Consider the following 55547-nt stretch of genomic DNA (forward strand, 5'->3'; position numbering starts at 1 on the left):
CTCGCCGGGCACGAGGCCTTCACGGCGCTCCGCGAACCCGCCCCGTACCCCGAGCTGTTCCGCCCCTGGCTGGCCCTCGGGCCGCGCGTCGCCTTCGCCCTGGAGACCCTGCTCACGGCCGGTCCCGTACCGGCCGGGGACGTCGACCGGATCGTCCGCGAGGCCCTGGAGGAGGTCGGGGCCGGTGAACCGCCCGCCGCCTGGGGCGTGACCCACCGCCTCGCGCCCTGGCAGGCGCTCCCCGACGCCGACGACGCCCAGTGGCCGGGGCTCGCCGGGGACCACGACTGCGTCCTGTCCACGTCCAGCGTGCCCGGCTGGACCGACCGCAGCGCGCGGGCCTCCGCGGCCCGTTACGTCTGGGACCTCGCCGACCGCGAGCGGAGCGGCTGGATCGTGCCGTTCGGGGCCTCCGGGGTCCCCGGCGACCCGCACCACCGCGACCAGCTCCCCCTGTGGCTGCGGGGCGAGCTCGCCCCCGTCACCACCGACTGGAACCTGCTCACCGAAGAGCGCGAGCAGCACGAGAAGCACGAGGAAACACGATGACCACCGCCACCGCTGTCTACGACGAGGCCGTCGAGGGCTTCGGCACCGTCCGCGTCGTCCCGATCGACCCCGACCGGGACGCCCCCCTCATCCACGCCTGGGTGAACGAGGAGCGCGCCCGCTTCTGGGGCATGGGCGGGACCAGCGTCGAGCAGGTGCGGGAGATCTACGCGCACCTCGACTCGCTGACCACCCACCACGGTTACCTGGTCAGCCGGGACGGGGAGCCGGTCGCCCTCTTCCAGACGTACGACCCCGAGGCCGACCGGATCAGCGAGTGCTACGAGGTCCTGCCGGGTGACATCGGCGTGCACCTGATGATCGCGCCGATCGCCTCGCCCGAGCCCGGCTTCTCGGGCCGGCTGCTCGACGCCCTCGTCGACTTCTCCCTGCGCGGCCACTCCCGGGTGGTCGTCGAGCCCGACGCCGCCAACGAGAAGGCGATCGCCCGGATGATCCGCGTCGGGTTCGAGCCGGGCCCGGAGGTCGTGCTGCCCGAGGTGGACCTGCCGGAGGTCTTCATCCCGGAGAAGAAGGCGCGGCTCGCGTTCCTGAGCCGCTGACCCGCCTGCCGACGGGCCCGCCGACCGGTCTCCGCTGACGGGCCCGCCGGCCGGTCACCGCCGACGGGATCCGCCGACCGGTCACCGCTGGTCCGCCCGCTGACCGCCCTGCCGACCGGTCCGGGTGGTCAGCCCACCACCCGGCCGTTGACGACGACCCTGCGCGGCGCCGCCAGGACGCGGACGTCCGCGCGCGGGTCCTCGCCGTAGACGACCAGGTCGGCGGGGGCGCCCTCCTCCAGGGAGGGGCGGCCCAGCCAGGCCCTGGCTCCCCAGGCGGTGGCCGCGAGGGCGTCGATCGGCGGGATGCCGGCCCGGGTCAGCTCCTCGACCTCCTCGGCGACGAGCCCGTGGGCGAGGGAGCCGCCCGCGTCGGTGCCGACGAAGACGGGGACGCCCGCGTCGAAGGCGGCGCGGACGGTGTCGTACCGCCGCTCGTGAAGCCTGCGCATATGGGCCGACCAGCGGGGGAACTTCTCCTCGCCGCCGTCCGCGAGGTGCGGGAAGGTCGCGATGTTCACCAGGGTCGGGACGATGGCCACGCCCCGCTCGGCGAAGAGCGGGATCGTGTCCTCGGTGAGACCGGTGGCGTGCTCGATGCAGTCGATGCCCGCCTCGACGAGGTCGCGGAGCGAGTCCTCGGCGAAGCAGTGCGCGGTGACGCGGGCGCCGAGCCGGTGCGCCTCGGCGATGGCCGCCTCGACCTCGGCGCGCGGCCAGCAGGCGGTGAGGTCGCCCGCCTCGCGGTCGATCCAGTCGCCGACGAGCTTGACCCAGCCGTCGCCGCGCCGGGCCTCCCGGCCGACGTACGCGACGAGGTCGGCGGGCTCGATCTCGTGGGCGTAGTTCCGGATGTAGCGACGGGTACGGGCGATGTGCCGGCCCGCGCGGATGACCTTCGGGAGGTCCTCGCGCTCGTCGATCCAGCGGGTGTCGGAGGGCGAACCGGCGTCCCGGATCAGCAGGGTGCCCGCGTCCCGGTCGGTGAGGGCCTGCTTCTCGCTGGTGGCATCGTCGACCGGGCCGTGCCGGTCGAGCCCGACGTGGCAGTGGGCGTCGACCAGTCCGGGCAGCACCCAGCCCTCGACGGTCACCGCCTCGGCGGCGGGCCGGTCGAAGGTGATCCGCCCGTCGACGCACCAGAGTTCGTCCCGTACGTCCTCAGGGCCGACGAGCACCCGCCCCTTCACATGCAGCACCGTGTGATCGCTCATGTCTGCACTGTACGAGGGCGGGTGCCCGGCCGGGAGACCGGTCGGCCACGGCCCGCTCCACGGGGAGCGGCGGGGTCACTCGTCGATCGCGCTCCCGTAGCGGGCGTCCAGGTACGGCCCGCCGAACGACGAGACGCCGAAGCTCCACGAGCCGGTCGCGGTGAGTCCTCCCGTACGCGCGGGGAAGAGCCAGACGTGCCCGTCCGCGGTGTTCTCGCCGGGCGCCGCCGCGAGCAGCGAGAAGCGGCCGTCGGCGTCGGGGTCGACGAGCCGGACCTGGCCGCCGAACCGGTCGTCACGCTCCACGGCGCCCGGTACGGAGGGCGAGTCCTGCGTCCAGGAGGCGGCGCCGGTGCCGGTCAGGCCCCGGGCGGTGCCGCGCAGGACGGTGACCATGCCCACGTCGACGACGGTGCCGATGTCCTCGCCGGGGGCGCCGATCGCGAGGTCGGCGTAGCCGTCGCGGTCGGTGTCGCCGAGGGAGAGGTCGGTGCCCCAGCCGTCGCCGCGTTCCGAGGCGCCCGGTACGCCGGCGGAGTTCTGGGTCCACCACTGCGGCGGGGTGCCGACGCCGGTGGCTCCGGCGGGGCCGTTCGGGCCGCCCCGGTAGACGCCGACCAGTCCGCCGGTCATGGACTCGCCGCCGTCGTCGGGGCTGTGCGGCTCGCCGGTGACGAGGTCGTCGTAGCCGTCGCCGTCGATGTCACCGGAGGCGGTGACCGGCCCGCCGCGCAGCTCCCGCTGGTAGACGAGGGAGTCGGTGCCTCCCGCGAGGTACCAGGACCAGCCGTGGCCGGGCTCGGCGCCGGTGGTGACCCCGCTGACCACCAGGTCCGCGAAGCCGTTCTTGTCGTAGTCGCCCGTGGTGACGGACTTCGCGACGAGGTCGCGGGGCACCGGGGCCGCCGCCGTCCCGGCGGCGCGCGCGCCACTCGGTGCGAGCGTCGTGCGGTCGAGCGCCGCGGCGGTGTGCGCGCGCCGGTCCGCGGCGAGGCGGGCGCCGCCGGTCCCGGACGCGGCACCGAACCGGTGCCATTCCACGTACCGGCGGTCGAGGACGATCAGCTGGTCCCCGCTGGTCTCGGCGGTGAACCGGGCGGCGGCGAACGCGGACCCGAAACGGGCCCCGGCCACCGGTCCGTTGAGGCTGTCGACCCACTGGCTGTCGGTGCCGACGAGGCCGTGCGGGGACCCCCAGAGGACGATCACGCCGCCGACGTCGGCGCGGGTGCCGATGTCCTCGCCGGGGGCGCCGATCACGGCGTCGTCGTAGCCGTCGCCGTCGAGGTCGCCCGTGGCGACGGCGGCGCCGAAGGAGTCGCCCGTCTCGGCGGCGCCGGGCACCCCGGTGGTGTCCTGGCTGACGATCGTGGCGGCGCGGGTGTCGATGCCGTCCGGCGAGCCGTACTGGACGGTGACGAGGCCGGCGCCCCGCTTGCCGCCGACGGTCGCGCCGGGCGCGCCGGCGAGGACGTCGTCGAAGCCGTCGCCGTCGAAGTCGTGGTTGCGGTCGTCGGCGCGAGTGCCGCCGGGCACGCCGGCCCAGGCGGCCGGGGCGGTCGCGATCCCCGCGCCGGTGAGGAGGAGGAGCGTCGCCGCGGCGAGGGCGGCGGAGCGGTGCTTGCGCATGGAGCATCTCCTGGAGGTCGGAGGGTTCCGGGCGGCTGCGGGGGGGTGCGCCGGACGGGGCCCGTGCCCGGTCCGTCGTCCTGTTGGACACCTGATGTCCCTTGACGGTTGCACCGGGACGAAGATCCCTTTTGTGCGGGTGGGCCCCGGGGCGCCCGGCCCGATCGGCACGGCGCCTCCCAGGAGCGGGCGGGCCGCCCGTCGGTACCCTGATCAGGAGTTCCACCCGCACCGAACCGAGTCGAAGAAGGCACCGCCGTGACCGTGACACATCCGCTCCTGGACCTGGCCCCGCTGACCGCCGCGCATTTCGCGTCGATCGAGCGGCGGGTGGCCGCGCTGCTCTCCACGGAGCAGGACGTGGTCATCACCCAGGGCGAGGCGCTGCTTCCCCTGGAGGGGTGCATCCGCAGCGGCGCGCGGGCCGGTTCGACCGCGCTGAACGTCGTCACCGGTCCGTACGGGCAGACCTTCGGCAACTGGCTGCGGGACTGCGGGGCGACCGTGGTCGACCTGGAGGTGCCCTTCCACACGGCGGTGACGGCCGCTCAGGTGGAGCAGGCCCTCGCCGAGCACCCGGAGATCGACTTCGTGTCGCTCGTGCACGCCGAGGCGGCGACCGGGAACACCAACCCGGTCGCGGAGATCGGCGAGGTCGTCCGGGCGCACGGCGCCCTGTTCTACCTGGACGCGGTGGCGTCGATCGGCGCGGAGCCGGTGCTGCCGGACGCCTGGGGCGTGGACATGTGCATCATCGGCGCGCAGAAGGCGATGGGCGGTCCCGCGGGGGTGTCGGCGGTGTCGGTGAGCGCGCGGGCCTGGGAGCGGTTCGCCGCGAACCCGGACGCGCCGCGGCGCTCGTACCTCTCCCTCTTGGACTGGAAGGAGCGATGGATCGACGGCGGCCGGAAGGCGCTCCTGCACGCTCCGGCGCAGCTGGAGATGCTGGCCCTGGAGGCGTGCGTGGAGCGGATCGAGGCGGAGGGTCTCGACGCGCTGATGGCCCGGCACGCCTCGGCGGCGGCCGCGACCCGCGCGGGTGCGGTGGCCCTGGGCGGCGGTCTGGAGCCGTACGTGTACGAGGCGAAGGACGCGGCCCCGGTCGCGACGACGCTGCGCGTGCCGGCCGGCGTGGACGCCTCGGAGCTGGTCGCGAAGGCCCTCTCGGCGGACCCCTCGCTGCCGCTGATCGCCGGCGGCGGTGCGCTCGCCAAGGAGATGGTCCGGGTCAACCACTACGGCGTGGACGCGACCCCGGGCGCGGTGCAGTCCTCGCTCGCGGCGCTCGGCGCGGCGCTCGGCGACACGGGCCGCACGGTGGACCTGGAAGGCGCGCGGCGCGCGGTCACGGAGGCCTGGAAGTAGGCGGAGTACGGGGCGGGGGGAGGGGCGGGGGGGTCCGGTGCCGGATCCCCGCCCTCCGCGTGTCCCGGGCCCTCGCTCGCGGTGGGCGCCGGTGGGTGGTCAGCCCGCCAGGACGTCCAGGACGCGGTCGACGTCCGCCGTCGTGTTGTACAGGTGGAACGAGGCCCGCAGGTTGCCCGCGCGGGCGGAGAGCAGCACGTCGGCGTCCCGCAGCGCGTCGGCCCGGTCGCCGAGGCCGGGGACGGCGACGACCGTCGAGTCGTCCATGACCGGCGCGTGGCCCAGCTCGACGAGTCCGGCGCGGAAGCGGGCCGCGAGGCCCTTGTCGTGGGCCTCGATGCGGTCGATGCCGATCTCTTCGAGCAGCGCGAGCGAGCGGGCGGCCCCGTGGTACGAGAAGAAGGCCACGGGCTCGTCGAAGCGACGTGCGGAGGCGGCGAGTTCGCGGACCGGGCCGTAGCTGTTCACCCACAGCTCCTCGCCCGTGACCCAGTTGGCGTGGATCGCGAGGAGCGAGTCCTGCGCCTCCTCGGTGACGGTGAGGAAGGACGCCCCGCGCGGGCAGAGCAGGTACTTGTAGGCGCCGGAGACCGTGTAGTCCCACTCCCCCGCGTGCAGCGGCAGCCAGCCGGCCGACTGCGTGGCGTCCAGGAGCGTCCGGGCGCCGTGGGCGGCCGCCGCGGCCCGTATCGCCGCGAAGTCCGCCGTGCGGCCGTCCGCCGACTGCACGGCGGAGAAGGCGACGAGCGCGGTCTCGGGGCGGACGGACTCGGCGAGGCGCTCCAGCGGCACGAAGCGGGTCTTGAGGTCGCCGCGGATCGTGAAGGGGGTGATGACGGAGGAGAAGTCGCCCTCGGGGAAGAGGATCTCGGATCCCGCGGGCATCGACTGGGCGATCATTCCGCAGTGCACCGCGACGGAGCTGCCGACGGCGACGCGCTCGTGCGGGACGTGGGCGAGCCGGGCGAAGGCCGCCCGGGCCTCGCCGACGATCTCGAAGCTTCCGGCGCCGTCGGATCGGCCGTCGGCGGTCTCCTCGGCGAGGAGCGTGACGGCCTCGATGGTCCGGCGGGGCAGCAACCCGCAGGCGGAGGTGTTCAGATACGTCTTCTTGGGCGCGAACTCGGCGCCACCGAGCGGCTGGTCCAGGGAATCCATGCCCCCACCCTGGATTCCCCACGATCACCCGTCAATGGGGATAGATCGTGGGGAAACCCCAAGTCGCGCTTATCCATGCAGGTCAGCGAGGCGCCGGCCCCGTGTCAGGCCTGCGGGACCGCGCAGCCGTCCGGGCCGCAGGCCTCGGCGTCGCTGCCGACCGGCTGGAGGGTGCGGCCCTGCCAGGCCTGCTCCAGGGCCTGGGTGAAGACCTCGGCGGGCTGGCCGCCGGAGACGCCGTAGCGGCGGTCGAGGACGAAGAACGGGACGCTGTTGGCGCCGAGTTCGGCGGCCTCGCGCTCGTCCTCCCGTACGGCGTCGGCATAGGCGGACTCGTCGGCGAGGACGGCCCGCACCTCGGCCTCGTCGAGACCGGCCTCGACGCCGAGCGTCACCAGGGTCTCGGCGTCGAAGACGGAGCGCTCCTCGGCGAAGTTGGCGCGGTAGGCCAGGTCGAGCAGCTCGCTCTGTCGACCGCGCTCCTTGGCGAGGTGGAGCAGGCGGTGGATGTCGAAGGTGTTGCCGTGGTCGCGGCCGTCGGTGCGGTAGCCGAGGCCCTCGGAGTGCGCGTTGGAGGCGACGTGCGCCTCCATGGCGCGGGCCTCGTCGAGGGTCCGGCCGTACTTCTTCGCCAGCATCTCCAGGACCGGGCCCGTGTCGCCCTTGGCGCGGTGGGGGTCGAGCTCGAAGGAGCGGTGCACGACCTCGACGTCGTCGCGGTGGGCGAAGGCCGCGAGGCCCTTCTCGAAGCGGGCCTTGCCGATGTAGCACCAGGGGCAGGCGATGTCGCTCCAGATCTCGACGCGCATGTGACTTCTCTCCGAGGGGTTGCCGGTGGGGTGTTCCGTCGCTGGGAACGCGCCCACCGGCCCGTTTCATTCCGATTCCGGCCGCACTGTGAGGCGGAGCACGAGGTGGTCGCCCGAGCGCGGGGTCTCCGGGTCCGGGACCCAGCCGTGGGCCGCGTAGAAGGCCTGGGCGCGCTCGTTCTTCTCGTAGACCTCCAGGCGGGCGGTGGTCGCCCCGGCCGTCCGCCAGGCCTCGACGCAGGCCGCGTGGAGGGCGCCGCCGACGCCCCGGCGCCAGCGGGCGGGGGCCACGTGCAGCTGGCTGAGGGACATGACGCCGTCGCGCTCGCCGTACGCGGCGATCCCGGCGACCTCGCCGTCGAGCTCGGCGCAGAGCACGATCCCACGGTCGATCGCGCCCGCCCAGCCGGTACGGGAGCGGGCCAGTTCCTCGGGGCCCGCGTAGTCGGCCTCGGGGAGGTGGCCGCGGTAGTAGGTGGCGCGGGCCTCCGCGTGGAGGGCGGTGACGGCGTCGAGGTCGGCGGCGTTCGCGTGTCTGATCATGGAACTTCAGGACGCGCCGGCCGGGGCTCCGGTTCCGGGGCCCGTGGTCCGCGTCCCGGCCAGGCGGCTGAAGGAGGACCTGTACGCGCTCGGGGTGAGGCCGGTGCGCCGCAGCAGGTGCCGCCGCAGCGAGTCCCCCGTGCCGAGGCCGCTCGCACGGGCCACCCCGTCCATACCGAGGGAGGTGGACTCCAGGAGCTCCTTGGCCCGCTCGACGCGCTGGTGGAGCAGCCATTGCAGGGGGCTGACCCCCGTCTCGGCGTGGAAGCGGCGCGAGAGGGTCCGGACGGAGACCCCCGCGTGCCGGGTGGCGCTCGGCGAGCAGCTCCCGGTACGCCCAGTACGTCGTCGCCGCCCGGCCGTCGAGCAGTCCGGCCTCGGCGAGCGTGAAGGCGCCGGTGCAGAGGGAGGCGATCCGCTTGCCGGCGGCGGCGCGGCGCAGCGCGTCGAGGATGCGCGGGTCGGTGCGTGTACGAGCCGCGGCGCCCCCGGCATGGGGACGGCGCTGCGGACGAGCCTGCTGATCAGCGCGGGGCTGCTGACCCTGACGGCCCTGGCCTCGCTGCGCCTGCCCGGCCGCCGGGCCTGACCGCGCTCCGGCGCCCTTGCCCTACCTCCCCGGGGCCCTCCCGTACTCCCGCGACCGGGCCCCGGGGAGGGGTCAGCGGCGGGGCAGCCCCAGCGGGTTGCCGTCGCGGAGCTCCGGCGGGAGGAGGTGCTCGGGGGTCGACTGGTAGGTGACCGGGCGGAGCCAGCGCTCGATCGCGGTCGCGCCGACCGAGGTGGAGGTGGAGGTGGTGGCCGGGTAGGGGCCGCCGTGGTGCTGGGCGGCGGCGACGGCGACACCGGTGGGCCAGCCGTTGACGAGGACGCGGCCCGCGAGCGGGGTGAGTTCGGCGAGGAGCGAGGCCGCGTCGGTGTCCTGGTCCTGGTCCCGCTCGGCGATGTGCAGGGTGGCGGTCAGGTTGCCGGGCAGGAGGCCGAGGACGGCGGTGACCTCCTCGCGGGAGGAGTAGCGGGCGACGACGGTGACGGGTCCGAAGCACTCCTCCAGGAGGAGGTGGTGGTCGCCCCCGGGAAGGCCGTCCGCGCCGTCCCCGGTGCGCCGCTCGGCGTCCCCCTTGGTGAGCCGCTCGGCGTCGACGGCGAGGACGCCGGCGCTGACCGTGTGCTCGCCGCCCGCGCCCGGGGTGACGGGGGTCCGCACCCCGTCGAGCGCGGCGCGCTCGGCGACCCCGGCGACGAACGCGTCCCGCATGCGGTGGTCGAGCATCACGCCCGGTTCGGTGTCGCTGACCCCGGCGGTGAGCGCGGCGAGGAAGCGATCGCCCGCCTCGCCCTGGGGAGCCAGGACGAAGCCGGGCTTGGTGCAGAACTGGCCCGCGCCCAGCGTCATGGAGCCGGCCAGGCCGGCGCCGAGCTCCTCGGCGCGCTCCTCGACGGCCGCCGGGGTGAGCACGACCGGGTTGAGGGAGCCGAGTTCGCCGTGGAAGGGGATCGGTACGGGCCGGGCGGCGGCGGCGTCGAAGAGCGCCCGTCCGCCGCGTACCGAACCGGTGAAGCCCGCCGCCGCGACGAGCGGGTGGCGGACCAGCTCCACGCCGGCGTCGAAGCCGTGGACGAGGACGACGACGTCCTCGGGAAGGCCCTGCTTGGCGGCGGCCCGGCGCAGCAGGGCGGCGCAGAGCTCGGCGGTGGCCGGGTGGTCGGGGTGGGCCTTGACCACCACGGGGCAGCCGGCGGCGAGGGCGCTCGCGGTGTCGCCGCCGGGTACCGAGAAGGCGAGGGGGAAGTTGCCGGCCGCGTAGACGGCGACGACGCCGAGCGGGATCTTCCAGCGGCGCATGTCGGACCGGGGCGGGGTGGCCCCGGGGTCGGGGAGGTCGATCCGGATGTCGAGGTAGGACCCCTCCGTGACGACCTCGGCGAAGGACCGCAACTGGGCGGTGGTCCGGGCGAGTTCACCGGTGAGGCGGACGGGGCCGAGGGCGGTCTCGGCGTCGGCGGCCTCGATGACGTGCTCGCGCGCCTCGTCGAGGAGGTCTGCGGCGGTACGGAGGAAGGCGGCCCGCACCGTGCGGTCGGCGAGGGCGTCACGGGCGGCGTGCGCGGCCCGGACGGCCCGGTCGACCTCCTCCGCTGTGGCCTCCACCGCAACCTGCTCGCGCGGCTTCCCCGTCCGGGGGTCCACACTCCACACTGGTTCTGCCGCCACAGCCACGCCCCTGTTCGCTATTCTGAACGCTGTTCCCGTAGATGAACGCGCCTGCGAGGGACTCTATTGACGGTCCGGCCGTCTCCACAAGGGGCGCCGCCCGGCACGGAGCGGCCGGGGACGGCCACCAGGACGACCGGACAACCGGACAACCGGACAACGGAAAAGGGGCGAGGGTCATGGCGACTGCCGACGCGGGTGGGGCACAGGTGAAGTCCGCGGTGCGGACCGTGGAGCTGCTCGAGTACTTCGCCGGGCGCCCGGGGATGCATTCGCTCGCCGCCGTCCAGGAGGCCGTCGGCTACCCCAAGTCCAGCCTGTACATGCTGTTGCGCACCCTGGTCGAGCTCGGCTGGGTGGAGACCGACGCCACTGGCACGCGGTACGGGATCGGGGTGCGGGCGCTGCTCGTCGGCACCTCGTACATCGACGGCGACGAGGTCGTGGCCGCCGCCCGGCCGACCCTGGACCGGCTCTCCGACGACACCACCGAGACCATCCACCTCGCCCGGCTCGACGGGACCAACGTGGTCTATCTGGCGACCCGCCAGTCCCAGCACTACCTGCGGCCGTTCACCCGGGTCGGGCGCCGGCTGCCCGCGCACTCGACCTCGCTCGGCAAGGCGCTGCTCGCCACCCACACCGACGAGCAGGTGCGCAAGCTGCTCCCCGAGACCCTTCCGGCGCTGACCGAGCACACGATCACCGACCGCGAGAAGCTCATCGAGGAGCTGCGGGTCATCCGCGAGCAGGGCTTCTCGGTGGACCGCGAGGAGAACACGCTCGGGCTGCGCTGCTTCGGGGTCGCGATCCCCTACCGGACCCCGGCGCGGGACGCGATCAGCTGCTCGGTGCCGGTGGCGCGGCTCACCCCGGCCCACGAGCAGATGATCAAGGACGCGCTCTTCGACGCGCGGGACCGGCTGGCGCTGGCGACCCGCCGCCTCTGAGCGCTCGCGCGTGCGGGGTCAGCCCCGCTCGGCGAGGGCCTTCTGCCAGACCGGGCTGTCCACGTAGTGGTTGTCGTACTGCTCCGAGGAGGCCTTGATCTCCTCGAAGCTCGCCTCGCCCCGCATGACCCGGCCGAGGAGGCGCAGGTAGTCGAAGCGGGCCATGCCCGGCGTGAAGGCGAAGAGGACGTCCGCCTCGGCGCCGGGCGCCGCCGCGAAGGCGTGCGGGGTGTGCGGCGGGACGAGGAGGAAGTCACCCTGCTCCAGGACGGTCAGCTCCTCGCCGACGAGCACCTGGAGCGAGCCACCGAGGACGAAGAACATCTCCGAGGCCTTGGTGTGGAAGTGCGCCGGGGCGCCGACCGCGCCCTTCGCGAACGAGGAGCGGTAGCTCGTGAGCTGCCCGCCGGTGGTGTCCGAGTCGGCGAGGAGCGTCATCACGCTGCTGGGGTCGGCGGTGGTCTCGGCGGTGGCGGCACGGGTCAGGAGCGGGGCGAAGGTCGCGTTCTCGTTCATGATCACTACTCTAGAGGGCCATTGACCCAGGCAACGGGTTCAATTGATCTTTGAATTCATGGGTCAATTCCGAGGGTGTCGCGTCGCCCGGGGCCCGCGGGTGGAGGCCCTCTCCCCCATGCGGCGGAGACGGTTCACCACACGGCAGGAGGTGGCACCGGCGCCCCGCGCGGGAGCGTGGAGCCATGACACCGACCGCGTACTCCCTCCCCCCGACACCCTCCGCCGCGTACCACCCCACCGTCCTCCGCCGGGTGCTCCGCGTCCTCGCGATCGTCGCCTGCCTCCCGTACATCGCGCTCAAGGTCGTCTGGGTGGCGGGCGGTGAGATCGGCATCCCGGCCGGGAGCGTGCTCCTGGAGCACCGGACGATGCTCGCCGTCGCCAACTCGGTCTCGGTCCTCGCCGACATCGTCGTGATCGCCCTCGCCCTGCTGCTCACCCAGGCCTGGGGCCTGCGGGTACGGGCCTGGCTGCTCGCCTTCCCCATGTGGGCGGCGACCGGGCTCCTCGCGCCGATCATGGCCGGGTATCCGGCGCAGCTCGCGGTCCCGCTCCTCACCGGCGACGAACGGGCCGCCGCCCCCAGCGAACCCTTCCTGGACTCCTGGGTCTTCGCCGTCGTCTACGGCGGCTTCATCCTCCAGGGCCTCTCCCTCGGCACCCTCTTCGTCCTGTACGCACGGGACCGCTGGGGCCATGTCTGGCGCGGCCGGCTGGGCGAGGTCTCCGCACGCGTCTCCGGGCCCGGCGTGCGGGCCGCCGCCGTGGCCGGCGCGGCGGTCGCGCTCGTCCCCGCGACCGTCCAGCTGATCTGGCTCTCCGGCTCGGCCAGGGGCCTCTCCGCCCAGCGGGCCGCCGAACGGGACTCCGACTTCTACGTCCTGAGCGCCGTCGGGCTCGCCTTCCTCGTCGCCGCGGTCGTCTTCACCCTCCTTCTCGTCCTGCGGCGGCCCGCGCGGCTCGGGGTGCGGCCCGTCCTCGCCCTGGCCTGGGTCTCCACCGGCGCGGTGGGGTGCTGGGGCGCGTACATGTCGCTGGTCTGCCTGATGCCGGAGACCGATCCGGCCAAGCAGGTCCCGGCCCTCGCACAGCTGTCCTACGCTGGCCAGATGATCACCGGGTTCCTGCTGGCCGCGTGTGTGGCCGTGTTCCTGCGGCGGCGGAGCGCCGAGGCGTGAGGCGGTGGGCGGTCGCCCTGTTCGGGCAGCGCGCCAGGCTGCGCTGGCTCCATCTGATCCTGGGCGGCGCCCTGTTCATGCCGTACTGGCTGGTCGGCACCGTCGTGCTGGGGGCCTTCCTCGACTCGCCGGGCATGTTCGGGGGCAGTCTCGCCGTGCAGTTCGGGGCGTACGCGATCGGGCTGCCGCTCGCCGCGGTCACCGCGCTCTTCCCGCTGGCCCGGCCGATGTCGGTGGCGGTGGCGCGGGCGCTGTGCGGGGTGCCGGCGGACCGGTTCGCGGACGGTCCGGCGCACGGGCGGGACGCGAAGGCGAGGACCGCCGGCTGGTTCACCCTGCACGTGGGCGCCGGGGCGCTGGTCAGCGGGGCGACCCTGGCCCTGCCGCCGTTCGCGGTGGCGGTGCTGGCGCTGCCGTTCTCGTCGGCCCTCCGGGAGTCGGAGGTCGGCCGGCACTGGGGCCTCGACCAGGACTGGTGGGTCTGGGCGGCGCTCCCGGCGGGCCTGCTCATGCTGCTCGCGCTCGCCGCGGGGGCCGCCGCGGCCGGGGCTCTGCTCGCCCGGCAGGCGCCCCGGCTGCTCGGGCCGAGCCCGGCGGACCGGCTCGTGGCGGCCGAGCGGCGCGCGGCGGAGGCCGAGTCGCGCAACCGGCTCGCCCGCGAGCTGCACGACTCGGTCGGCCACGCGCTGAGCGCGGTCACCCTCCAGGCGGGCGCGGCGCGCCGGGTCCTCGACACGGGCGACGCGGCGGACCTGGAGTTCGTCCGGGAGGCGCTGACCGCGATCGAGGAGACCACCCGGCGCACGGTCGGGGAGCTGGACTGGGTCCTCGGCCTGCTGCGGCGCGACGAGGGGGCCGAGGAGGGAGCGGGGCCGGGGCTCGACGCCCTGGAGGCCCTCGTGCGCGGCGCCGGACCGCGCGTGGCGCTGACGGTGAACGGGGCCCTCGACCCCGTACCGGAGGCGCTGTCCCGGGAGGCGTACCGGATCGTCCAGGAGGGCCTGACGAACGCGGCCCGGCACGCGGGCGGCACACCCGTCACCGTACGGCTCGACGCCCGTACCGAGGAGTTGGAGATCACCATGGAGAACGCCCTGCCCGAGCGGCCCCCGGTCGCCCGCCCGCACGGCGGGCGCGGCCTGCGCGGGGTCGGCGAACGGGCCCGGCTGCTCGGCGGCACCGCCGAGGCGGGCCCGGTGGACGGCGTGTGGCGCCTCGCGGTCAGGATCCCCCGGTGAGCGCGGCGAGCGCGGCGAGCGCGGCGATTCGGGTGGTCGTCGCCGACGACGAGCGCATGGTGCGGACGGCCCTGCGGGTCATCCTCGACGCCGAGCCCGACCTGGAGGTCGTCGGCGAGGCCGCGACGGGCGCCGAGGCGGTGTCGGTGGTGCGGGCGGCGCGGCCGGACGTCGTGCTGATGGACGTGCGGATGCCGGAGATCGACGGGATCCGGGCCACCGAGCAGATCCTCGGCGGGATGGCGGAGCCGCCCCGGATCGTGGTCGTGACCACCTTCGAGAACGACTCCTACGTGTACGACGCGCTGCGGGTCGGCGCGGCCGGTTTCCTGCTGAAGCGGGCGGCGGCCGAGGAGCTGGTGGGAGCGGTCCGGCTGGTCGCCCGGAGCGACTCGCTGCTCTACCCGGCGGCGGTACGGGGCCTGGCCGCCGAGCACGCCCGGCGCGCTCCGGCGGCGGCGCCGCCCTGGGCGGGGCGGCTCACCGAGCGGGAGGCGGAGGTGCTGCGGCAGGTGGCGACGGGCCTGACGAACGCCGAGATCGCCGAGCGGATGGGCGTCGGCCCGGCGACGGTCAAGTCCCACGTGGCGGCGGTCCTGGCGAAGCTGGGCGCCCGGGACCGGACGCAGGCGGTGATCCTGGCGTACGAATCGGGGTTCGTACGGGCGGGGTGACGGGGCGGGTGACGGGGTGACGGGGCCGACCGGAGCCGTGGACGGGGTCAGCGCCTGCCGAACAGGCCCTTCCCCCTGGCGGGCGGGGCCTCCTCCTTCGGTGGAGCCTCATAGGGCTGGACGTGCACCTGCTCGGCGGTGGTGATCCTGCAGAGCACCTTCTGCGGGGCCCTCACCTCCACGAGCCAGGACCCGTCGGCGACCCGGAACACCCTCCGGCCGGGGGTCGCGCCGCGCAGCGGGCGCGCCTCCGCGGGTATGTGCTCCATCGCCAGCTGCCGTGCCAGGACGTCGGCCGCGGCCCGGCCGCCCTCCTCGACGAGGTGTCTCTGGGTGAGCTCCCAGCGATGGTCCTCGTACCCCCGGCAGGTCTCCTCCTCCACGAGGACGGCCCACACGACGTACTTCTCCGGCACCGCGTCATCGATCATGCGCGCACTGTAGAGGGACCGTCCCGCCGGTATGAAGGTTCGCTGAGAAACGGGACACATCCGGAACGGCCGCCACCGTCCCGTTCGTCCCCCCTAGTGCGATGAACAAGACGATCAGGCACACGTCGGTCTTCGTCCTCGTCCTCGTGCTCGCCCTGCTGGGCCGGGCCACCTGGGTGCAGGCGTACGAAGGCAAGGCGCTCGCGGACGACTCGAAGAACCGGCGGAAGACCATCGCGCAGTACGCGCAACCGCTCGGCAACATCGTCGTGGCCGGCTCACCGGTCACCGGCTCGAAGAAGACGGAGGGAGGCGATCTCGCGTACAAGCGCACGTACACGGACGGCGAGCTCTACGCGGCGGTCACCGGATACAGCTCGCAGGCGTACGGCGCCACGCAGCTGGAGGGCATCTACGACAGCGTCCTCGACGGCACCGACGACCGGCTGAAGAACCCGGTCGACGCCGTCACGCGCAAGCAGCAGGAGCCCGGCACGGTCGTCACCACGATCGACCCGGCCGTCCAGAAGGCCGCCTATGAGGCGCTCGGCAGCAAGAAGGGCGCGGCCGTCGCCGTCGACCCCGCCACCGGCCGCATCCTGGCGATGGTCTCCACCCCGTCGTACGACCCGTCGAAGATCGCCGGGACGACGGACGGCGACGCCTGGAAGGAGCTGATGGGCGACGAGGACAAGCCGATGGTCAACCGGGCCCTGCGCCAGCCGCTGCCGCCCGGCTCCACCTTCAAGCTGGTCGTCGCGGCGGCGGCCCTGGAGGACGGCCTGTACGGCTCGGTGGACACGGCGACGAAGAGCCCCAACCCCTACACGCTGCCGAACACCCGGAAGGTGCTGAAGAACGAGAACGCCTCGGCGCCCTGCGAGAACGCCACGATCCGCACCGCGCTCCAGTACTCCTGCAACAACGTCTTCGCCAAGATGGCCGCCGACCTGGGGCAGGACAAGGTGAAGGCGATGGCGGAGAAGTTCGGCTTCAACGACGACGAGCTCGACGTCCCCGTCCGCGCCTACGCGAGCGTGTACCCGTCCGGCATGGACTCCGCGCAGACGGCGCTGACCGGCATCGGTCAGTTCGACGTGACCGCCACCCCGCTCCAGATGGCCATGGTGTCGGCCGCGATCGCCAACGACGGCCTGCTGGCCGCCCCGCACATGGTCTCGGAGGTCGTCGACTCCGACGGCGACGCGCTGACCACGTTCGACGACGGGGACAGCACGCGGGTCGTCTCCTCCTCGACGGCGGAGCAGCTGCGCAGCGCGATGCAGACGGTGGTGGACAAGGGCACCGGTACCAACGCGGCGATCGCCGGGGCCGAGGTCGGCGGCAAGACGGGCACGGCGCAGCACGGCGAGAACAACAGCAAGACGCCGTACGCCTGGTTCACCTCCTACGCCAAGGACCCCTCGACCGGGAAGCAGGTCGCCGTCGCGGTGATGATCGAGGACTCGGGCGCGGCCCGCTCCGAGGTCAGCGGCAACGGCCTGGCGGCCCCGGTGGCGCAGAAGATGATGGCGGCGGCGCTGAAGTGACGTGACCCCCTAAGGGGGCCCGATTGGCTCCGGGCACCCGCCGCGCGATATGCAGGGGCACGCTCGTTTCCGAGCGTGCATTCGAATCACCGACGTTGCTCGCTGACCCTGCTTCACCTCGCGGAGGACCGCCGTGCGCCTGCCCCGTTCCCTGTCCGGCTGGACCATGGCGGTCTTCGGCGTGCTCGCCGCCGCGCTCGGCGTGGTGGGGCTCGTCGCCCCGGACGCCCTGCTCACGGTCATGGGGTTCGAGCCGGTGCCCGACGGCGGGCGGGCGGACGGCGACCACACCCTGGTCTTCCTCACGGCCTCCTCGATGGCGGCGCTCAACATGGGCGTCTACTACGTCCTGGCCGCGCTCGCCGACTGGAAGCCCTTCTTCCGCTGGACGGTCCCCTTCCGGCTCCTCACCTGCGCGGTCTTCACCCTCGCCGTCGTCACCGGCCGCGCCCCGGCCGGCTTCCTCGGCGTGGGCCTGTGGGAGGGGCTCGGGGCCGTGGTGACGGGAGCCGCGCTGCGGTACGAGAAGGCCCGCGAATAGGGCAGGTGCCCGATCCCTGGGGCGCTCCTCAGAGGCCAGGCTGCGGTCATGCGCTGGTATCTGACAGGCGTCGTCGTGTCCGGGTTCGGTACGACGGCGATGTGGCTGGTCTCCGGGATCTGGGTGAAGTCCCTGACGGGGTCGGACAGTCTGGCGGCGCTCACCGCCTTCGCCCTGTGGGCGCCCGTCCTCCTCGGGCCCCTGCTCGGCACGCTCGCCGACCGGGTGCGTCGGCGGCCCCTCCTCGTCGTCCTCGACATGGCGATGGCGCTGCTGCTGCCGCTGCTCCTGTGGGTGGAGTCGGCGGACCGGGTGTGGCTGCTCTTCGGGGTGCTCGTGCTGTACGGGGCCCAGGGCGCCGTCCACGAGGCCGCCGAGCAGGCGCTCGCGGCGACGGCGCTGGACGCGTCGCGGCTCGGCACCCTCAACGGGCTGCGGATGACCGCGAACGAGTCGGTGAAGCTGGTCGCGCCGCTGGTGGCGGCGGGGCTCTTCGCCCGGTACGGGGGCGGCCCGGTGGCCCTCCTGGACGCGGCGAGCTTCGCGGTCGCGGCGGCGGTGTTCGCTCTGATGCCGGTACGGGAGGAGCGCCCCGCACGGTCGGCCGACCGGCACTGGTGGCGGGAGACGGCCGAGGGCGTCCGGCTGCTGCGGGCGTCGCCGGCGCTGCGGCCGCTGGTGGCGACGGGCGCGTTCACGATGCTGCTCGCCGGGGTGAACGGGGCCGCGATCTACGCCGTGGTGGACCGGGGGCTCGGCCACTCCCCCGCGTACGCCGGCGTGCTGTACGCCGTCCAGGGCGCGGGTTCGGTCCTCGCGGGCCTCGTCGCGGGCCCCCTGCTGCGGCGGGTCCCGGCGCGGACGGTCGCCGCCCTCGGTCTCGCGCTGTTCGCGGTCGCGGCGGGGGTGCGCGCGCTGCCGTACGAGGCGACGGCCCTGGCGGCGAGCGCGGTGATCGGCCTGGGGCTGCCGTGGGTCCTCGTCGCCGTCGTGACGACGGTCCAGCGGGAGGCTCCGGCGGAGGCGGTGGGCCGGGTGGCGGCGACCGCGAACACCCTGGTCTTCGCCCCGAACGCGCTGGCCCTCGCGCTCGGCGCGGGCCTGGTCGCGGTGGTCGACGTCCGGGTCCTGCTGCCGGTCCTCGCGGTGGCGGGCACGGCCTGGGCGGCCGGCCTCACGGTCCGGGGCCGCCGCGCGGGCGCGGGGCGGGTGAAGGAGCCCGTACGGGCACACGGGGCCGGCCGCTGACGGAGCCGCACGCCCTGCCCCACTGGCCCCACTGGCCCTACCGGCCCTACCGGCCCTACCGGCCCTACCGGCCCCACCAGCTCCACTGGCCCCACTCGCCCTACTGGCCCCACCCGGCCCCACCGGCCCCGCTCGCGGTGCGGCGGGAGCGGGAGGCGGGGAGCATGGAGGGAGGCGCGCAGCGCGGCGGGAGGAGGCAGGGTGACGGCCGGTTCCTTCCCGGAGACGGCGGGACGGGCGGGTGTGCCGTTCGACGGCACGGGGCTCCTCGACATCCTCGGGGTCGCGGCCGTCGTCATCGACGCACGCGGCCGGATCGTGCTGTGGAGTCCGCAGGCGGAGGCCCTCTTCGGCTACCGCGCGGACGAGGCCCTCGGCCGGTACGTGGCCCGGCTGATCGTCGACGAGAAGCACCGCGGGGAGGCGATGCGCCTCTTCGGCGAGGTGCTGCACGGCGGCACGACCTGGGCGGGCACCTTCCCCGTACGGCACAAGGACGGCAGCACCCGCGACGTGGAGTTCCGCAACATGCGGCTGACCGACGACGTCGGTGGGCTGTTCGCGCTGGGGATCGCCGCCGACCGTTCCGTCGTCGAGCGGGTCGAGACCGAGCTGGCCCTCTCCGACCGGCTGGTCTCCCAGTCGCCGATCGGCCTCGCGGTCCTGGACACCGACCTGCGGTACGTCCGCGTGAACCCGGCCCTGGAGCGCATCAACGGCGTCCCGGCCGCGCTGCACCTCGGGCGGAGGATCGGCGACATGCTGCCCCGGGTCGACGCCCGGGAGCTGGAGTCCGCGCTGCGCACGGTCCTCGCCACCGGCAAGCCGCTGCTCGAACACCAGACGACGGGGCGCACCCCCGCGGACCCCGACCACGAGCACGTCTGGTCGCTCTCCTTCTACCGCCTCGAAGGCGCCGAAGGGCGGGTCCTGGGGGTCGCGGCCTCGGTGATCGACGTGACCGAGCGGCACGACGCGGACGCGCTGGCGGACCGGTCCCGGCGGCGGCTCGCGCTGGTCGCGGACGCCTCGGCACGGGTCGGCACCACGCTGGAGGTGGAGCGGACGGCCGACGAGCTGGCCGGGGTCGTGGTGCCGGAGCTCGCGGACGTCGCCGCCGTCGATGTCCTCGACTCGGTCCTGGCGCTGCGCAGGCCCGGCGCTCCGGCGGAGGGCCCCGAGCTGTTCCGCGCGCTCGCGGTGAAGGCCTCGGGCCCGACGGACGCGCTGCCTGCGGCGGACCCGCCGGGCGCGGTCGCGATGTACGGGGCGGACCGGCTCGTCACCCGCTGCGTGCACACCGGTCTGCCGGTCCTGGTGGAGCACGTCGGCCCCGGTGACCTGTCCCGGATCGCGCGGAGCCCGGAGGCGGCGGAGCTCCTGGAGCGCGCCGGGGTGCACTCGTACCTGGCGGTGCCGCTGATCGCGCGCGGGGAGGTGCTCGGCGCGCTCGACCTCAAGCGGGACCGCAATCCGCTGCCCTTCGACGGCGACGACGTGCTGCTCGCGACGGAACTCGCCGCCCGGGCCGCGGTCAGCATCGACAACGCGCGCTGGTACCAGAGCGTGCGGAACTCGGCGGTGACGCTCCAGCGCAGTCTGCTGCCGGGCAAGCCCCCGGAGCGGGCGGGCCTGGAGATCGCCGCCCGCTACCAGCCGGCGCAGGCGTCGAGCGAGGTCGGCGGCGACTGGTACGACGTGATCGCGCTGCCCGACGACAAGACGGCGCTGGTCGTCGGGGACGTGATGGGCAGCGGGATCGACGCGGCGGCGACGATGGGGCGGCTGCGCACGGCCACCTGCGCGTTCGCGGACCTCGACCTGTCCCCGGCCCAGGTCCTGAGGCACCTGGACCGGATCACGGCGGGCCTTGAGCACTACATCGCGACCTGTCTGTTCGCCGTGCACGACCCGCGCCGGGGCAGGTGCCGGATCGCGAACGCGGGCCATCTCCCGCCCGTGCGGATCCCCGCGGACGGCCCGGCCGAGCTGGTGCGGCTCTCGACGGGGGTACCGCTGGGGGTGGGCGGCGGTACCTTCCACACGGCCCGGTTCCCCTTCCTTCCCGGGGATGTCCTCGTGCTCTACACGGACGGGCTCGTCGAGACCCGCCACGAGGCGATCGACGACCGGCTCGCGGTGCTCGTGGGCCTGCTCGACGAGCACCGCGGGCCTCTGGAGGAGACCTGCGACCTGCTGCTCCGGGCGCTGCGGCGGCCGGGCGCGCAGGACGACGTGGCCCTGCTCGTCGCCCGGAGCACGGGATGAGCGCCCCGAGGGCTCCCAGGGACCCGGACGCCCGGAAGGCCCCGGACGCCCGGAAGGCCCCGGACGCCCGGAAGGCCCCGGACGCCCGGAGGGCCCCGGCGGCCCGGGAGCGCAGGACGGGGCTGCGGAGCGTGGCCGGTCAGGTGTTCGCCCTGGAGGCGCTGATCGCCCTCCTGGTGATCGCGGCGGCGGTGTTCGTCATCTTCCACCAGGCGCAGCGGGACACCGAGCGGGACGCCCGGATCCGTTCGCTCACGGTCGCGGAGGCCTTCGCGCACGCGCCGGGCGTCGACGACGCGCTGACGTCGCCGGATCCGACGGCGGCCCTCCAGGACCGGGCCGAGGCCACCCGCCTGGCGACCGGTGTCGACTTCATCGCGGTCCTCAGCCCGGCCGGTGTGCGGTACACCGACTCCCAGCCGGAGCTGATCGGCCACAAGGCGACCGGGGACCTCTCGCGCGCGACGGTGGACGGCGAGTCCTTCACGGAGCTCTTCCGCGGCGCGCCGAACGACGCGGTACGGGCCGTGGTCCCGGTGGTGGACGAGCAGGGCCGGATCGTCGGTCTGGTCAGCAGCGGCATCGAGGTGCAGAGCATCTCGGACGCGGTGCAGGGCCGGCTGCCGCTGCTCGTCGGTGCAGCGGCGGGCGCGCTGGCGATCGCCGTGGGCGGCGCGGGGCTGGTGAGCAGGCGGCTGCGGCGGCAGACGCACGGTCTCGGCCCGGCCGAGATGACCCGGATGAAGGAGCACCACGAGGCGGTCCTGCACGCCGTGCGCGAAGGGGTCCTGATCGTGGGCCCCGACCACCGGCTGCTGCTCGCCAACGACGAGGCGCGCCGGCTCCTCGGCCTGTCGGCGGGGGCGGAGCAGCGGCATGTCTCGGAGCTCGGTCTCGACCCCCGTACGGTCGAGCTCCTCGTGTCCGGGCGGGCGGCCACCGACGAGGTGCACCGGGCGGGTGACCGGCTGATCGCGGTGAGCGTGCGGCCCACGCTCCCGGAGGGGGCCGAGTCCGGCAGCGTCATGACGATGCGGGACACCACCGAGCTGGCCGCGGTGACCGGCCGGGCGGCGGTGGCGCGGGGCCGGCTCCAGCTGCTGTACGAGGCGGGGGTGCGGATCGGGACGACGCTGGAGGTCGTACGGACCGCGGAGGAGCTGGCGGAGGTGGCGGTGCCGCGGTTCGCGGACTTCGCGACGGTCGAGCTGCTGGAGCCGGTGCTGCGCGGGGAGGAGCCCCCGGAGTCGGCGGCCGCGGCCGGCGGGATGCGGCGGACGGCCTTGAGCGGGCTGCGGCCGGACCAGCCGCTCCAGCCGGTCGGGGACACCGTCCTCTTCGACGTGCCCGGCGCCCCGATGGCGACGGCCCTGGCCGCGGGGCACGCGGTGGAGACGGAACTGGCCGCGGCGGAGGCCTGGCGGGCGATGGACCCGGAGGGGGCGGCGCAGGCCCTCGCGTACGGGATGCACTCGCTGCTCACGGTGCCGCTGATGGCCCGCGGGGTGGTCCTCGGGATGGCGAACTTCTGGCGCGCGGACACCCCGGAGCCGTTCGGGGAGGAGGACCTGTCGTTCGCGGAGGAGCTGGCGGCGCGGGCGGCGGTGGCGATCGACAACGCGCGCCGGTTCACCCGGGAGCACGCGATGGCGGTGACGCTCCAGCGGAGCCTGCTGCCCCGGGTGCTGCCCGACCAGAGCGCGGTGGACGTGTCGTACCGCTATCTCCCGGCGAAGGCGGGGGTGGGCGGCGACTGGTTCGACGTGATCCCGCTGCCGGGGGCGCGGGTGGCGCTGGTGGTGGGGGACGTGGTGGGGCACGGCCTGCACGCGGCGGCGACGATGGGGCGGCTGCGGACGGCGGTGCACAACTTCTCGACGCTCGACGTGCCGCCGGACGAGCTCCTCGGCCATCTCGACGAGCTGACCGGCCGGATCGACCACCGGGAGTCGGAGGGCCCGGAGACCGAGGGGCGGCGGCGGGACGCGGGCATCACGGGCGCGACCTGCCTGTACGCGATCTACGACCCGGCGTCGGGGCGGTGCACGGTGGCGAGCGCGGGGCATCCGGGTCCGGCGCTCGTGGGCCCGGACGGGCAGGTCGAGTTCCCCGAGCTGGCTCCGGGGCTGCCGCTGGGGCTCGGTCTGGGCGACGTGCCGTTCGAGACGACGGAGCTGTGGCTGCCGGAGGGGAGCAAGCTGGTGCTCTTCACGGACGGTCTCCTGGAGGACCGGGGGCGGGACCTGGACACGGGTCTCGCCCTGCTGCGGTCCACGCTCTCGCGCCCGGACCGGAGCCCGGAGCAGACCTGTGCGGATGTCCTGGCGACGCTGCTCTCGCCCTCGCCGCGCGACGACATCGCGCTGCTCGTGGCCCGGACCCGGCTGCTCGACCGGGAGCGGATCGCGGAGTGGGAGGTGGCCAGGGACCCGTCGGCGGTCTCGCCGGTACGGAACGCGGCGGCGGCGAAGCTGGCGGAGTGGGGGCTCGACGGCCTCGCGTTCAACGCGGAGCTCGTCCTCAGCGAGCTGATCACGAACGCGGTGCGGTACGGGGCCGATCCGGTACGGGTACGGCTGCTCCACGACCGGACGCTGATCTGCGAGGTCTCGGACGGCAGCAGCACGTCCCCGCACCTGCGGCACGCGGCGACGACCGACGAGGGCGGGCGCGGGCTCTACCTGGTGGCGCGGTACGCGGAGCGCTGGGGCACCAGGTACGGCCGGCGCGGCAAGACGATCTGGGCCGAGCTGCGCGTGGACGACACGGACGCGGAGCCGTCGGAGAAGGGCATGCCGGACCTGGACGCGCTGGAGGACCTGGCCTGGTGAGGGTCGGGGGCGGGCCCGGTGGCGGGGCGGCTGACCGAGCCGAGGCGGGGCCGGGCGGCTGACCGAGCCGGACCGGGGCCGGGCGGGGCGGCTGACCGAGCCGGACCGGGGCGGGGCGGCTGACCGGGCCGGGCCCGCTAGCCCGGCTTGCGCAGGGCCGTGCGGACCGCCTCCAGGTCGCCGTCCGAGGCCAGGCCCGCATGGTAGAGCCGCAGTTCGGTCGCGCCCGCCTCGCGGGCCCGTTCGGCGTCGCGGGCCAGGTGCTCGGGGGCGCCGCCCATGCCGGTGACGACGGAGAGGTTGGCGGCGAGGACCGTGCCGGGACGGGCGTGGGCCGCGAAGGCGGCGACCTTCGGGGGCCGGGCGACCACGCCGTCCGCGAGGGCGAGGACATGGGCCGGGTCCGTGCCGGCGTCGGCACCACAGCGGTACGGGTCGGGGTCGGCGTGCAGCAGGACGCGGAAGCCCGGCGGGGCGGCGGCCCGTACGGCGGCCACGGCGGCCTCCTGGAAGGAGCGGGCGGTCCCGGCGCGCCAGGCCAGGGCGGGCGCCTCCAGGTCGCCGAGCCCGCCCGCCGGTCCGGAGCCGGTCCAGACGGGCTCCAGGGCGCGGCGCACCGCGGCGGCCAGCTCGTCGGGGTCGGCGCCCCCGTCCCCGTACCCCTCCCGGCAGGAGGGGCAGAAGCAGAGGGACATCAGGTACTGCTCGCGGTCGCCCAGCGGGACTCCCGAGGTCTTGTCGTGGGCGTGGAGGTGGGCGAGGCCGTACCAGCCGCAGGACTCCAGTTCGGTGCCGGCGGCGCCGGGGCGGACGGCGGCCTCGGCCGCGAGGTCGACGAGGAGGGCGCGGACGTCGGGGCGGGCGACGCAGGGGGCCCAGGGGTAGCGGTCGCCGTACGCGTTGACGACGGAGGTCTCGGGATGTTCGGCGCCGAGGCGGGAGTTGTGGGCCAGGACGACCCAGCTGTGGACGTCGAGGCCGGTGCCGGAGAGGGCCTCGGCGGCCCGGCCGTACGCGTCGCCGGGGGCCCACTCCCCCGCCGGGTACGGGCGGAGCGCGCGGCCCGCCCAGCGGTCCGGGTCCGGCGGGTAGAGCACGGCGGCGTACTCGGCGGTGACGATCCGGTGGGCCGGGTGGCGGGGGCTGAGCGCCCGGGTCGAGTGGTAGGCGGAGGCGAGCGTGACCTGCGCGATGCCGAGCTCCGCGAGGAGCCCGGGCGCTGCGGGGTCGCCGTCGACGTCCCAGGGGTAGAGGAAGGCTCCGGCACGCAGGAGCCTCCCCTCGTCGTTCCCGCTCACGCGCCGGCCTCCTTCAGGAGGGCGCGGCCGCGCTCGACGAGCAGGGCGAGTTCCGCGAGGTGTGCGGGGGTGGGCTCGCTCAGCGGCGGCCGTACCTCTCCTACGTCCAGGCCTCCCATCCGTACCGCCGCCTTGACGAGCGAGACGGCGTATCCGCGGCCCTGGGAACGGAGTTCGACGAGCGGCCGGTAGAAGCCGTCGACGAGGAGGTTCACGGTGGTGTCGTCGCCGGTGGCGAGGGCGCGGTGGAAGGCGAGGGCGAGGTCGGGGGCGAAGCAGAAGACGGCAGAGGAGTAGAGGGTGACGCCGATGCCCCGGTAGGCGGCGCAGGTGAGTTCGGCGGTCGGCAGGCCGTTGAAGTAGAGCAGGTCGAGGCCCTCGGCGCGGACGGCGCTGACGATGCGCTGCATGAGGTCGAGGTCGCCGAGGCCGTCCTTGAGGCCGATGATGCCGTCGGTGCGGGCGAGGGCGACGGCGGTCGCGGGGGTGAGGACCGCGTTGTCCCGCTGGTAGACGATCACGTCGAGGGAGGTGGCGGCGGCGAGTTCGGTGTAGTGGCGGAGCAGCCCGGCCTGGTCGGCCACGACGAGGTACGGGGGCATGGCGAGGAGTCCGTCGGCGCCGGCCTCCTCGGCGAGCCGCGCGTACTGGACGGCGAGCGCGGTGCCGTATCCGGCGCCGGCGACGACGGGGACACGGCCGGCGGTCTCCTCGACGGCGGCGGCGACGCAGACCCGGAACTCCTCGGGGGTGAGCGCGTGGAACTCGCCGGTGCCGCAGCAGGCGAAGACGGCGGCGGCGCCCGCGTCGACGCCGGCGCGGACGTGAGCGCGGAAGGCGTCGAGGTCGAGGGAGCCGTCCGGCCCGAAGGCGGTGACGGGGAAGAAGAGCAGGCCGTCGAGCCGGCCGGCGAGCGGGGTGGTGGTCACGGGCGCTCCCAGGGAAGTCCGTCGTGCACAGTTATGACTGTCATCCATATTCTTGAACACCGACGTCTCGCACGCTAGAACAGCGCCGAAGCGCCGGTCAAGGAGAAGGCGCGCCGTATCGCACCCTCTTGACGCTCCATCGGGCCGCTCCCTACCGTGTCCACGGTTGTGAACGGCACTCAGCCCCACGACAACCGAGCCCGCACCCCTCAGCCGCACGGCACTCGACGGAGGAGATCCACTCCATGCCCGCACCCCGCACCGTCCTCCTCACCGGCGCCGCCGGCGGCGTCGGCACGCTGATGCGGGAGCTGCTGCCCCCGTACGGCTACGAGCTGCGCCTGCTGGACGTCGCCCCCGTCCAGGGGGCGCCGGACGCGATCGTCGCCGACCTCGCGGACCGTACGGCGCTGCGCGAGGCGGTCCGGGGCGTCGACGCGATCGTGCACCTGGCCGGGATCTCCCTGGAGGCCGACTTCGAGAAGATCATGGCCGCCAACATCGCCGGGACGTACCACCTCTACGAGGCCGCCCGCGAGGAGGGCGTCCGGCGCGTGGTCCTCGCCTCCAGCAACCACGCCGTCGGCTTCACCCGGCGCCCGCGCGAGGGCGAGCCGGTGGTCCCGGTCGACACCCCGCACCGCCCCGACACCTTCTACGGCCTCTCCAAGTGCTTCGGCGAGGACCTCGCCCAGCTCTACTGGGACCTGCACGGCATCGAGACGGTCTCCGTGCGCATCGGCTCCTGCTTCCCCGAGCCCACCTCGGTGCGGATGCTCTCGATGTGGCTCAGCCCCGGGGACTGCGCCCGCCTCCTGCACGCCTCGCTCACCGCCGGGTCCGTCGGTCACACCGTGGCGTACGGCTCCTCCGCCAACACCCGCACGTGGTGGGACCTCTCCACGGCCCGGGCGCTCGGCTTCGACCCGCAGGACGACTCGGAGGTCCACGCGGAGAAGCTGATCGCGGAGCGGGGGCTCCCGGAGGAGGGCAGCGCCGACGACCTCTACCTGGGCGGCCACTTCACCGTGAACCCGCCGCGCTGGCCGCACTGAGCGGAAAGAGGGCAGCCTTACGCAGGGCCCGGCCGGACTTATTACGGGGGAATGCCGGCCGGGACCCGGGTCACGGCGCGCGCTGGCAAACCGGACATGTCCACGGTAAGTCCGGGCGAAGATCATCGCGAGCCGCGGAACGCGGCGTCTGTCCGGATTGCGCGGCCCGTTCGCCCACCGACCTGCCGACCCGCTGCCGCGCCGACCTACTGACCGGCCGACGTATCGACCTGCAGACCGGCCGACCTGCCGACGTATCGACCTGCCGACCTACCGACCTACCGACCGGCCCGCTCACCCGGACGCCCTCAGGGTCCGGGACGGGGACTCTCCGAACTTCTCCCGGTAGCGCGCCGCGAACCGGCCCTGGTGGGCGAAGCCCCAGCGCCAGGCCACCTCGCTCACGGTCACCTCCTCCGGCGCAGCCGCCCGCAGCTCCTCGCGGACCCGGTCGAGACGCACCTCCCGGACGTACGCCATCGGCGACATCCCCACGTACTCCCGGAAGGACTCCTGGAGGCGGCGCACGCTCACCCGGGCCAGGGCCGCGAGTTCGGTGGTCGTGTACGGGTGCTCGGGGCGCTCCCGTACCGCGTCCATCGCCCGCTTGACCGGGGCCGGGCGGCGCGCCTCCCCCGGGTGGGCCAGCGCCTCGCGCCAGGGGTGCTCGGCGGCCAGGAGCAGTCCGTTGAGCAGCGCCTCCTGGAGGGGCCGCGCGACCAGCTCGTGCTGGGCGAGGCCCTCCCCCGCGAGCGCCTCGTAGGCGACCTGGCGGGCGAAGCGGACCCAGCTCAGGCCGGGGCCGCGCGTGATGTCCAGGCGGGGCGCGAAGGTGAGGGGGCCGCTCGCCGGGCGGCCGAGGAGCCGTTCCAGGCGGTCGCGCAGTTCGGCCGCCCCGATCTTCACGGAGAGGGTCCGGCAGTCCCCGCTCCAGCGGTCGAGGAAGGTGTCCCCCGACGGATCGAGCAGCAGCGCCTCGGTGGCCGTCGCGACGACCGGCGGGCGGCCGCCCTGGCGTATCTCCATCGTGCCGCTGAGCGGCGCGTTCAGGTGGTACGCGCCGAGCTCCCCGAAGCTCATCCGCACGTCGGCCCCGCAGCTCAGGTCGCCGATGACCAGCGGCCCGAGGGCGACGGTGTCGAAGCGCGCCGCGAAGGGCCGCCGCTCCCGTTCGACGACGTCCATGCGATTCGCGTAGTAGCGCGCGTCGAGCTCCTCGCGCGCCTCGTCGACGTCCCCCGTGCGGAACGAACTCCCACCCACTGCACCCATGGGCCGAAAGGATATTCAAAAGGATATTCGTATGACGGATCCGGCCGGGGGCGGCAGGATTCCGTGCATGCCGAGACCCCAGGGATTCACCTACGAGCAGCGCCGCGACGGCTCCGTCGTCCTCACCCACCAGGGCCGTGCCGCGGGCGTGCTGCGCGGCGGCCGTGCCGACAAGTTCCTCGCGGAGGTGGAGTCCGGGGACGCCCAGCTGGTCATGGCCCGCTGGACGGGCGCGTACCGCTTCGGCAACGAACGGCAGGCCAGGAACCACCCGCGTAACCAAGGTGGCCGAACCGGGCGAGGGTAAGGGAACGGCAAAGCGGTCCGGATCGTTACCCCTGGCATGACCGCTATGACCCCCGGCTCGAACATTCCGCTCACCGTCGCGCGCGTGGCGGTGGACGTCGCCGCCCCGGTGCGGCTCGACGTCTCGGGCCTGCTGCTCGGCGCCAACGGCAAGGTGCGCTCGGACGACGACTTCATCTTCTACAACCAGCCCGCCGGGCCCGGTGTGGCCTACCGCTCCGGCGGCGGCACCGCGCCCGACGCGATCGTGGTGGACACGAGCGCGGTCCCGGCCGGCATCGAGAGGATCGTCGTCACGGCGAGCCCCGACGCCGCGGGCCAGACCTTCCAGGGCATCGAGCCCACGGCCACCCTGCGCAACGCGGACGACGGCAGCGTCCTCGCCACCTTCACACCGCCGCAGCTCGGCACGGAGACGGCGCTGGTGGTCGTCGAGGTCTACCTGCGCAACGGCGCCTGGAAGGCCCGCGCCGTCGGCCAGGGGTACGCGAACGGGCTGGCAGGCATCGCGACGGACTTCGGCGTCTCCGTGGAGGACGAGCCGGCCGCCGCCCCGGCCCCGGCACCCGTCGCCGCCGCTCCCGTCGCGCCCCCGGTCCCGCCCGTCCCGCCGGCGCCGCCCGCCGCCGCCCCTGTCGACCCCCGCATCGCGGCCTCGGCGCCCGCCGCCGCGGCCCCCGTCTCCACCGGCAAGATCAACCTCGACAAGGGCCGGGTCAACCTCCAGAAGAACCAGACGGTGTCCCTGGTCAAGGGCGGCAAGCCGCTGCTCTCCCAGGTCAAGATGGGCCTCGGCTGGGAGCCCGCCTACCGGGGCAAGGACATCGACCTGGACGCCTCCGTCATCGCGTACGGCCCCCAGCGCAACCACCTGGACAGCTGCTACTTCGGCAAGCTGTCGATCCTCGGCGGCTCGGTCAAGCACTCCGGTGACAACCTCACCGGCGAGGGCGCGGGCGACGACGAGGTGATCGTCGTCGACCTCGGCCGGCTGCCCGCCGAGGCCACCGGCCTGGTCTTCACGGTCAACTCCTTCTCCGGTCAGAAGTTCACCGAGGTCGCCAAGGCCTACTGCCGGCTGATGGACGCCGCGACCGGCGAGGAGCTGGTCCGCTTCGACCTCACCACCGCCGAGCCGCAGACCGGCGTGATGATGGCGAAGCTGATCAAGCAGTTCACCGGCGAGTGGGAGATGACGGCGATGGGCGAGTTCGTGAAGTCGCGGACCGTCCGGGGCATGGTGAAGCCCGCCGCCCAGTCGCTCTGAGCGGCAGGCTCCGTCTCTCCCCCCGGGAGAACCGGGTGAACTAGGAGAACAGGGCGCTGTAGGCGTTGAGGGCGGGCTGGCCGCCGAGGTGGGCGTAGAGAACGGTCGAGTCCCGGCCGATCTCTCCCCGCTCCACCAGGTCGATCAGGCCCGCCATCGACTTCCCCTCGTACACGGGGTCGGTGATCATGCCCTCGGTGCGGGCGGCGAGCCGCATCGCGTCGAGGGTCGCCTCGTCCGGGACGCCGTACACCCCGGCGTGGTAGCGCTCGTCCAGCTCGACGTCGGCCGCCGTCACCTCGCGCTCGACGCCGATGAGCGCGGCGGTGTCCCGGGCGATCCGGGTGATCTGCTCGTGCGTCGGGCCGGGCTTCGCGGAGGCGTCGACGCCGATGATCCGGCGGGCCGGTCCACCCTCCTCCGCGAGCGCGGCGAAGCCCGCGACCATCCCGGCCTGGGTGGAGCCGGTCACCGAGCAGACGACCACCGTGTCGAAGACGACGCCGAGCTCACGCTCCTGCTCGGCCACCTCGTACGCCCAGTTCGCGAAGCCGAGACCGCCGAGCGGGTGGTCGGAGGCGCCCGCCGGGATCGCGTACGGCTTCCCGCCGCCCTCCTCCACCTCGCGCAGGGCCTGCTCCCAGCTCTCCTTGAAGCCGATGCCGAAACCCGCCCGTACGAGGCGCACGTCGGCGCCGGCGAGGCGGCTGATCAGGATGTTGCCGACCTTGTCGTAGACGGCGTCCGGCCAGTCGACCCAGCTCTCCTGCACGAGGACGCAGCGCAGTCCGGCGCGGGCGGCGACGGCGGCGACCTGACGGGTGTGGTTGGACTGGACGCCTCCGATGGAGACGAGGGTGTCGCAGCCCTGGGCCAGGGCGTCGGCGACCAGGTACTCCAGTTTGCGGGTCTTGTTCCCGCCGTACGCGACACCCGAGTTGCAGTCCTCGCGCTTGGCCCAGAGGGTGGCGCCGCCGAGGTGGTGGGTGAGCCGTTCGAGGGGGTGGACCGGGGAGGGCCCGAAGAGGAGGGGGTAGCGGTCGAAATCGGAGATCGGCAAGACGGCTCCCGGTGGGTGAAGGTGGCGGCTGGACGAGGACCCTGGCGCGCTATGGACAGTCCGTCGGTGCCGGGATGCCGGTGACCTCGGCCACCTCCACGGCGTCGTCCGCGAGCTGTTCGAGCGCCGCCCAGATCTCCGTGGTGATCCGTACCGCCGCCTCCGCGTCCCCGTCCGCGCACGCGTCGATCAGCCGGGCGTGCAGCTCGGCCGACCCGCAGCTTCCGGAGTCGCCGAAGAGCCGCCGCTCGACGCGGCGGATCAGCGGGGTGTACCGCGCGATGGTGGCGGCGGCCGCGTGGTTGCCGCTGGCGACGACGAGGACCTGGTGGAGGTCGTCGTCGGCGCGCAGGGCGGCCTCCACGTCCGAGCAGCGGACGGCGGCCGCGAAGCGCTCGTTGGCCTCGCGCATGGCCCGGACGCCCTCGGGGCCGAGCAGCGGTACGCCGGTCCTGGCGGCGAGTTCGTGCATCACGCGCACGACCGATGCGGCGTCGCGGACCACGCGGCTGACCGGCCGGGTGACGCGGGTGTAGCTCTGCGGCTTGGTCTCGACGAGCCCCTCGCCGCAGAGCCGGGCCAGGGCCTCGCGCACGGGTGCGCGCGAGAGCCCGAGGAGGTCGGCCAGGTCGGCGTCCTTCAGCGGGGCGCCCGGGGCGAGCTCGCCGCGCACGATGGCCTCGCGCAGCGCCTCGTACGCCCGGTCACGCAGCAGGGTCCGGCCCACGGGCCTCAGTGCGTCCATGGAGTGACATGTTAGATGTCAGTCCATGGACCTGACCAGGGGTCAGAGGGGCAGACCCGGAGGGCCGGAAGGGCAGCCGCCCGGTGGCTCAGCGGCGGGGCTGACGGCGCCAGGGGCCGGTGATCGCGATCAGGATGCCCGGGTTCTGGATGCTGGCGAACAGGGTGTCGCCGTCGGGCGAGAAGCAGACGCCGGTGAACTCGCTGTCGTTGAGGTCGTTGCGGGCGATCGGGTACGTGCGGCCGGAGTCGGTGGCGCCGAAGAGGTGCTGGACGCCTTCGCCGTCCTCGGCGATGACGATGCCACCGTACGGGGAGACGGTGATGTTGTCGGGGCCGTCGTAGGCGCCGTCCTCGTCGGGGGCCGTGTTCACGCCGAGCAGCACCTTGAGCGTGAGGGTGCGGCGCTTGGGGTCGTAGAACCAGACCTGGCCGTCGTGCGCGGCGCCGGGGCTCTCCTCGCGCGCGTAGGAGGAGACGACGTACGCGCCGCCGTCGGCCCACCACATGCCCTCCAGCTTGCGGGCGCGGGTGACCTGGCCGGGGGCGAACTGCTGACGGACCGGGACGGTGCGGCCGTCGCGGTCGGGGACGTCGACCCAGTCCACGCCGTAGACGGTGCCGATCCGGGTGGCGCGGGAGAGGTCGTCGACGAAACGGCCGCCGGAGTCGGTGCACTTGAAGGCCTGGAGCACACCGGCGTCGTCGGCGAGCGTACGGAGCTGTCCGCGCCCGTGCTCGAAGCCCTGCGGCGGCACCCAGCGGAAGAGCAGGCCGTTGGGCTTGGCGGCGTCCTCGGTCAGGTAGGCGTGGCCGCGCTTCGGGTCGATGACGACGGCCTCGTGGTCGTAGCGGCCGAAGGCCTTGACCGGCTTCGGGGCGCGGTTGGCCCGCCGGTCGCGCGGGTCGACCTCGAAGATGTAGCCGTGGTCCTTGGTCATGCCGTTGACGCCCGCGAGGTCGGAGTTCTCCTCACCGGTCAGCCAGGTGCCCCAGGCGGTGCTGCCGCCCGCGCAGTTGGTGGAGGTGCCGGCGATGCCGACCCACTCGGCGACGGTGCCGTCGCGGTGCACCTCGACGACCGTGCAGCCGCCGGATGCGGCCGGGTCGTAGACGAGCCCCTCGGCGAGCGGGACCGGGTGGGCCCACTTGGAGCGGGGGCCCTTCAGTTCGTGGTTGTTGACCAGGTACGTGGTACCGCGCGGGCCGGCGAAGGCCGCCGTGCCGTCGTGGTTGGAGGGCGTGAACTCGCCGCTCTCCAGGCGGGTGACGCCGCTGTGCGTGATGACGCGGTACGAGAACCCGGCGGGCAGGGCGAGGACGCCCTCGGGGTCGGCGACGAGCGCCCCGTACCCGAGCGCGTGGCCGTGGCCCTCTCCGTGACCGTGACCGGTTCCGTACGCCTCCGGCTCGTCGGAGGCGAGGGCCTCGGGCGCGGTGGCGAGAGCGCCGACGACACCGGTGAGGGCGAGCCCCGCACCGGCGACGGCGGACTGCTTGGTGAACTCTCTGCGGTTGAGGGTCATGGTGTACGGGTCTCCCTGTGACGGCCGGATCTCGCCGGTCACCCTTCCGCGCCCCCACGAACACGAGCTGAACGCCACGGAAACGCATCAGGGAACCGGAGAGTCGGAGAGCCAGGGACAAAGGGCGAACGCCCCACTGCCCACAGCCCACTGCCCGCGACCAGCGACCCGCGACCGGCGACCGGCGACCGGCGACCGCCGACGGCGTCAGAGGATCAGGACCCCGACCCCGACCGCGACCGCGCCTTGAAGGCCGACTTACGGGCCTCCTTCGCCGCCGACTTGTCCCGGTGGAGCCGCCCCATCGCCTCCAGGACCTCCGCCGTCGCCGGGTGCTCCACCCGCCAGGCCGCCTCGAAGAAGCCGCTGTGGCGGCCCGCGAGGCCCTCGATCAGCTCCTGGAGCTCCTCCAGGTCGCCGTCCGAGTCGAGCTGCGCGGCGATCGTGTCGATCGCCAGCCAGAAGATCATCTCCTCCGACGGCGCGGGCACGTCCGCCGCGCCGCGCTCCACGAGCCAGACCCGCGCCAGGCCGCCGAGCTCCGCGTCGTCCAGGACCTCCCGGACCGCGGGCTCCGCCTCCGTGCCCACCAGAGAGAGCGCCTGCTGGCAGTGGAGGCGGCGGAGCGGCGAGCCCGCGTCCGCGCCCCGCGCCGCGTGCAGCAGCTCCCGTGCGGCGGTCACCGCGTCGCGGCCGGCGAGCCAGGCGGCGGTCTCGGCGCGCGCGGCGGCCTCCGGGTAGCCGGCGATCCCGCCGAGGAGCGCGTCGGCGCCCTTGTCGGCGAGGTCGCCGACGGCGGGCGCGTCCAGGCCGGCCTCCAGCATCCGGGCCCGGACGCCGTAGAGCCCGAGCGGGGTGAGCCGGACCATGCCGTACCGCGTGACGTCCTCGTCGTCGAGCGTCGCGGCGGGCTCCTCGCCCTCCTCGGCCATCAGGGCCTCGTCGACGGGCTGGTACTCGACGAGACCGATCGGTTCGAGCAGCCGGAACTGCTCGTCGAGCCGCATCATCGCGTCCGAGACCTGCTCCAGGACGTCGTCGGTCGGTTCGCCCATGTCGTCGGGGACGACCATCGACGCGGCGAGCGCGGGCAGCGGCACGGGCCCGTCGCCGGGTCCGCCCTCGCTGACGGTCAACAGGTAGAGGTTGCCGAGTACGCCCTCCAGGAACTCGGCCTCCGCCTCCGGGTCCCACTCCAGGGAATCGAAGTCGAACTCGCCGTCCGCGCCGGCGATCGCGTCCAGGTCGTCGAGGACGGGGACGACGGCGTCGGCGAAGACCGCGTCGAAGCCGTCCAGCCAGAGCCCGAGGACGTCCTGGGGCGAACCGGCCGTGATCAGCGCCAGGTTCTCGCCGGGAGCGGCCCCGCCGGGGGTCTCGTCGTCCGCGCCGTCCTCGACGGTCACCAGGCCGGTGTCGACCGCGAGCCGCCAGGCGTCGCCCGCCAGGATCTCGGCCTCCTCGACGTCGTCCTCGAAGGCCTCGGACCCCTCGCCGGCCGCGCCGCCCTCGCCGTCCGCCTCGACGGTGAGGCCCAGGACCTCCACGGCCTCGGGGAGTTGCTCGTCGACGAGTTCGCCGCCCGTGCCGACCCGGGTCTCGGGTCCGGCCCAGCGGGCGAGCCGTACGGCGCGGGCGAGGAGGGGCGAGGCCAGGGCGTCCCGCGCCAGCTCCGCGTCCGCGGGAAGCCGAACGGGGGGAAGGGTGGGCTGCTCGGCTGACATGTGGGGTGTCTCCTCGACGCGTACGGAAGGGGATGGGGACAGGGGACGGGGACGTGCGCCATGGCGTCGTGCGCCCGGGCATCGCGCGCCCCGGCGTGTGCCGTGAGGCGAAAGAGCGGTACTCAGCGTAGACGCATCCGGGGGAACGTCCGGCGGTTCACGGATCCGTCAGCCTTCGTACACCCGTCGACTCTTGACAAGTTCCCCCCTCTCGCAAGAGATTGACGCGCGTAGATTCATCTGCCGTTCCTCCAAGCACCCTCCGGAGCCCTGATGCCTTCCTCCATACCGAGATCTGCCGCCGTCTCCGCCGTCGTCGCCGCCGCCCTCGCCGCCGGACTGCTCGCCGGTTCGACGAGCGCCGCCGCCGACGACAGCGCCGCCGGCGTCCGCATCCACGACATCCAGGGCACGACCCGCGTCTCCCCCCTCGTGGGCAAGCAGGTCACCGGCGTCACGGGCATCGTCACCGGCGTCCGCACCTACGGCTCGCGCGGCTTCTGGATCCAGGACACCGAGGCCGACGCGAACCCGGCCACCAGTGAGGGCCTGTTCGTCTTCACCAGCTCGGTCCCGACGGTCGCCGTCGGCGACGCGGTCAGCCTGAACGGCACGGTCACCGAGTACGTCCCGGGCGGCCTCACCTCCGGCAACCAGTCGCTGACCCAGATCTCCAAGCCCGTCATCACGGTGGTCTCGAAGGGCAACCCGGTCCCGGCCCCGGTGACGATCTCCGCCTGGTCCGTCCCCGACACGTACGCGCCCGAGGGCGACCCGGCCGCCGCCGGCTCGATCAACGGCCTGCCGCTGGACCCGGAGACGTACGCCCTGGACTACTACGAGTCGCTGGAGGGCACGAACGTCCGCATCGGCTCCTCGCGGGTGGTCGGCGCCACCGACCCGTACGCGGAGCTGTGGGTGACGGTGAAGCCGTTCGAGAACGACAACCGGCGCGGCGGCACGGTCTACGGCTCGTACACGTCGCAGAACACGGGCCGGCTGCAGATCCAGTCGCTGACCCCGCTCGCCCAGCAGCCCTTCCCGAAGGCGAACGTCGGCGACGTGCTCACCGGCACGACCGAGGGCCCGCTCGACTTCAACCAGTTCGGCGGCTACACGCTGACGGCCCGGACCCTCGGCACGGTCGAGGACAACGGCCTGGAGCGCGAGACCACGGACCGGCAGCACAAGAACGAGCTGGCCGTGGCCACGTACAACGTCGAGAACCTCGACCCGAGCGACCCGCAGGAGAAGTTCGACGCGCTCGCGAAGGCGGTCGTCGACAACCTCGCCTCGCCCGACATCCTCGCCCTGGAGGAGATCCAGGACAACAACGGCGCCAAGAACGACGGTACGGTCGCCGCCGACCAGACGGTCAAGAAGTTCACGGACGCGATCGTCGCGGCCGGCGGTCCGGCGTACGAGTGGCGCTCGATCGACCCGACGAACAACAAGGACGGCGGCGAGCCCGGGGGCAACATCCGCCAGGTCTTCCTCTTCAACCCCGAGCGCGTCTCCTTCACCGACCGCGCGGGCGGCGACGCCGCCACGGGCACGGCCGTGACGGGCACGAAGGGCCACGCCGCGCTGACCCTCTCCCCCGGCCGGATCGACCCGGCGAACACCGCCTGGGAGAGCAGCCGCAAGCCGCTCGCGGGCGAGTTCGTCTTCCGCGGCCGTACGGTCTTCGTGATCGCCAACCACTTCGGCTCGAAGGGCGGCGACGAGTCCCTCGTCTCGCACCACCAGCCGCCGAACCGTTCCTCCGAGGCGAAGCGACTGCTCCAGGCGCAGGCCGTCAACGCCTTCGTGAAGGACATCATCGCCGTGGAGAAGCAGGCCGACGTGCTGGTCGTCGGTGACATCAACGACTTCGAGTTCTCCGGGACGACGCAGGCGCTGACGGACGGCGGCGCGCTGTACCCGGCCGTGAAGTCGCTGCCGCGCGCCGAGCGGTACTCGTACGTCTACCAGGGCAACAGCCAGGTCCTCGACCAGATCCTGACCAGCCCGGGCGTGCACCACTTCGAGTACGACAGCGTGCACGTCAACGCGGAGTTCGCCGACCAGGACAGCGACCACGACCCGCAGGTGCTGCGCTTCCGCCCGTGACGTGATCCCCGGCCACACGCCCGCGCCGCGACTCGGCGCGGGCGTGTACCGCCGACCCCGGCCGCCGACCCCGGCCACCGGCGAGGTCGAGGACGCGGGTGCCGTCCGTGCGAGACTCGGCTCCGTGATCCTGCGCCCCGCCACCCACGCCGAACTGCCCGCCGTCCTCGCCCTGCTCGCCGACGAGGAGCGGGTCGTGGACCCCGGCTCGGTCACCGTGACCGAGGCGTACGAGCGGGCCTTCGCGGACATCGAGGCCGATCCGCGCAACGAGATGCTGGTCCTCGTGGACGGTGAACTCGTCCTGGGCTGCCTCCAGATCACGTACATCCCGGGTCTCGGCAAGGGCGGCGCCGAGCGCGCCCTGGTCGAGGCGGTCCGGATCAGGGCCGACCGGCGGGGCGCCGGGCTCGGCCGGGAGCTGATGGAGCGGGCCGTGGCGCGGGCGCGGGCACGCGGCTGCGCGCTCGTCCAGCTGACCAGCGACAAGCGGCGGACCGAGGCCCACCGCTTCTACGCCTCGCTGGGCTTCGCACGCAGCCACGACGGTTTCAAACTGCGCTTCTGACTGCGCTTCTGACTGCGCTTCCGCAAGCGCTTCTCAGAGCGCTTCCGAGGGTTCCGCTATCCGAGCAGGTGCCCACCGCCGTCCACGAGAGGCACCACGTTTCAGCAGGTCTTATCTCTTGACCCAAGCAGATCTAAGTGGACCTTCATGGTCCGATCCGCGCAGACTGCCGAGATGAGCCCTGTACGTCCTTTCGGCCGCGCCCTCTGCGCGATGGTCACCCCGTTCACCCCGTCCGGCACGCTCGACCTCGACCGGGCGGGCGAGCTGGCCGCCCACCTCGTCGCGGAGGGCTGTGACGGCCTGGTCCTCAACGGCACCACCGGCGAGTCCCCGACCACCACCGACGCCGAGAAGGCCGCCCTCGTGCGGGCCGTCCGCGCGGCGGTCGGCCCGGGCCCCTCGCTCCTCGCGGGCGTCGGCACCGCCGACACCCGGCACACGGTGGAGCTGGCGCGGCAGGCCGAGGAGGCGGGCGCCGACGGAGCGCTCGTCGTCACCCCGTACTACAGCCGCCCTCCGCAGGCGGCCGTCGAGGCGCACTTCCTGAAGGTCGCCGACGGGACCGGCCTTCCGGTGATGGTCTACGACATCCCGGGCCGCACCGGGACCCGGGTCGAGCCGGCGACGATGCGGCGCCTCGCCGAGCACCCGCGGATCGTGGCGGTGAAGGACTGCTCGTACGACCTCCTGACCTCGGCCCGGCTGATCGCGGAGACCCCGCTCGCGTACTACTCGGGCTGCGAGGAGCTGAACCTGCCGCTGTACGCGGTCGGCGGCGCCGGCTACGTCAGTACGGTGGCGAACGTGGTGCCCCGTCAGCTGCGCGCGGTCCTCGACGCCCTCGACAGCGGGGACGCCACCGGTGCGGCCCGGCTCAACGCGCTGACGCTGCCGCTGGCCGAGCTGATGATGGCCGCGGGACTGCCGGGCACGGTGACCGTCAAGGCCCTGCTCGGCGGGCCGGTCCGCGAACCGCTGCAGCCCGCCGACCGGGAGACGGTCGACGGGCTGCGTACCGCGCTCGAAGCACTGCTTCAGGCGGAGTCGGTGGTGTAGGTCCGGCCGAGGATCGCGGCGTGCTCCAGGACGTCCTCCAGCGGGTCGTCGATCTGGCCGGTGTGGAGCGAGAGGCTGGGCCCGTTCGTGACGGTGGGGCCGTTGTGCGTGTGCGTCTCGTCCGCCTGGGCCACGCCGGCCGGCAGCAGTACCGCCACCGCCGTGAGCACTCCGGCGACCGTGGGCTTCGTCCTCATGTCGACTCCTCGCCTTGTCTGCTTACCGTGACTCTGCGTTCTGTTAACGCAGAGTCACGGCATCAGTTGTGGCTACCGGGTCGGTTGCGGCTACCGGATCAGTTGTGGCTGTGGAGGACCTCGTTCAGCCCGCCCCAGACCGCGTTGTTCGGGCGGGCCTCGACGGCGCCGGTGACCGAGTTGCGGCGGAACAGGATGTTCGAGGCGCCGGAGAGCTCGCGGGCCTTGACGACCTGGCCGTCGGGCAGGGTGACCCGGGTGCCGGCCGTGACGTACAGACCGGCCTCGACGACGCACTCGTCACCGAGGGCGATGCCGACGCCCGCCTCGGCTCCGATCAGGCAGCGCTCGCCGATCGAGATGACGACGTTGCCGCCACCGGAGAGGGTGCCCATGGTGGAGGCGCCGCCGCCGATGTCGGAGCCGTCGCCGACGACGACGCCGGCGGAGATCCGGCCCTCGACCATCGAGGTGCCGAGGGTGCCGGCGTTGAAGTTGACGAAGCCCTCGTGCATGACGGTGGTACCGGCGGCGAGGTGGGCGCCGAGACGCACGCGGTCGGCGTCGGCGATGCGGACCCCGGCGGGCACGACGTAGTCGGTCATGCGCGGGAACTTGTCGATGCTCGTCACGGCGAGGTGCAGGCCCTCGGCGCGGGCGTTGAGCCGCACCTTCTCGACGTCGTCCACGGCGACCGGGCCGAGCGAGGTCCAGGCGACGTTGGTGAGCAGGCCGAAGACGCCGTCCAGGCTCTGGCCGTGCGGCGTGACCAGCCGGTGGCTGAGCAGGTGCAGGCGCAGGTAGGCGTCGTGCGCGTCGAGCGGCTTCTCGTCGAGCGAGGCGATGACGGTACGGACGGCGACCACCTCGACGCCCCGGCGTGCGTCCACGCCGAGGGCCTTGGCGGCGCCCTCGCCGAGGGCGTTCACGGCCTCGTCGGGGGAGAGCCGCTCGGTGCCGGCGGGGCCGGGCGCGTCGGTCAGCTCGGGGGCGGGGAACCAGGTGTCGAGAACGGAGCCGTCACCGGCGATGGTGGCGAGGCCGGCGGCGACGGCGCCGGTGGTGCGAGGAGCAGTGGTCATGACGGAAAACCTAACCGGCGGGCCCCCGCCCGGGCCAACCGGTCTCAGGTGACGGTCGCGTCGCGGGCCGTCTCCGGCGGATCGACCGAAGGCGACGGCGAGGCGGTCGGACGTTCCCACCGGACACCGGAGAGGGAGGGTTGAAAGAATATGTAGATCGGTCTACTTTGACGTCATGGGACAGAAGGGCGCCGAGACGCGGGACCGACTGCTGGACGCGACGCAGGAACTGGTGGAGACGGCGGGGTACTTCGGCACGGGGCTCAACCAGGTCATCGCGGTCAGCGGCGCACCCCGCGGCTCGCTCTACTTCCACTTCCCCGGCGGCAAGGACCAGCTGGTCGGCGAGTCCGTCCGGCGGGCGGGACAGGCGATCGGCGACACCCTGGGGGGGGCGGCCGACACCGACCTCTCGCCGGCGGAGTTCGTCGAAGAGGTACTGCGCCACCTGGGCGACCGGCTCGCGGAGTCGGGCTGGCGCAAGGGATGCCCGGTCGCGACCGTGGCGCTGGAGACGGCCGCCGTCAACGACCCGCTACAGGAGGTGTGTTCGGAGGTCTACTCCTCCTGGGAGGCGGCCCTGCGCGAACGACTGGCGAGCCACCCGGACGCCGATGACCTCGCCGTCACGGTCCTGGCCCTGGTGGAGGGGGCGCTCCTGCTGGCCAGGGCGCATCGCAGCAGGGACCCGCTGGAGCGCGTCGCCCGCCGGATTCACACGCTGCTGGGCTGACCGAGGCCCGCCGGTCGACGGCGGGCCTTCTTCCTGGCCAAAAAATATGTAGACCGATCTATTAAGGAGTCTCATGGACGCGATCGTCTTCGGCGCGAACGGCTTCATCGGCCGCTCCCTCGTCGCCGAGCTGCTCACCCGGGGCCGGCGGGTGGCGGCCGCCGTGCGCAAGGACACCCTCACCCCCTGGCTGGCCTCCCAGGGCGTGGACACCGCGGGGCTGGAGATCGTCACCGCCGACATCACCCGACCGCTTTCGGGGCTGCCGGAGGCACGCGACGTCTACAACGCCGCCGCCCGCTTCGCCTTCGGCCTCGGCGTGGAGGAGGCGCGGGCTGCCAACGTCACCGGGGCGCTCCACGTTCTCGAATGGGCCGCCGGGCTGCCCGGGCTGCGGCGCCTGGTGCACATCAGCGGTTACCGGGTGAGCGCGGCCGGCGGCCAGGCCGACTACGCCGGTCTCGGCGCCTACGAGGCATCCAAGTCCGAGGCCGATCTCGCGGTGCGCGCCCGGGCCCGCGAACTGGGGGTCCCGCTGACGATCGCCAATCCCGGCACCGTGATCGGGCCCGGCCAGTACGTCGGCCTCGCCTCCCTCGTCGAGGACCTGTGGCGCGGGCGGCTCCCCGCGCTGCCCGGTGGCGCCGACACGTTCCTGCCGATCGCCACGATCGACTACTTCGCACGGTTCCTGGCGGAGGTCCCCGCGGGGCCGGCGGGTGAGCACTACTGGGTGCTCGACGACAGCACGCCCCTCCTGCCCGACCTGATCCGTACGATCGCCGAGCACACCGGCGTACGCGCCCCTCGCCGGACCGTCCCCGTCGGCCTGCTGCGGCGCCTGCCGCGCGCGCTGACCGGCGCCGATCCCGAGACGCTGTCCTTCCTGTCGAGCGACCGCTACCCGACGGCGTCCGCCCGTGCCTTCGCCGCCGGCGCCGGCCTGGAGATGCCTCCGGCCGCCGACGCCCTGCGCGCGTGGGCCGACGACCTGGTGGCCGCGCGGTTCGGCGGGGCCTCGCCCTGGCTTCGCCCGTACGGCTTCCACGCCGTGGCGGGCAGTCGTACCTGGGTGACCGGAGAGCGGCACCGCCCCACCCATGTCCTGCTGCACGGCCTGCCGATGAACGCCGACGTCTGGGCGCCCCTCGCCGCCCGCCTTCCCGGCCCGGTGCTGGCCCCCGACCTGCCGGGGCTGGGCCGTTCGGCCGCCACGGACCGGCCGGTGGACGCGTGGCTGGCAGAGCTGCTGAGCCCGGTGTCGACCCGCCCCGTGCTGGTCGCGCACTCCGCGGCCTGCGGACCCGCGCTCCGCTTCGCCGTCGACCACCCGGAACGCGTCAGCGGGCTCGTCCTCGTCTCCCCGGCGTTCCTGCAGGCACCCGCGGCGCGGCTCGCTCGCTCGGGCCTGGCCGCGCCGATGCTGCGCCGTATGTCCGCCGCTCGGCTGGCCGGGACGCTGGGTGTTCCCGAGGGGGCGGAGGTGGAAAGCGCCGCGGCCGACCTGCGCCGTCGCGGGGTGGCGCGCCGGGTGGCCGCGACGCTGCGCACGGACGTCGCCGAGCGGCGGCTGTCGCGGACGCTGCTGGACCGGGTGGAGGTCCCGGTCCGGATCGTCGTGGGCTCGAAGGACCCGCTGGTCGCGTCCGTCGATCACCCGGTGACCGAGATCGCCGGCGCCGGCCACTACCCCCAGCTGACCCACCCCGCCCAGCTGGCCCACGCCCTCGGCGCCGCCACGGACGGCGGGTGAGCCGACGGGGGTGAGCCGACGGCGGATGACCCGACGGCGGATGACCCGACGGCAGGTGACCCGACGGCAGGTGAGCCCACAGCGGATGAGCCCACAGCAGACCCGACAGCGGATGACCCGCCGGCAGGAACCCCGCACGGACACCCGCGCCTACAGAGGCGGGCCCCCCGCCGGCACCAGGATCCGGGCCAGCATCGCGCGCGCGTACTCCTCGTCGTACGTGCCGTCGGTGAGCAGCACCTGGAGGCAGATGCCGTCCATGAGGGCGACCAAGGCCCGCGCGGTGGCGGCGTCGGTCCGGGTGGCGAGCGCCGCGACGACGGTCTCGGTCCACTCGGCGGCGACCGGGCGCAGGGCGGGGCGGCGCAGGGCGGCGAGGTAGAGCTCGTACTCCAGCTCCACGCCGACGCGTTCGCCGCCCAGCCACTCCCCCAGGAGCCGGGCGAGCGCGGCGGCGGGGTCGGTGTCCGGCGCGGCGAGGGCGGGGCTCTCGCGGAGCTGCCGCCCGAAGCCCTCGTTGGCCTTGCGCAGGGCGGCGACGAGGAGTTCGTCGAGGGAGGCGAAGTGGTACGTGGTGGAGCCGAGCGGCACGTCCGCCTCGGCGGCGACGGTGCGGTGGCTCAGCCCGGCGATGCCGGCCCGGCCGACGACCCGGAGGGCGGCGTCGACGATCCGCTCGCGCCGCTCGGGGTCGTGGCGGCGGGCGCGGGCCATCAGTGCGCGCCGCCGAGGTTGAGGACAGCGACACCGGCGACGATGAGGACGATCCCGGCGATCTTGGCGAGGCTGAGGGTCTCACCGAGGAAGAGGATGCCGATCGTGGCGACGGCGGCGGTGCCGACCCCGGACCAGATGGCGTACGCGGTGCCGACCTGGAGCGTCTTGAGCGCCTGGGCGAGGAGCGCGAAGGCGATGAGGTAGCCCGCGCAGGTGATCAGCGAGGGCCAGAGCTTGGAGAAGCCGTCGCTGTACTTCATCGAGGTGGTGGCGAGGATCTCCGCCACGATGGCGCCCGCCAGCAGTCCGTAACCCATGCGTACGAGCGTACACAAGGATGTGTACGGCCGTACACAAAGCCGACCGATACCGTGTCCCGCATGACGATTCCCCCAGGTCCGCCCTACGGCTACGGATACGGCTACCCGCCGCCGCCCCCGCCGCCGCAGCCCGGCGTGATACCCCTGGCGCCGCTCGGCCTCGGCGCCGTCCTCTCGGGTGCCTTCTCCGCCTTCGGCCGCCACTGGAAGCAGCTGATCGGCGTCACCGCCGCCGTCTACGGCTCGGCACTCCTGCTGGTGGCAGCGGCCCTGCTCATCGCGTACGCGGCCGTGAGCGACCGCTTCCCCGCCGTGTTCGACCTGCCGGCCGGCCAGGATCCGCAGTGGGTCGACCTCCGGCCGCTGATCATCGCCTTCACCTGCGTCTGGGTCGTCGGCCTGCTCGCGGCCCTCGGCGCCAACGCGGTGATGGCCGCGGCCTGCCCGGCCGTGATCCAGGAGGCCGTCCTCGGCCGCCCGACCACCTTCGGCGCACTGTGGCGCCGGTCCTGGTCCCGGATGCCGGCCGTCCTGGGCACGGTGCTCCTGACGAGCGTCGCCCTGATGCTCCCGGTCGTGCTCTTCCTCCTGGCCTTCTTCGGCCTGTTCCTGGCGCTGCTCACCGACCTGGGCGACCTGGACGGCACACCTCTGGAGGGCGACTGGTCCCTGCCGGCCACGGCGGCCATGCTCCTGGCCCTGCTCGTCACGCCGCTCGCGCTCTGGATCTGGATCAAGTTCAGCCTGGCCCCCGCGGCCGCCGTGATGGAGGGGCAGGGCGTCTTCGCCTCGATGCGCCGCTCCTCGGCCCTGATCCGCGGCTCCTGGTGGCGCGTCTTCGGCATCCTGCTGCTCGTCGGGCTCATCACCACCGTCGCGAGCTGGCTGATCCAGCAGCTCCTCTCCACGGTGGCGTGGATTCCGATGGCGGGCGTCGGCTTCACCGGCGGCGACGCCGCCGCGCTGATCACCGGCCTCTCCGTGACCTTCACGCTGGTGATCATCGGACAGCTGATCAGCCAGCTGATCGTCTCCGTCTTCCCCCCGCTGGTGACCGCCCTGCTCTACGTCGACCAGCGGATCCGCAAGGAGAACCTGGCCCCGGAGCTCGCCCGCGCGGCCGGCCTCGCCTAGGGGGTGTCCAGCGGATCAGGGCCTGTCCGACCTCGATCCGCCGGACAGGCCCTGGCCGGACACCCCCAGGGCGTCTCCGGAGAACGCGAAACGGCCGCGCCCCGAAGGGCACGGCCGTTTCGCGTGGTCGAATCCCCGACCACGAGGTCTCAGACGTTGAAGCCGAGTGCGCGCAGCTGCTCGCGGCCGTCGTCCGTGATCTTGTCCGGACCCCACGGCGGCATCCAGACCCAGTTGATCTTCAGCTCGTTGACGATGCCGTCCGTCGCCGACTTCGCCTGGTCCTCGATCACATCGGTCAGCGGACAGGCCGCCGACGTCAGGGTCATGTCCAGCGTCGCGACGTTCGAGTCGTCGATGTGGATGCCGTAGATCAGCCCGAGGTTGACCACGTCGATGCCCAGCTCGGGGTCGACGACGTCGTACAGCGCCTCACGGACTTCTTCCTCGGTGGCCGGCTTCATCGTGGCCTCAGCGTTCTCGGTCATGCCGACTTCCTCTCCGCGTCACCCAGCGCCTGGGCGGTCGCGTCCTTCCACGCCATCCAGCTGAGCAGCGCGCACTTCACACGGGCCGGGTACTTGGAGACGCCCGCGAACGCGACCGCGTCCTCCAGGACCTCCTCCATCGCGTCGTCGGGCTCGATCTGGCCCTTGGACTGCATCAGCTCCAGGAAGGTGCCCTGGATCTTCTGCGCCTCGGCCAGCTCCTTGCCGACGAGCAGCTCGTTCAGGACCGAGGCCGAAGCCTGGCTGATCGAGCAGCCCTGACCCTCGTACGAGACGTCCGCGATGCGCGAGCCCTCGTACTTCACGCGGAGCGTGATCTCGTCGCCGCACGTCGGATTGACGTGGTGCACCTCGGCATCGCCGTCCCGAAGACCGCGCCCGTGGGGGTGCTTGTAATGGTCCAGGATGACGTCCTGGTACATCGAATCCAGCTTCACGACCCAACCCCTACCCGAAGAAGTTCCGTACGTGCTCCAGACCCGCGACCAAGGCGTCGACCTCGGCCGGGGTGGAGTACAGATAGAACGACGCCCGCGTGGTCGCAGGAATTCCGTACCGCAGGCAGACCGGCCGCGCACAGTGGTGGCCGACGCGGACCGCGATGCCCTCCTCGTCGAGCACCTGACCCACGTCGTGCGGGTGGATGTCGCCGAGCGTGAAGGAGATCGCAGCGCCGCGGTCCTCGGCCGTGGTGGGGCCGATGATCCGCAGGTCCGGGACTTCCTGGAGACGCCGGACGGCGTACTCGGTGATCGCGTGCTCGTGGCGCGCGATGTTCTCCATGCCGATCGCCGACAGGTAGTCCACGGCCGCGCCGAGGCCGACGGCCTGGGCGATCGGGGGCGTACCCGCCTCGAACTTGTGCGGAGCCGGAGCGTAGGTCGAGGAGTGCATCGAAACGGTCTCGATCATCTCGCCGCCGCCGAGGAAGGGCGGGAGGTCCTCCAGGAGCTCCTGCCGTCCCCACAGCACACCGATGCCGGTCGGGCCGCACATCTTGTGGCCGGTGAAGGCCACGAAGTCGGCCTGGAGCGCCTGCACGTCCAGGACCATGTGCGGGGCCGCCTGGGAGGCGTCGATGCAGACGAGCGCACCGACCTCCTGGGCACGGCGGATGATCGTCTCGACCGGGTTGATCGTGCCCAGCAGGTTCGAGACCAGCGTGAACGAGACGATCTTGGTCTTCTCGGTGATGACCTCTTCGATGTTCGAGAGGTCGAGACGGCCGTCGTCGGTCAGGCCGAACCACTTCAGCTTCGCGCCCGTGCGCTGCGAGAGCAGCTGCCACGGCACGATGTTGGAGTGGTGCTCCATCTCCGTGATGGCGATCTCGGTCTCGTGGTCCACGCGGTAGGGCTCGTCGGCCCAGCCCAGCATGTTGGCCACGAGGTTGAGCGACTCCGAGGCGTTCTTGGTGAAGATCACCTCGTCGCGGCTCGGCGCGTTGATGAACGCCGCGATCTTGTCGCGGGCGCCCTCGTACAGCGCCGTCGCCTCCTCGGCGACCAGGTAGACGCCGCGGTGCACGTTGGCGTTGTGCTGCTCGTAGTACTCGTTCAGCGCGTCGAGGACCTGGCGCGGCTTCTGCGAGGTCGCCGCGGAGTCCAGGTACACGATCTTCTTGCCGTCGTGGACCACGCGATCCAGGAGCGGGAAGTCCTTGCGGATCGCCTCGGTGTCGAGGAGGCCGGAGAGCCCCTGATGGGCAGATGTCACGCGGATGCGCCACCCTTCGTGCTGTAGGCCTCGTAGCCCTCGTTCTCCAGCTTGTCGGCGAGCTCGGCGCCGCCGGACTCGACGATGCGGCCCTCGGAGAAGACGTGAACGAAGTCGGGCTTGATGTAGCGCAGGATGCGCGTGTAGTGCGTGATCAGCAGGGTGCCGACCTCACCGGTCTCGCGGACGCGGTTGACGCCCTCGGAGACCTGGCGCAGCGCGTCGACGTCCAGGCCGGAGTCGGTCTCGTCGAGGATCGCGATCTTCGGCTTGAGGAGCTCCAGCTGGAGGATCTCGTGGCGCTTCTTCTCACCGCCGGAGAAGCCCTCGTTGACGTTGCGCTCGGCGAAGGCCGGGTCCATCTGGAGCTGCTCCATCGCGGACTTGACCTCCTTCACCCAGGTGCGCAGCTTGGGGGCCTCGCCGCGGATGGCGGTGGCGGAGGTGCGCAGGAAGTTGGAGACCGAGACACCGGGGACCTCGACCGGGTACTGCATGGCCAGGAAGACGCCGGCGCGGGCGCGCTCGTCGACCGACATCTCCAGGACGTCCTCACCGTCGAGGGTGACGGTGCCGCCGGTGACCGTGTACTTCGGGTGGCCGGCGAGCGAGTACGCCAGGGTCGACTTGCCGGAGCCGTTGGGGCCCATGACGGCGTGGGTCTCGCCCTGCTTGATGGTCAGGTCGACACCCTTGAGGATCTCGCGGGGGCCGTTCTCGGCCTCGACGGAGACGTGCAGGTTGCGGATTTCAAGCGTTGCCATGGGTGACTCAGGACTCCTGGGTGACGGAGACGAGCACATCGTCCCCTTCGATCTTTACGGGGTATACGGGCACGGGGCGCGTCGCGGGAAGGCCGGAGGGCTTCCCGGTGCGGAGGTCGAAGCTCGACCCGTGCAGCCAGCACTCGATGGCGCAGTCCTCGACCTCGCCCTCCGAGAGGGAGACGTTCGCGTGCGAGCAGATGTCGTTGATCGCGAACACCTCGCCCTCGGTGTGCACGACCGACACCGGCGTGCCGTCGACCTCGACCCGCTTCGGGGTGTCGGCCTCCAGCTCGCTCAGCGCGCAGACTCGGACGAAGGCCATCAGACGGAGGCCTCCAGCTCGGCCTCGATCTTGGCGAGGAGACGCTCCTGGACGTCCGGCAGACCGATCTGCTGGACCAGCTCCGCGAAGAAGCCGCGGACGACGAGGCGACGGGCCTCGGTCTGCGGGATACCGCGGGACATCAGGTAGAAGAGCTGCTCGTCGTCGAACCGGCCGGTGGCCGAGGCGTGACCGGCGCCGGCGATCTCGCCGGTCTCGATCTCCAGGTTCGGGACGGAGTCGACCCGGGCGCCGTCCGTGAGGACCAGGTTCCGGTTGAGCTCGTACGTGTCGGTGCCCTCGGCGGCGGCCTGGATGAGGACGTCACCGATCCAGACGGCGTGCGCGTCCTGGCCCTGCAGCGCGCCCTTGTAGGCCACGTTCGACTTGCAGTGCGGGGTGTTGTGGTCGACCAGGAGGCGGTGCTCCTGGTGCTGGCCGGCGTCGGTGAAGTACAGGCCGAAGAGCTCCGCCTCGCCGCCGGGGGCCGCGTACGACACACGGGGGTGGATGCGGACGACGTCGCCGCCGAAGGTGACGATCACCGACTTGAAGGAGGCGTCGCGGCCGACCAGCGCGTTGTGCTGGGCGACGTGGACGGCCTTCTCGTCCCAGTCCTGGACGGAGACGACGGTCAGCTTGGCGCCGTCGCCGAGGACGTAGTCGACGTTGGCGGCGAGCACCGCGTCACCGGTGTGGTCGATGACCACGACGGCCTCGGCGAAGGCACCGAGCTCGATCACCTGGTGGCCGAAGGCGACGCCACCCTGGCCGTGCACCGCGATGCGGATCGGCTCGGTGAGGACGGCCTCCTTGGCGACGGTGACGACCGAGGCCTTCTCGAAGGAGGAGTACGCCTGGGCGGCGACGCGGTCGACGGGCTTGCCGGCCTTGCCGAGGCGCTCGTCCTCGCGACCGACGGTCTCCACGGTGACGCCCTCGGGCGCCTCGATCTCGACCTTGACGCCCTCACCGGACGCGACGGCGGTGCCGTCGTGAAGGCCGCGCAGCCGCGCCAGCGGCGTGAACCGCCACTCCTCCTCACGGCCGTGCGGGACGGGGAAGTCCGCGACGTCGAAGGACGGGGGCGCGCTCATGCGCGTGGCGACGGTGGACTCGGCGGCCACCGCGATCGAGCCGGCGGTGGTGGAGCCCGCCGGGATGTTCTGAGCCTCAGCCATGGCTGTCGTGTTGCTCTCTTCCTGCGTAAAAGAAATCAGTCGCTGCGTTCGGTGGGGCGGAAGGCCTTAGCCGACCGAGCCTTCCATCTGCAGCTCGATCAGCCGGTTGAGCTCCAGGGCGTACTCCATCGGGAGCTCCTTGGCGATGGGCTCCACGAAGCCGCGCACGATCATCGCCATGGCCTCGAACTCGGTCATGCCGCGGCTCATCAGGTAGAAGAGCTGGTCCTCGGAGACCTTGGAGACGGTGGCCTCGTGGCCCATGGAGACGTCGTCCTCGCGCACGTCCACGTAGGGGTACGTGTCGGAGCGGGAGATCGTGTCGACGAGCAGCGCGTCGCAGAGCACGTTGGACTTGGAGCCCGGAGCACCCTCGCCGATCTCGATGAGACCGCGGTAGGAGGTGCGGCCGCCGCCTCGCGCCACCGACTTGGAGACGATGTTGGAGGAGGTGTTCGGAGCCATGTGCACCATCTTGGCGCCGGCGTCCTGGTGCTGGCCCTCGCCCGCGAAGGCGATGGACAGCGTCTCGCCCTTGGCGTGCTCGCCCATGAGGTAGACGGCCGGGTACTTCATGGTGACCTTGGAGCCGATGTTGCCGTCGACCCACTCCATGGTGGCGCCCTCGTAGGCGACGGCGCGCTTGGTCACCAGGTTGTAGACGTTGTTCGACCAGTTCTGGATGGTCGTGTAGCGGCAGCGGCCGCCCTTCTTCACGATGATCTCGACGACGGCGCTGTGCAGCGAGTCCGAGGAGTAGATCGGCGCGGTGCAGCCCTCGACATAGTGGACGTAGGCGTCCTCGTCGACGATGATCAGCGTCCGCTCGAACTGGCCCATGTTCTCCGTGTTGATACGGAAGTAGGCCTGGAGCGGGATCTCGACCTGCACGCCCTTCGGCACGTAGATGAACGAGCCACCGGACCACACGGCCGTGTTCAGCGAGGCGAACTTGTTGTCGCCGACCGGGATGACGGTGCCGAAGTACTCCTTGAAGAGCTCCGCGTGCTCCTTCAGCGCCGTGTCGGTGTCGACGAAGATGACGCCCTGCTCCTCCAGGTCCTCGCGGATCTGGTGGTAGACGACCTCGGACTCGTACTGGGCGGCGACACCGGCGACGAGGCGCTGCTTCTCCGCCTCCGGGATGCCGAGCTTGTCGTACGTGTTCTTGATGTCCTCCGGCAGGTCCTCCCAGGACTCGGCCTGCTTCTCGGTGGACCGCACGAAGTACTTGATGTTGTCGAAGTCGATGCCGGAGAGGTCGGAGCCCCAGGTCGGCATGGGCTTCTTACCGAAGAGCCGCAGACCCTTGAGACGCAGCTTCAGCATCCACTCGGGCTCGTTCTTCTTCGAGGAGATGTCGCGGACGACGTCCTCGTTCAGACCGCGCTTGGCCGTGGCACCGGCCGTGTCGGAGTCGGCCCAGCCGTACTCGTACCGACCCAGGCCCTCAAGCTCGGGGTGGCTGATCTCGGTGGTCATGCGGGGTTCCTCCCGGCCGTACTGACAGATGCTGGTGAACTGGTCTGTGGGGCGCTGTGCGGGATGAACGTCGTGCAGACGCCGTCACCATGCGCGATGGTGGCCAGACGCTGGACGTGCGTTCCCAGGAGGCGGGAGAAGAACTCCGTCTCCGCCTCGCACAGCTGCGGATACTGCTCGGCGACGTGGGCGACCGGGCAGTGGTGCTGGCAGAGCTGCTCGCCGACCGGCGCGTTCCGCGCAGTGGCAGCGTACCCGTCCGCCGTCAGGGCCTTGGCAAGTGCCTCGGTCCTCCGGGCGGGGTCCGCCGAGTCGACGGCTTCCCGGTACGTGTCGCCCTGGGCCTCGATCCGGTCGCGGGCGAAGGCGGCGACGGCCTCCTCCCCACCGGCGTTGCGCTCGATCCAGCGGAGCGCCTCGACGGCCAGGGAGTCGTACGACTGGTCGAACTCGTCGCGGCCGCAGTCGGTGAGCGCGAAGATCTTCGCGGGGCGACCGCGGGCCCGGGTCCCGTAGACGCGCTTCTCGCGGGCTTCGACGACATTGTCGGCGACCAGCGAGTCGAGGTGGCGGCGGACGGCGGCCTGGGTGAGGCGCAGTCGCTCGGCAAGGTCGGCGACGGTCGAGGGACCGTGGTCCAGGATCGACCGCGCGACCCGGTTGCGCGTCGAACGCTCTCGGGTCGCGAGTTCCTCCACCGGAGCCGCGCCAACGTTTTTCACAACGCCATTGTTGCGTAATTAATCGAGGAGTGACAAGCCGCGTCCACGGCGGCCGCGGTGCCGTGCGTCACTCAGGTAAGGCTTACCTGACCTGCGGAAATGATCATTCGTAGGACGAATCCGAGCCCTCGGCCGGGTCGGGACCGGACCACCCCTCGAACCCGTACGTGCAGGCCACAGGCGCTCCACGGCCCATGACGACACCGTCGAAGCCATGCCCACCGCCCCCGGGGAAGCACACGTGAAGTCCCGGTTCGAGGGACCCGGCCCCGCGCCGGAAGGACCTTTCACGCCTCTCTAGACTTCCGCCCATGGGAAATGAGTCCGTCGACAGCGCCGTCCGCGTACGCGGCCTGGTCAAGCGGTACGGAGACAAGACCGCGGTCGACGGCCTCGACCTCGACGTGCGGGCGGGCACCGTCACGGCCGTCCTCGGCCCCAACGGGGCCGGCAAGACCACCACGATCGAGACCTGCGAGGGCTACCGCAGACCCGACGGCGGCACCGTCCGCGTCCTCGGCCTCGACCCGGTCGCCGACGCCGCCGCCCTGCGCCCCCGGATCGGCGTGATGCTCCAGTCCGGCGGCGTCTACTCCGGGGCCCGCGCCGACGAGATGCTCCGCCACATGGCGAAGCTGCACGCCCATCCGCTGGACGTCGGCGCCCTGATCGAGCGCCTGGGCCTCGGCTCCTGCGGCCGCACCACCTACCGCCGGCTCTCCGGCGGCCAGCAGCAGCGCCTCGCGCTCGCCATGGCCGTCGTCGGCCGCCCCGAGCTCGTCTTCCTCGACGAACCGACCGCCGGACTCGACCCGCAGGCCCGCCGCGCCACCTGGGACCTCGTCCGCGAGCTGCGCGCCGACGGCGTCACGGTCGTCCTCACCACCCACTTCATGCAGGAGGCCGAGGAGCTCGCCGACGACGTCGCCATCGTCGACGCCGGCCGGATCGCCGCCCAGGGCAGCCCCGAGCAGCTCTGCCGCGGCGGCGCCGAGAACACCCTGCGCTTCACCGGCCGCCCCGGCCTCGACCTGGGCTCCCTGCTCAAGGCCCTGCCGGACGGCACGGCCGCGGCGGAACCCCTCCCCGGCACGTACCGGATCACCGGCACCGTCGACCCGCAGCTGCTCGCCACGGTCACCACCTGGTGCGCCCAGCACGGCGTCATGCCCGAGGGCATCTCCGTCGAGCGCCACACCCTCGAAGACGTCTTCCTCGAACTCACGGGCAAGGAACTGCGGTCATGAGCACGGGTACGTACTCCCCGAAGCCCGGCGCGGCCCCCGTCGGCCGGATGATCGCGGCGCAGACGGCCCTGGAGGCCCGGATGCTGCTGCGCAACGGCGAGCAGCTGCTCCTCACGGTGATCATCCCCTCGCTGCTCCTCGTCCTGTTCTCCACGGTCGACATCGTCGACACGGGTGCCGGAGAGGCCGTCGACTTCCTCGCCCCGGGCGTCCTCGCGCTCGCCGTGCTCTCCACCGCCTTCACCGGCCAGGCCATCGCGACCGGTTTCGAACGGCGTTACGGGGTGCTCAAGCGACTGGGCGCGTCACCGCTCCCCCGCTGGGCGCTCATGACCGCCAAGACGCTCGCCGTCCTCGTCACCGAGGTGCTCCAGGTCGCGCTCCTCACGGCGATCGCCCTGGCGCTCGGCTGGTCCCCGCAGGGCGACCCCTTCTCCGTCCTGCTGCTCCTGGTCCTCGGCACGGCCGCCTTCTCGGGCCTCGGGCTGCTCATGGCGGGCACGCTCAAGGCGGAGGCCACCCTGGCCGCCGCCAACCTGGTCTTCCTGCTGCTCCTGGTGGGCGGCGGGGTCATCGTGCCGCTGGAGAAGTTCCCGGAGCCGGCCCGCTCGGTCCTGGAGCTGCTCCCCATCTCCGCCCTCTCCGACGGCCTGCGGGACGTCCTCCAGAACGGCGCCTCGATGCCCTGGGGCAACGCGCTGATCCTGGCCGTCTGGGGCGTGCTCGGCCTCGGCGCGGCGGCGAAGTTCTTCCGCTGGGAGTAGTCGAAGGGGTTCAGAGGGTGACGTTTCCTGACAAGCCACCCCCCTCGTGAAAGCGTGCACAAGCCCCGTCCTACGATGGGGCCCGTGCTGACCCCCCTCGCCTACATCGCCCAGCGCTGGACCCCGTCCCCCCGGACGCTCCGGCGCGCCGCGCTCTCCGCCGTCGTGATGAGCGTGTTCATCATCGTCACGGGCGGCGCGGTCCGGCTGACCGGTTCCGGTCTCGGCTGCGACACCTGGCCGAAGTGCACGGAAGACAGCCTCATCGTCACGCCCGAGCAGGGCTACCGCGGCCTGATCGAGTTCGGCAACCGGATGCTGACGTACGTCCTGTCGGCGGCCGTCGGCTGGGCGATCATCGCCGCCCGGTCCACCAAGCCGTGGCGCCGGAACCTCACCCGCTGGAGCTGGGCGCAGTTCTGGATCGTGATGAGCAACGCCGTCATCGGTGGCATCACGGTGTGGATGGGCCTCAACCCGTGGACGGTCGCCGGCCACTTCCTGGCCGCGAACGCGCTGCTCACGGTGGCCGTCATCACCTGGCAGCGGGCCGGCGAGGGCGACACCGCCCCCCGGCCGCGCGTGCCCCGACCGGTCCGCAAGCTGTCCTGGGCGATCACGATCACCTCGGGCCTGCTCATCGCCCTCGGCACCACGGTGACCGGCGCGGGCAAGCACGCCGGCGACAGCAGCGAGGTCCCGCGCATGCCGTGGGACTGGACGAACGCCGCCCATGTCCACGCCATCGCCGCCTGGGTCGTCTGCGCCCTGGCGCTCGCCATGTGGCTGGTGCTGCGCGTGGTGGACGCCCCGGACGACACCCGGGCCCGCGCCCGCGACCTGCTGATCGTGCTGCTGGCCCAGGGCGGGATCGGCTACGTGCAGTACTTCACCGGGGTCCCCGAGGTCCTGGTCGCCGTCCACATGCTCGGCTCCTCGCTGATGTGGATCGCGGTGCTGCGTCTGGCCCTGAGCATGCGCGAGCGCCCGGTGCCCACGGCGGAGATCCCGGCCCAGGCCGACCCGGAGCTCGCGGCGAAGGTCTGACCGGACCGGTCACACCGGACCCGTCACACCGGCTCGGTCAGGGCCTGTCCGGCGGACAGGCCTACCCGAGCCGGTAGACCCGCCGGGCGTTCCCCGCCGCGATCATCGTGGCGACGCGCTGCGCGTCCGAGTGGGACCAGGCGCCCTCCACGACCCACTCCCCCAGCACCCGGGTGAGCGCCGAGCGGAAGACGCCGGCGGCGACCACGTGGAGCTCGGGCAGCCCGTGCGCGCCGCTGGAGAACAGCAGCTTGCCGAAGGGCGCCAGCTCCAGGACCTCCGCGAGGACGGCCGCCGCACGGGCCCCGGTGTGGGCGAGGACCGGCCCGAGGTCCGCGTACACGTGCGGATGGACGCCGGTCAGGTACGCGGCGGCGCGGTGGTGCGGGTAGGCGTGCAGCAGGACGAGGTCGGCGCCCAGCCCCGCGGTGGCGGCGGCGAAGCCGGCGAGGACCGCCGGGTCCCGCTCCCCCGTGCGCAGCTGCAGCGGGCGCCCCGCGGTGACCGCGATCCAGAGGAGATGCCGCAGCAGGACGGGGTCGGTGAGCCGCCCGCCCGCAGAGCGTCCGGCGAGCCAGCGCCCCGCTGCTCCGCGTACCTCCCCGGGTCCCGGGGGTTCGGGCGCCGTCGCGAGCCCTCGGCGTACGCCCTCCACCGAGGTGAAGGCCACGGCGTGCGCGGCGGCTCCGTGGACGGCCTCGGCGAGGTTGGCGAGGAACGCGTCGACGGTCCCCGAGGTGTCGGCGACCTGTTCGGCGAGGGGTTCGAGGCGGACGATCTCGTGGGCCTCGGCGGCGCCGGCGGCGGCGATCTCGGCGGGCCGGGTCAGGTCGCCGGGGAGCCCGGTGTCGACCAGGTAGGTGGAGATCCCGGAGGCCCGCAGGAGCCGGCGGCCCGCCTCGGCGACGCCGAGTTCGCGGCGGCGGGCGAGGTAGCGGGCCGGCGGGCAGTGCGGTTCGAGGCCGAGGAGCGGCGGACACCAGCGGCGTACCGCGAAGCCGGTCTGCGTGTCGAAGAAGGTCGTGCCGGCGGCCGGCATCGCGGGGGGACCGCCGTGCCGGTCGCCGAGGTGCGCGCCGAGGTGGGTCTCGAAGGTGCCGAGGCCGAGTTCCGTACGGAGCACTCCGTGGCAGTACTGGTCCACCAGGTTCGGCGTGTCGATCATCTCGGGGGGCTCCCTGTGTGGACGTGTCTCCACACGTCCTAACGGGTGAGCCCCGCGCGAGGTTGTTGCCTCAGCTGTTGGAGGGGCCGCCGATCTGGATACCGGCCATCCGGGTCCACTCGTACGCGCCGGTGACGACCTTGGCGGCGAACTCGCCGTCGAACTCGTCGTGGAGCGTCAGGCCGGCCTTCTCGGCGGCCTGCTGCGCGATCGGGTACGTGGGGGCCACCAGGTCGCCCCAGCCGCCGTCCGTGCCGACGAGGACGATCCGGGTGCCCGCCTGGCCGATGTGGGCG

53 protein-coding genes and 1 pseudogene (2 of these 54 running past the window's edge) are annotated in these 55547 nt (G+C 73.1%); 24 read left to right on the forward strand and 30 right to left on the reverse strand.

Annotated features, from left to right (window positions below):
- Both OG580_RS07910 and OG580_RS07915 read left to right on the forward strand, forming a co-directional pair.
- Positions 1–549 carry the end of a penicillin acylase family protein gene (locus OG580_RS07910; RefSeq protein ID WP_267042920.1) on the forward strand. It extends 1659 nt beyond the left edge of the window, so only the last 549 of its 2208 coding nucleotides appear in the window; its start codon lies off the left edge, out of view; it ends in the stop codon at positions 547–549.
- The gene (locus tag OG580_RS07915) at positions 546–1112 is read left to right on the forward strand and encodes a GNAT family N-acetyltransferase (RefSeq protein WP_267042921.1); all 567 of its coding nucleotides are present in this window, start codon (positions 546–548) and stop codon (positions 1110–1112) included. Before OG580_RS07910 ends, OG580_RS07915 begins: the two co-directional genes overlap by 4 nt.
- 128 nt (positions 1113–1240) lie before the next feature.
- Here OG580_RS07915 and OG580_RS07920 read toward each other — a convergent pair whose 3' ends face one another.
- Together OG580_RS07920 and OG580_RS07925 are read right to left on the reverse strand one after the other, a co-directional pair.
- Positions 1241–2326, reverse strand: a complete 1086-nt coding sequence (locus OG580_RS07920) for an amidohydrolase family protein (protein ID WP_267042922.1) — start codon at positions 2324–2326, stop codon at positions 1241–1243.
- A gap of 75 nt (positions 2327–2401) precedes the next feature.
- Positions 2402–3955, reverse strand: a complete 1554-nt coding sequence (locus tag OG580_RS07925; RefSeq protein WP_267042923.1) for an FG-GAP repeat protein — start codon at positions 3953–3955, stop codon at positions 2402–2404.
- A 264-nt stretch (positions 3956–4219) separates the two neighbouring features.
- Between OG580_RS07925 and OG580_RS07930 the strand changes: the two genes are divergently transcribed.
- Positions 4220–5320, forward strand: a complete 1101-nt coding sequence (locus OG580_RS07930; protein ID WP_267047933.1) for an alanine--glyoxylate aminotransferase family protein — start codon at positions 4220–4222, stop codon at positions 5318–5320.
- A 99-nt stretch (positions 5321–5419) separates the two neighbouring features.
- On the opposite strand, the gene OG580_RS07935 is transcribed toward OG580_RS07930, so the two are convergent.
- The 5 genes and pseudogenes from OG580_RS07935 to OG580_RS07955 form a co-directional block, all read right to left on the reverse strand.
- Positions 5420–6478, reverse strand: a complete 1059-nt coding sequence (locus OG580_RS07935; protein WP_267042924.1) for an aminotransferase class V-fold PLP-dependent enzyme — start codon at positions 6476–6478, stop codon at positions 5420–5422.
- 104 nt (positions 6479–6582) lie between these two features.
- On the reverse strand, positions 6583–7287 hold the full coding sequence (locus OG580_RS07940; RefSeq protein WP_267042925.1) for a DsbA family oxidoreductase: 705 nt from the start codon (positions 7285–7287) through the stop codon (positions 6583–6585).
- Between the two features lie 66 nt (positions 7288–7353).
- Positions 7354–7830 (reverse strand): GNAT family N-acetyltransferase, encoded by a 477-nt coding sequence (locus OG580_RS07945; protein ID WP_267042926.1) that lies wholly within the window; start codon positions 7828–7830, stop codon positions 7354–7356.
- A 6-nt stretch (positions 7831–7836) separates the two neighbouring features.
- A pseudogene (locus OG580_RS07950) lies at positions 7837–8293 on the reverse strand (helix-turn-helix domain-containing protein); the annotation flags it as partial.
- A 198-nt stretch (positions 8294–8491) separates the two neighbouring features.
- Entirely contained in the window at positions 8492–10045 is a 1554-nt protein-coding gene (locus OG580_RS07955) for an aldehyde dehydrogenase (NADP(+)) (protein ID WP_267042927.1), read from the reverse strand.
- Positions 10046–10224: 179 nt separating this feature from the next.
- Here OG580_RS07955 and OG580_RS07960 point away from each other — a divergent pair, with 179 nt between their 5' ends.
- Positions 10225–10995 (forward strand): IclR family transcriptional regulator, encoded by a 771-nt coding sequence (locus tag OG580_RS07960; protein WP_267042928.1) that lies wholly within the window; start codon positions 10225–10227, stop codon positions 10993–10995.
- 18 nt (positions 10996–11013) lie between these two features.
- On the opposite strand, the gene OG580_RS07965 is transcribed toward OG580_RS07960, so the two are convergent.
- Positions 11014–11511 carry a cupin domain-containing protein gene (locus tag OG580_RS07965; RefSeq protein WP_267042929.1) on the reverse strand — a complete coding sequence of 166 codons (498 nt, stop codon included), beginning with the start codon at positions 11509–11511 and terminating at the stop codon, positions 11014–11016.
- A 185-nt stretch (positions 11512–11696) separates the two neighbouring features.
- Here OG580_RS07965 and OG580_RS07970 point away from each other — a divergent pair, with 185 nt between their 5' ends.
- Genes OG580_RS07970 through OG580_RS07980 form a run of 3 tightly spaced genes read left to right on the forward strand, consistent with a single transcriptional unit; the run spans position 11697 to position 14604 of the window.
- A complete protein-coding gene (locus OG580_RS07970) occupies positions 11697–12692 on the forward strand; it encodes a hypothetical protein (RefSeq protein ID WP_267042930.1) in 996 nt (331 codons plus the stop codon).
- On the forward strand, positions 12689–13930 hold the full coding sequence (locus OG580_RS07975; protein ID WP_267042931.1) for a sensor histidine kinase: 1242 nt from the start codon (positions 12689–12691) through the stop codon (positions 13928–13930). The genes OG580_RS07970 and OG580_RS07975 overlap by 4 nt, the downstream gene beginning before the upstream one ends.
- 26 nt (positions 13931–13956) lie before the next feature.
- Positions 13957–14604, forward strand: coding sequence for a response regulator transcription factor (locus OG580_RS07980; protein ID WP_267047934.1), 648 nt, complete (start codon positions 13957–13959; stop codon positions 14602–14604).
- Between the two features lie 47 nt (positions 14605–14651).
- Here the strand turns inward: OG580_RS07980 and OG580_RS07985 are convergent, their stop codons facing one another.
- On the reverse strand, positions 14652–15035 hold the full coding sequence (locus OG580_RS07985; RefSeq protein WP_267042932.1) for a hypothetical protein: 384 nt from the start codon (positions 15033–15035) through the stop codon (positions 14652–14654).
- Positions 15036–15136: 101 nt separating this feature from the next.
- On the opposite strand from OG580_RS07985, the gene OG580_RS07990 reads away from it, so the two are divergent.
- The 5 genes from OG580_RS07990 to OG580_RS08010 all read left to right on the forward strand — a co-directional run bounded on the left by OG580_RS07990 (position 15137) and on the right by OG580_RS08010 (position 23473).
- A complete protein-coding gene (locus OG580_RS07990) occupies positions 15137–16585 on the forward strand; it encodes a penicillin-binding protein 2 (RefSeq protein WP_267042933.1) in 1449 nt (482 codons plus the stop codon).
- A gap of 166 nt (positions 16586–16751) precedes the next feature.
- Entirely contained in the window at positions 16752–17126 is a 375-nt protein-coding gene (locus OG580_RS07995) for a hypothetical protein (RefSeq protein ID WP_267047935.1), read from the forward strand.
- Between the two features lie 48 nt (positions 17127–17174).
- Positions 17175–18374 (forward strand): MFS transporter, encoded by a 1200-nt coding sequence (locus OG580_RS08000; RefSeq protein WP_267042934.1) that lies wholly within the window; start codon positions 17175–17177, stop codon positions 18372–18374.
- Positions 18375–18575: 201 nt separating this feature from the next.
- Complete coding sequence (locus tag OG580_RS08005; RefSeq protein ID WP_267042935.1) at positions 18576–20642, forward strand: SpoIIE family protein phosphatase; 2067 nt, start codon at positions 18576–18578, stop codon at positions 20640–20642.
- On the forward strand, positions 20639–23473 hold the full coding sequence (locus tag OG580_RS08010; RefSeq protein WP_267042936.1) for a SpoIIE family protein phosphatase/ATP-binding protein: 2835 nt from the start codon (positions 20639–20641) through the stop codon (positions 23471–23473). The genes OG580_RS08005 and OG580_RS08010 overlap by 4 nt, the downstream gene beginning before the upstream one ends.
- A gap of 137 nt (positions 23474–23610) precedes the next feature.
- Here OG580_RS08010 and OG580_RS08015 read toward each other — a convergent pair whose 3' ends face one another.
- Positions 23611–24744 (reverse strand): hypothetical protein, encoded by a 1134-nt coding sequence (locus OG580_RS08015; RefSeq protein WP_267047936.1) that lies wholly within the window; start codon positions 24742–24744, stop codon positions 23611–23613.
- 23 nt (positions 24745–24767) lie between these two features.
- Positions 24768–25700 (reverse strand): 5-dehydro-4-deoxyglucarate dehydratase, encoded by a 933-nt coding sequence (locus tag OG580_RS08020; protein ID WP_267042937.1) that lies wholly within the window; start codon positions 25698–25700, stop codon positions 24768–24770.
- A 245-nt stretch (positions 25701–25945) separates the two neighbouring features.
- Here OG580_RS08020 and OG580_RS08025 point away from each other — a divergent pair, with 245 nt between their 5' ends.
- A complete protein-coding gene (locus tag OG580_RS08025; RefSeq protein ID WP_267042938.1) occupies positions 25946–26755 on the forward strand; it encodes an NAD(P)-dependent oxidoreductase in 810 nt (269 codons plus the stop codon).
- A gap of 294 nt (positions 26756–27049) precedes the next feature.
- On the opposite strand, the gene OG580_RS08030 is transcribed toward OG580_RS08025, so the two are convergent.
- Positions 27050–28027, reverse strand: coding sequence for an AraC family transcriptional regulator (locus tag OG580_RS08030; protein WP_267042939.1), 978 nt, complete (start codon positions 28025–28027; stop codon positions 27050–27052).
- Between the two features lie 67 nt (positions 28028–28094).
- Between OG580_RS08030 and OG580_RS08035 the strand changes: the two genes are divergently transcribed.
- Positions 28095–28334 carry a hypothetical protein gene (locus tag OG580_RS08035; protein WP_267042940.1) on the forward strand — a complete coding sequence of 80 codons (240 nt, stop codon included), beginning with the start codon at positions 28095–28097 and terminating at the stop codon, positions 28332–28334.
- Between the two features lie 36 nt (positions 28335–28370).
- Positions 28371–29600, forward strand: a complete 1230-nt coding sequence (locus tag OG580_RS08040) for a TerD family protein (RefSeq protein WP_267042941.1) — start codon at positions 28371–28373, stop codon at positions 29598–29600.
- Between the two features lie 40 nt (positions 29601–29640).
- Here OG580_RS08040 and OG580_RS08045 read toward each other — a convergent pair whose 3' ends face one another.
- The 4 genes from OG580_RS08045 to OG580_RS08060 all read right to left on the reverse strand — a co-directional run bounded on the left by OG580_RS08045 (position 29641) and on the right by OG580_RS08060 (position 34654).
- Complete coding sequence (locus tag OG580_RS08045) at positions 29641–30660, reverse strand: 1-aminocyclopropane-1-carboxylate deaminase (protein WP_267042942.1); 1020 nt, start codon at positions 30658–30660, stop codon at positions 29641–29643.
- 49 nt (positions 30661–30709) lie between these two features.
- The gene (locus OG580_RS08050) at positions 30710–31405 is read right to left on the reverse strand and encodes a GntR family transcriptional regulator (protein WP_267042943.1); all 696 of its coding nucleotides are present in this window, start codon (positions 31403–31405) and stop codon (positions 30710–30712) included.
- Between the two features lie 88 nt (positions 31406–31493).
- On the reverse strand, positions 31494–32930 hold the full coding sequence (locus OG580_RS08055) for an alkaline phosphatase PhoX (protein WP_267042944.1): 1437 nt from the start codon (positions 32928–32930) through the stop codon (positions 31494–31496).
- Positions 32931–33145: 215 nt separating this feature from the next.
- Complete coding sequence (locus OG580_RS08060; protein WP_267042945.1) at positions 33146–34654, reverse strand: hypothetical protein; 1509 nt, start codon at positions 34652–34654, stop codon at positions 33146–33148.
- A 273-nt stretch (positions 34655–34927) separates the two neighbouring features.
- Here OG580_RS08060 and OG580_RS08065 point away from each other — a divergent pair, with 273 nt between their 5' ends.
- From OG580_RS08065 to dapA, 3 genes are all read left to right on the forward strand, one after another.
- On the forward strand, positions 34928–36766 hold the full coding sequence (locus OG580_RS08065) for an endonuclease/exonuclease/phosphatase family protein (protein WP_267042946.1): 1839 nt from the start codon (positions 34928–34930) through the stop codon (positions 36764–36766).
- Between the two features lies 1 nt (position 36767).
- Complete coding sequence (locus OG580_RS08070) at positions 36768–37334, forward strand: GNAT family N-acetyltransferase (protein WP_267042947.1); 567 nt, start codon at positions 36768–36770, stop codon at positions 37332–37334.
- Between the two features lie 174 nt (positions 37335–37508).
- Positions 37509–38393, forward strand: a complete 885-nt coding sequence (gene dapA / locus OG580_RS08075) for a 4-hydroxy-tetrahydrodipicolinate synthase (RefSeq protein ID WP_267042948.1) — start codon at positions 37509–37511, stop codon at positions 38391–38393.
- Here the strand turns inward: dapA and OG580_RS08080 are convergent.
- Positions 38372–38590 carry a hypothetical protein gene (locus tag OG580_RS08080; RefSeq protein ID WP_267042949.1) on the reverse strand — a complete coding sequence of 73 codons (219 nt, stop codon included), beginning with the start codon at positions 38588–38590 and terminating at the stop codon, positions 38372–38374. The genes dapA and OG580_RS08080 overlap by 22 nt on opposite strands.
- A gap of 98 nt (positions 38591–38688) precedes the next feature.
- Positions 38689–39672, reverse strand: a complete 984-nt coding sequence (gene dapD / locus OG580_RS08085) for a 2,3,4,5-tetrahydropyridine-2,6-dicarboxylate N-succinyltransferase (protein ID WP_267042950.1) — start codon at positions 39670–39672, stop codon at positions 38689–38691.
- Positions 39673–39847: 175 nt separating this feature from the next.
- Here dapD and OG580_RS08090 point away from each other — a divergent pair, with 175 nt between their 5' ends.
- A complete protein-coding gene (locus OG580_RS08090) occupies positions 39848–40405 on the forward strand; it encodes a TetR/AcrR family transcriptional regulator (protein WP_267042951.1) in 558 nt (185 codons plus the stop codon).
- Between the two features lie 73 nt (positions 40406–40478).
- Complete coding sequence (locus tag OG580_RS08095; protein WP_267042952.1) at positions 40479–42158, forward strand: alpha/beta fold hydrolase; 1680 nt, start codon at positions 40479–40481, stop codon at positions 42156–42158.
- 150 nt (positions 42159–42308) lie between these two features.
- Here OG580_RS08095 and OG580_RS08100 read toward each other — a convergent pair whose 3' ends face one another.
- Positions 42309–42872, reverse strand: a complete 564-nt coding sequence (locus tag OG580_RS08100; RefSeq protein ID WP_267042953.1) for a TetR/AcrR family transcriptional regulator — start codon at positions 42870–42872, stop codon at positions 42309–42311.
- Positions 42872–43192, reverse strand: coding sequence for a multidrug efflux SMR transporter (locus OG580_RS08105; protein ID WP_267042954.1), 321 nt, complete (start codon positions 43190–43192; stop codon positions 42872–42874). The genes OG580_RS08100 and OG580_RS08105 overlap by 1 nt, the downstream gene beginning before the upstream one ends.
- 63 nt (positions 43193–43255) lie before the next feature.
- Between OG580_RS08105 and OG580_RS08110 the strand changes: the two genes are divergently transcribed.
- The gene (locus OG580_RS08110) at positions 43256–44329 is read left to right on the forward strand and encodes an oxidoreductase (protein ID WP_267042955.1); all 1074 of its coding nucleotides are present in this window, start codon (positions 43256–43258) and stop codon (positions 44327–44329) included.
- A gap of 149 nt (positions 44330–44478) precedes the next feature.
- Here OG580_RS08110 and OG580_RS08115 read toward each other — a convergent pair whose 3' ends face one another.
- The 8 genes from OG580_RS08115 to OG580_RS08150 form a co-directional block, all read right to left on the reverse strand.
- Complete coding sequence (locus tag OG580_RS08115; protein WP_267042956.1) at positions 44479–44817, reverse strand: metal-sulfur cluster assembly factor; 339 nt, start codon at positions 44815–44817, stop codon at positions 44479–44481.
- Positions 44814–45275 carry a Fe-S cluster assembly sulfur transfer protein SufU gene (gene sufU / locus OG580_RS08120; protein ID WP_267042957.1) on the reverse strand — a complete coding sequence of 154 codons (462 nt, stop codon included), beginning with the start codon at positions 45273–45275 and terminating at the stop codon, positions 44814–44816. Before sufU ends, OG580_RS08115 begins: the two co-directional genes overlap by 4 nt.
- A gap of 10 nt (positions 45276–45285) precedes the next feature.
- Positions 45286–46554: a cysteine desulfurase gene (locus OG580_RS08125; protein ID WP_267042958.1), complete on the reverse strand. Its 1269-nt coding sequence runs from the start codon at positions 46552–46554 to the stop codon at positions 45286–45288.
- Positions 46551–47318, reverse strand: a complete 768-nt coding sequence (gene sufC / locus OG580_RS08130; protein ID WP_024757174.1) for a Fe-S cluster assembly ATPase SufC — start codon at positions 47316–47318, stop codon at positions 46551–46553. Before sufC ends, OG580_RS08125 begins: the two co-directional genes overlap by 4 nt.
- Before the next feature lie 7 nt (positions 47319–47325).
- Positions 47326–47643 carry a bifunctional 3-phenylpropionate/cinnamic acid dioxygenase ferredoxin subunit gene (locus OG580_RS08135; protein ID WP_030322524.1) on the reverse strand — a complete coding sequence of 106 codons (318 nt, stop codon included), beginning with the start codon at positions 47641–47643 and terminating at the stop codon, positions 47326–47328.
- A complete protein-coding gene (gene sufD / locus OG580_RS08140; protein WP_267042959.1) occupies positions 47643–48824 on the reverse strand; it encodes a Fe-S cluster assembly protein SufD in 1182 nt (393 codons plus the stop codon). The genes OG580_RS08135 and sufD overlap by 1 nt, the downstream gene beginning before the upstream one ends.
- Before the next feature lie 66 nt (positions 48825–48890).
- On the reverse strand, positions 48891–50306 hold the full coding sequence (gene sufB, locus OG580_RS08145; RefSeq protein ID WP_267042960.1) for a Fe-S cluster assembly protein SufB: 1416 nt from the start codon (positions 50304–50306) through the stop codon (positions 48891–48893).
- On the reverse strand, positions 50303–51028 hold the full coding sequence (locus OG580_RS08150; RefSeq protein ID WP_267042961.1) for a metalloregulator ArsR/SmtB family transcription factor: 726 nt from the start codon (positions 51026–51028) through the stop codon (positions 50303–50305). Before OG580_RS08150 ends, sufB begins: the two co-directional genes overlap by 4 nt.
- Positions 51029–51339: 311 nt before the next feature.
- Between OG580_RS08150 and OG580_RS08155 the strand changes: the two genes are divergently transcribed.
- From OG580_RS08155 to OG580_RS08165, 3 genes are all read left to right on the forward strand, one after another.
- On the forward strand, positions 51340–52275 hold the full coding sequence (locus OG580_RS08155) for an ABC transporter ATP-binding protein (protein WP_267042962.1): 936 nt from the start codon (positions 51340–51342) through the stop codon (positions 52273–52275).
- A complete protein-coding gene (locus OG580_RS08160; RefSeq protein ID WP_267042963.1) occupies positions 52272–53039 on the forward strand; it encodes an ABC transporter permease in 768 nt (255 codons plus the stop codon). The genes OG580_RS08155 and OG580_RS08160 overlap by 4 nt, the downstream gene beginning before the upstream one ends.
- Positions 53040–53114: 75 nt before the next feature.
- Positions 53115–54086 (forward strand): heme A synthase, encoded by a 972-nt coding sequence (locus OG580_RS08165; RefSeq protein WP_267042964.1) that lies wholly within the window; start codon positions 53115–53117, stop codon positions 54084–54086.
- 61 nt (positions 54087–54147) lie between these two features.
- Here the strand turns inward: OG580_RS08165 and OG580_RS08170 are convergent, their stop codons facing one another.
- Both OG580_RS08170 and OG580_RS08175 read right to left on the reverse strand, forming a co-directional pair.
- Positions 54148–55251 (reverse strand): amidohydrolase, encoded by a 1104-nt coding sequence (locus OG580_RS08170; RefSeq protein WP_267042965.1) that lies wholly within the window; start codon positions 55249–55251, stop codon positions 54148–54150.
- Positions 55252–55321: 70 nt separating this feature from the next.
- A protein-coding gene (locus tag OG580_RS08175) for a hypothetical protein (RefSeq protein ID WP_267042966.1) crosses the window boundary here: on the reverse strand, positions 55322–55547 show its 3' portion. It continues 95 nt past the right edge of the window; the window shows 226 of its 321 coding nt (coding positions 96–321); its start codon lies beyond the right edge, outside the window — the gene reads right to left on this strand; it ends in the stop codon at positions 55322–55324.

Source organism: Streptomyces sp. NBC_00094, from assembly GCF_026343125.1.
In the GTDB taxonomy this organism is placed as follows: domain Bacteria; phylum Actinomycetota; class Actinomycetes; order Streptomycetales; family Streptomycetaceae; genus Streptomyces.

Coding starts and splice junctions, on each gene's coding strand:
- OG580_RS07915 (WP_267042921.1), top strand. CDS start 546: ATGACCACCGCCACCGCTGTCTACGACGAGGCCGTCGAGGGCTTCGGC.
- OG580_RS07920 (WP_267042922.1), bottom strand. CDS start 2,326: ATGAGCGATCACACGGTGCTGCATGTGAAGGGGCGGGTGCTCGTCGGC.
- OG580_RS07925 (WP_267042923.1), bottom strand. CDS start 3,955: ATGCGCAAGCACCGCTCCGCCGCCCTCGCCGCGGCGACGCTCCTCCTC.
- OG580_RS07935 (WP_267042924.1), bottom strand. CDS start 6,478: ATGGATTCCCTGGACCAGCCGCTCGGTGGCGCCGAGTTCGCGCCCAAG.
- OG580_RS07940 (WP_267042925.1), bottom strand. CDS start 7,287: ATGCGCGTCGAGATCTGGAGCGACATCGCCTGCCCCTGGTGCTACATC.
- OG580_RS07945 (WP_267042926.1), bottom strand. CDS start 7,830: ATGATCAGACACGCGAACGCCGCCGACCTCGACGCCGTCACCGCCCTC.
- OG580_RS07960 (WP_267042928.1), top strand. CDS start 10,225: ATGGCGACTGCCGACGCGGGTGGGGCACAGGTGAAGTCCGCGGTGCGG.
- OG580_RS07965 (WP_267042929.1), bottom strand. CDS start 11,511: ATGAACGAGAACGCGACCTTCGCCCCGCTCCTGACCCGTGCCGCCACC.
- OG580_RS07970 (WP_267042930.1), top strand. CDS start 11,697: ATGACACCGACCGCGTACTCCCTCCCCCCGACACCCTCCGCCGCGTAC.
- OG580_RS07985 (WP_267042932.1), bottom strand. CDS start 15,035: ATGATCGATGACGCGGTGCCGGAGAAGTACGTCGTGTGGGCCGTCCTC.
- OG580_RS07990 (WP_267042933.1), top strand. CDS start 15,137: ATGAACAAGACGATCAGGCACACGTCGGTCTTCGTCCTCGTCCTCGTG.
- OG580_RS07995 (WP_267047935.1), top strand. CDS start 16,752: ATGGCGGTCTTCGGCGTGCTCGCCGCCGCGCTCGGCGTGGTGGGGCTC.
- OG580_RS08000 (WP_267042934.1), top strand. CDS start 17,175: ATGCGCTGGTATCTGACAGGCGTCGTCGTGTCCGGGTTCGGTACGACG.
- OG580_RS08010 (WP_267042936.1), top strand. CDS start 20,639: ATGAGCGCCCCGAGGGCTCCCAGGGACCCGGACGCCCGGAAGGCCCCG.
- OG580_RS08025 (WP_267042938.1), top strand. CDS start 25,946: ATGCCCGCACCCCGCACCGTCCTCCTCACCGGCGCCGCCGGCGGCGTC.
- OG580_RS08030 (WP_267042939.1), bottom strand. CDS start 28,027: ATGGGTGCAGTGGGTGGGAGTTCGTTCCGCACGGGGGACGTCGACGAG.
- OG580_RS08035 (WP_267042940.1), top strand. CDS start 28,095: ATGCCGAGACCCCAGGGATTCACCTACGAGCAGCGCCGCGACGGCTCC.
- OG580_RS08040 (WP_267042941.1), top strand. CDS start 28,371: ATGACCGCTATGACCCCCGGCTCGAACATTCCGCTCACCGTCGCGCGC.
- OG580_RS08050 (WP_267042943.1), bottom strand. CDS start 31,405: ATGGACGCACTGAGGCCCGTGGGCCGGACCCTGCTGCGTGACCGGGCG.
- OG580_RS08055 (WP_267042944.1), bottom strand. CDS start 32,930: ATGACCCTCAACCGCAGAGAGTTCACCAAGCAGTCCGCCGTCGCCGGT.
- OG580_RS08060 (WP_267042945.1), bottom strand. CDS start 34,654: ATGTCAGCCGAGCAGCCCACCCTTCCCCCCGTTCGGCTTCCCGCGGAC.
- OG580_RS08065 (WP_267042946.1), top strand. CDS start 34,928: ATGCCTTCCTCCATACCGAGATCTGCCGCCGTCTCCGCCGTCGTCGCC.
- dapA (WP_267042948.1), top strand. CDS start 37,509: ATGAGCCCTGTACGTCCTTTCGGCCGCGCCCTCTGCGCGATGGTCACC.
- OG580_RS08080 (WP_267042949.1), bottom strand. CDS start 38,590: ATGAGGACGAAGCCCACGGTCGCCGGAGTGCTCACGGCGGTGGCGGTA.
- dapD (WP_267042950.1), bottom strand. CDS start 39,672: ATGACCACTGCTCCTCGCACCACCGGCGCCGTCGCCGCCGGCCTCGCC.
- OG580_RS08090 (WP_267042951.1), top strand. CDS start 39,848: ATGGGACAGAAGGGCGCCGAGACGCGGGACCGACTGCTGGACGCGACG.
- OG580_RS08095 (WP_267042952.1), top strand. CDS start 40,479: ATGGACGCGATCGTCTTCGGCGCGAACGGCTTCATCGGCCGCTCCCTC.
- OG580_RS08100 (WP_267042953.1), bottom strand. CDS start 42,872: ATGGCCCGCGCCCGCCGCCACGACCCCGAGCGGCGCGAGCGGATCGTC.
- OG580_RS08105 (WP_267042954.1), bottom strand. CDS start 43,192: ATGGGTTACGGACTGCTGGCGGGCGCCATCGTGGCGGAGATCCTCGCC.
- OG580_RS08110 (WP_267042955.1), top strand. CDS start 43,256: ATGACGATTCCCCCAGGTCCGCCCTACGGCTACGGATACGGCTACCCG.
- OG580_RS08115 (WP_267042956.1), bottom strand. CDS start 44,817: ATGACCGAGAACGCTGAGGCCACGATGAAGCCGGCCACCGAGGAAGAA.
- sufC (WP_024757174.1), bottom strand. CDS start 47,318: ATGGCAACGCTTGAAATCCGCAACCTGCACGTCTCCGTCGAGGCCGAG.
- OG580_RS08135 (WP_030322524.1), bottom strand. CDS start 47,643: ATGGCCTTCGTCCGAGTCTGCGCGCTGAGCGAGCTGGAGGCCGACACC.
- sufD (WP_267042959.1), bottom strand. CDS start 48,824: ATGGCTGAGGCTCAGAACATCCCGGCGGGCTCCACCACCGCCGGCTCG.
- sufB (WP_267042960.1), bottom strand. CDS start 50,306: ATGACCACCGAGATCAGCCACCCCGAGCTTGAGGGCCTGGGTCGGTAC.
- OG580_RS08155 (WP_267042962.1), top strand. CDS start 51,340: ATGGGAAATGAGTCCGTCGACAGCGCCGTCCGCGTACGCGGCCTGGTC.
- OG580_RS08160 (WP_267042963.1), top strand. CDS start 52,272: ATGAGCACGGGTACGTACTCCCCGAAGCCCGGCGCGGCCCCCGTCGGC.
- OG580_RS08165 (WP_267042964.1), top strand. CDS start 53,115: ATGGGGCCCGTGCTGACCCCCCTCGCCTACATCGCCCAGCGCTGGACC.
- OG580_RS08170 (WP_267042965.1), bottom strand. CDS start 55,251: ATGATCGACACGCCGAACCTGGTGGACCAGTACTGCCACGGAGTGCTC.